Source organism: Verrucomicrobiota bacterium (genome assembly GCA_027622555.1).
Classification (GTDB): domain Bacteria; phylum Verrucomicrobiota; class Verrucomicrobiia; order Opitutales; family UBA2995; genus UBA2995.
Genome location: JAQBYJ010000005.1, coordinates 57,672 through 100,366 on the forward strand (window position 1 = coordinate 57,672; position 42,695 = coordinate 100,366).

At 46.7% G+C, this 42,695-nt stretch carries 31 protein-coding genes and 1 tRNA gene (1 of these 32 only partly in view); 6 read left to right on the plus strand and 26 right to left on the minus strand.

What is annotated here, in order from left to right; translation table 11 throughout:
- The 8 genes in view from O3C43_02530 to O3C43_02565 are tightly spaced (at most 29 nt apart) and all read right to left on the minus strand, a layout consistent with a single transcriptional unit that may run on beyond the window.
- Positions 1-8 carry the start of an OmpH family outer membrane protein gene (locus O3C43_02530; protein ID MDA1065360.1) on the minus strand. It extends 583 nt beyond the left edge of the window, so only the first 8 of its 591 coding nucleotides appear in the window; its start codon is at positions 6-8; its stop codon lies beyond the left edge, outside the window.
- 28 nt (positions 9-36) lie between these two features.
- Positions 37-2,505 carry an outer membrane protein assembly factor BamA gene (gene bamA / locus O3C43_02535; protein ID MDA1065361.1) on the minus strand — a complete coding sequence of 823 codons (2,469 nt, stop codon included), beginning with the start codon at positions 2,503-2,505 and terminating at the stop codon, positions 37-39.
- Positions 2,489-3,955 carry a replicative DNA helicase gene (gene dnaB / locus O3C43_02540; GenBank protein ID MDA1065362.1) on the minus strand — a complete coding sequence of 489 codons (1,467 nt, stop codon included), beginning with the start codon at positions 3,953-3,955 and terminating at the stop codon, positions 2,489-2,491. Before dnaB ends, bamA begins: the two co-directional genes overlap by 17 nt.
- A gap of 29 nt (positions 3,956-3,984) precedes the next feature.
- Positions 3,985-4,452 carry a 50S ribosomal protein L9 gene (gene rplI, locus O3C43_02545; GenBank protein ID MDA1065363.1) on the minus strand — a complete coding sequence of 156 codons (468 nt, stop codon included), beginning with the start codon at positions 4,450-4,452 and terminating at the stop codon, positions 3,985-3,987.
- 18 nt (positions 4,453-4,470) lie between these two features.
- The gene (gene ssb / locus O3C43_02550) at positions 4,471-4,926 is read right to left on the minus strand and encodes a single-stranded DNA-binding protein (GenBank protein MDA1065364.1); all 456 of its coding nucleotides are present in this window, start codon (positions 4,924-4,926) and stop codon (positions 4,471-4,473) included.
- Between the two features lie 23 nt (positions 4,927-4,949).
- On the minus strand, positions 4,950-5,243 hold the full coding sequence (locus O3C43_02555; GenBank protein MDA1065365.1) for a 30S ribosomal protein S6: 294 nt from the start codon (positions 5,241-5,243) through the stop codon (positions 4,950-4,952).
- On the minus strand, positions 5,218-5,823 hold the full coding sequence (pth, locus tag O3C43_02560; GenBank protein MDA1065366.1) for an aminoacyl-tRNA hydrolase: 606 nt from the start codon (positions 5,821-5,823) through the stop codon (positions 5,218-5,220). Before pth ends, O3C43_02555 begins: the two co-directional genes overlap by 26 nt.
- Positions 5,824-5,850: 27 nt before the next feature.
- Positions 5,851-6,492, minus strand: coding sequence for a 50S ribosomal protein L25 (locus O3C43_02565; protein ID MDA1065367.1), 642 nt, complete (start codon positions 6,490-6,492; stop codon positions 5,851-5,853).
- A gap of 195 nt (positions 6,493-6,687) precedes the next feature.
- Here O3C43_02565 and O3C43_02570 point away from each other — a divergent pair.
- A tRNA-Asn gene (locus O3C43_02570) sits at positions 6,688-6,762 on the plus strand.
- Positions 6,763-6,857: 95 nt separating this feature from the next.
- Here the strand turns inward: O3C43_02570 and O3C43_02575 are convergent.
- Positions 6,858-8,015 carry a Gfo/Idh/MocA family oxidoreductase gene (locus tag O3C43_02575; protein ID MDA1065368.1) on the minus strand — a complete coding sequence of 386 codons (1,158 nt, stop codon included), beginning with the start codon at positions 8,013-8,015 and terminating at the stop codon, positions 6,858-6,860.
- Between the two features lie 179 nt (positions 8,016-8,194).
- On the opposite strand from O3C43_02575, the gene O3C43_02580 reads away from it, so the two are divergent.
- Positions 8,195-9,241 carry a Gfo/Idh/MocA family oxidoreductase gene (locus O3C43_02580; protein ID MDA1065369.1) on the plus strand — a complete coding sequence of 349 codons (1,047 nt, stop codon included), beginning with the start codon at positions 8,195-8,197 and terminating at the stop codon, positions 9,239-9,241.
- Between the two features lie 4 nt (positions 9,242-9,245).
- Positions 9,246-10,328, plus strand: coding sequence for a Gfo/Idh/MocA family oxidoreductase (locus tag O3C43_02585; protein MDA1065370.1), 1,083 nt, complete (start codon positions 9,246-9,248; stop codon positions 10,326-10,328).
- On the opposite strand, the gene O3C43_02590 is transcribed toward O3C43_02585, so the two are convergent.
- The 14 genes from O3C43_02590 to gspG form a co-directional block, all read right to left on the minus strand.
- On the minus strand, positions 10,325-12,199 hold the full coding sequence (locus O3C43_02590) for a GspE/PulE family protein (GenBank protein MDA1065371.1): 1,875 nt from the start codon (positions 12,197-12,199) through the stop codon (positions 10,325-10,327). The genes O3C43_02585 and O3C43_02590 overlap by 4 nt on opposite strands.
- A 35-nt stretch (positions 12,200-12,234) precedes the next feature.
- Positions 12,235-12,618, minus strand: a complete 384-nt coding sequence (locus O3C43_02595) for a response regulator transcription factor (protein ID MDA1065372.1) — start codon at positions 12,616-12,618, stop codon at positions 12,235-12,237.
- 199 nt (positions 12,619-12,817) lie between these two features.
- Positions 12,818-14,023, minus strand: a complete 1,206-nt coding sequence (locus O3C43_02600) for an aminotransferase class I/II-fold pyridoxal phosphate-dependent enzyme (protein MDA1065373.1) — start codon at positions 14,021-14,023, stop codon at positions 12,818-12,820.
- A 54-nt stretch (positions 14,024-14,077) separates the two neighbouring features.
- On the minus strand, positions 14,078-15,334 hold the full coding sequence (locus O3C43_02605; protein MDA1065374.1) for a type II secretion system F family protein: 1,257 nt from the start codon (positions 15,332-15,334) through the stop codon (positions 14,078-14,080).
- On the minus strand, positions 15,327-17,030 hold the full coding sequence (locus O3C43_02610; GenBank protein MDA1065375.1) for a GspE/PulE family protein: 1,704 nt from the start codon (positions 17,028-17,030) through the stop codon (positions 15,327-15,329). Before O3C43_02610 ends, O3C43_02605 begins: the two co-directional genes overlap by 8 nt.
- Positions 17,031-17,044: 14 nt before the next feature.
- Positions 17,045-17,683 (minus strand): hypothetical protein, encoded by a 639-nt coding sequence (locus O3C43_02615; protein ID MDA1065376.1) that lies wholly within the window; start codon positions 17,681-17,683, stop codon positions 17,045-17,047.
- Entirely contained in the window at positions 17,680-19,686 is a 2,007-nt protein-coding gene (locus O3C43_02620) for a hypothetical protein (protein MDA1065377.1), read from the minus strand. The genes O3C43_02615 and O3C43_02620 overlap by 4 nt, the downstream gene beginning before the upstream one ends.
- A 190-nt stretch (positions 19,687-19,876) precedes the next feature.
- Positions 19,877-20,422: a hypothetical protein gene (locus tag O3C43_02625; GenBank protein ID MDA1065378.1), complete on the minus strand. Its 546-nt coding sequence runs from the start codon at positions 20,420-20,422 to the stop codon at positions 19,877-19,879.
- Positions 20,419-21,654, minus strand: coding sequence for a hypothetical protein (locus tag O3C43_02630; protein MDA1065379.1), 1,236 nt, complete (start codon positions 21,652-21,654; stop codon positions 20,419-20,421). Before O3C43_02630 ends, O3C43_02625 begins: the two co-directional genes overlap by 4 nt.
- Before the next feature lie 43 nt (positions 21,655-21,697).
- Positions 21,698-22,693 (minus strand): type II secretion system protein GspK, encoded by a 996-nt coding sequence (locus tag O3C43_02635; protein ID MDA1065380.1) that lies wholly within the window; start codon positions 22,691-22,693, stop codon positions 21,698-21,700.
- 194 nt (positions 22,694-22,887) lie between these two features.
- Positions 22,888-23,544 carry a prepilin-type N-terminal cleavage/methylation domain-containing protein gene (locus O3C43_02640; protein ID MDA1065381.1) on the minus strand — a complete coding sequence of 219 codons (657 nt, stop codon included), beginning with the start codon at positions 23,542-23,544 and terminating at the stop codon, positions 22,888-22,890.
- Complete coding sequence (locus O3C43_02645; GenBank protein ID MDA1065382.1) at positions 23,541-24,017, minus strand: prepilin-type N-terminal cleavage/methylation domain-containing protein; 477 nt, start codon at positions 24,015-24,017, stop codon at positions 23,541-23,543. The genes O3C43_02640 and O3C43_02645 overlap by 4 nt, the downstream gene beginning before the upstream one ends.
- Positions 24,014-24,514, minus strand: a complete 501-nt coding sequence (locus tag O3C43_02650; protein MDA1065383.1) for a prepilin-type N-terminal cleavage/methylation domain-containing protein — start codon at positions 24,512-24,514, stop codon at positions 24,014-24,016. The genes O3C43_02645 and O3C43_02650 overlap by 4 nt, the downstream gene beginning before the upstream one ends.
- Before the next feature lie 8 nt (positions 24,515-24,522).
- Positions 24,523-24,978 (minus strand): type II secretion system major pseudopilin GspG, encoded by a 456-nt coding sequence (gene gspG / locus O3C43_02655; protein MDA1065384.1) that lies wholly within the window; start codon positions 24,976-24,978, stop codon positions 24,523-24,525.
- A 202-nt stretch (positions 24,979-25,180) separates the two neighbouring features.
- On the opposite strand from gspG, the gene O3C43_02660 reads away from it, so the two are divergent.
- From O3C43_02660 to O3C43_02670, 3 genes are read left to right on the plus strand one after another with little or no spacing between them, the layout of a single operon-like run.
- Entirely contained in the window at positions 25,181-26,320 is a 1,140-nt protein-coding gene (locus tag O3C43_02660) for a Re/Si-specific NAD(P)(+) transhydrogenase subunit alpha (GenBank protein MDA1065385.1), read from the plus strand.
- 11 nt (positions 26,321-26,331) lie between these two features.
- Positions 26,332-26,619 carry an NAD(P) transhydrogenase subunit alpha gene (locus tag O3C43_02665; GenBank protein MDA1065386.1) on the plus strand — a complete coding sequence of 96 codons (288 nt, stop codon included), beginning with the start codon at positions 26,332-26,334 and terminating at the stop codon, positions 26,617-26,619.
- A 2-nt stretch (positions 26,620-26,621) separates the two neighbouring features.
- On the plus strand, positions 26,622-28,043 hold the full coding sequence (locus tag O3C43_02670; GenBank protein MDA1065387.1) for an NAD(P)(+) transhydrogenase (Re/Si-specific) subunit beta: 1,422 nt from the start codon (positions 26,622-26,624) through the stop codon (positions 28,041-28,043).
- A gap of 79 nt (positions 28,044-28,122) precedes the next feature.
- On the opposite strand, the gene O3C43_02675 is transcribed toward O3C43_02670, so the two are convergent.
- From O3C43_02675 to secA, 3 genes are all read right to left on the minus strand, one after another.
- Positions 28,123-37,071, minus strand: coding sequence for a right-handed parallel beta-helix repeat-containing protein (locus O3C43_02675; protein MDA1065388.1), 8,949 nt, complete (start codon positions 37,069-37,071; stop codon positions 28,123-28,125).
- 455 nt (positions 37,072-37,526) lie between these two features.
- Positions 37,527-39,182, minus strand: coding sequence for an apolipoprotein N-acyltransferase (gene lnt / locus O3C43_02680; GenBank protein ID MDA1065389.1), 1,656 nt, complete (start codon positions 39,180-39,182; stop codon positions 37,527-37,529).
- 359 nt (positions 39,183-39,541) lie between these two features.
- Complete coding sequence (gene secA / locus O3C43_02685; protein ID MDA1065390.1) at positions 39,542-42,547, minus strand: preprotein translocase subunit SecA; 3,006 nt, start codon at positions 42,545-42,547, stop codon at positions 39,542-39,544.
- Positions 42,548-42,695: the final 148 nt, after the last annotated feature.

The window sequence follows — 42,695 nt, forward strand, 5'->3', positions numbered from 1 at the left end:
TTTTTCATAATATTTAATATCAAAATGAATGCTTAGTTAGAAGCGAGTACCAAAATTAAAGTTAAACTGAGCACCTTCATCGTTGGTGTAGATAGTACCGCCAAATTCATCTTTGATGACGGTAGCATTTAACGGAATCGCGTAATCAAGACGCAACGGGGTCCCCATCACCATGAGTGTTATTCCAACACCGAAGTCATCACTCCACCAATCCATACCAAAATCACCAAAGCCTCGATTGACCAGTCCACCATCATAGAAGGCAGATATACGGACTTGCGGAGAAATGCTGTAAAAATACTCAAGGGTTACAGTAGCTTGGGTTTGTCCGCCCTTCGATTCGAAGGTTGGGCGAGAACGGTAACGAGGATTACCATTTTCGTCCAGGAATGCGCCACCAAATGGATCAACCAACGGTTCGCCTAAGTCGACCGGTCCGACCTTACGAAAGTCATAACCACGAATGGTGTTTGGACCACCAAGGAAAAACTGTTCCGCAAAAGGGAGCCTTTTCGTATCCCCAAACCCGAATCCAACCCCGGCACGCACATCGACAAGAATCCCCTGACCGAGTTCGAAGGTAGGAATCCAACTCGCTGCGAGAAAGTCCACTCTTCCAAAACTTTGTGTTCCGCCTAATGGACCTCCAGCAACCGTATTGATTAATTGAAGTCGCGTACCTTTATTCGTAAAAAGAATCTTGTCGCGTGTGTCTCTTGAAAGGCCAAGTGAGACTTGAGATACCTGACTGTTCACTCGATTACGAGCAAGATCCAGTTCGTTCTCACCGAAGTAGCCTTGAAAACCAAACGGTATTTGGTTGAAGAAATCCAAGGTAACATCTTCCAAACGGTAGGATAGGCGGCCTTCGATCAGTTCGAACAAATGTTTTCTAAAAAACACTTCAAATCCGGCCCTTGTTTCCTGGTAAAGGGTGCTCAGGAAATCCGACTCCTGATTAAATATCTGAAACCCGAATGCGAGTTGGTAAAAGTAGTTATCCAGAAAATAAGGCTCTTCAAAATAGATACTCATTTGAGAGGATCTTGAACCTGCTTCCAAACGGATTCTTAGCTTTTGACCATCGCCCTGGAAAAAAGAACGGTAGTTAAAGATGTCAAAATTACCCTGGGTTATTTCAATAAATCCAACCGCACGTTGAATTGACGAATATCCGGCTCCAAACGTGAAGTTGCCCGTCCGGCCTTCTTCAACGGTTACTTTGAGATTACGACGCTGCGGGATGTTTGTTTGCTCATCAGTAGCTTCTACTTTTTCAAACCACTGTGTATTTTCCAATCGTTGCTGGGCGATTTTCATGCGCACCAAGTCAAAGGGCATGCCAGGAGCGAGTGTCAGTTCACGAAGAATAACCACACTTTTGGTTTTTGTGTTTCCTTCAATATTGATAGACTCAACCCGGAACCGTTCACCTTCGGTGATACCAAATTTCAGATCAATTGCGCCGGTCTCCAGATTCGGAATTCGTTGGACATCAACGCGGCTATCCAGGTAACCAATAGACCCATAAAAATCGGTAAATGCCTCGCGCGCCTTATCGACTTCTTCAGGTGAAAACACATCATCTTTTCTGAGCTCGATTCCAGCAACAAGCAACTCGGATGGGAAAAGCTCGTTACCTGATACAGAAATGTCTCCGAGTAGGTACTGCCGACCTTCATTAATGGGAATTTTGATTTCCAGCTTACCCTTCCGGCTGTAATCATACTGAATCTGATCTTCATAGATCTCCACGTCGAGATAACCTTCTTCCCGGTAATAGTCTTTCACCTTAATAAGATCTTCTTCAAACTGAACTTCATCCAGCTTCCCGGATCCGGTCAACCAGGAGATCCAATTCCATGGCCGAGTCTTCATCTGCTTTACCAAACGCCGGTTCTTTTCCAGCAAATTCCCCTGAAAAGTTATCTTACTAACTTTGACTTTGGGGCCTTCGTCTATGGTAAAAGTGACTTCACCAAACCCCGTTTCGGGGTCACGATCAATCGAGTAGTCTACTCTTACCTGAGTGTAACCTTTTTTTTGGTAATACTCGAAAAGTTTTTGAGAGTCATCTTTTACCTGGCGCTCATTGAGGGCAGCATTTGCGCGGGTAGATACTTCCTTTTGCAGGCGCCTTTCCTTTATCTTATAATTGCCATCGAAGTAAATTGCGAGCACACGATATTTGGATTTTACACGGAAAATTAAATCCAATTTCCCATCGGCGATCTGCGTTCTTTTAACATCGATGTATTCAAACAACCCAGTGCTATACAAAGCGCGGAGTGAATCATCGACAATAGCCTCGCTATAAACCATGCCGGAACGGACCTGCATATTAGCGCGCAAAACTTCAACGTTTACGTTTTGTACGCCGATGAATTCGATTTCCAGTTTACCAATGATGGCACCTTCAGCTATTTGTTGGGCCGACAAAAAAGAAGGTCCCCAAAGCGTTAGTGCCAGCAAAAGCGGCAGAGTCTTTCTAATAACCAGACTCATGATCGGTTTGCGGCGAATAATTCTCAAAGCGTGTATATTCCTTGCGAAAGGTTAATTTCAGTTCTCCTACTGGTCCATTACGCTGCTTGGCAACGATTAAATCGGCCACATTCTGGATTGTCTGGTACTCGTCATCCGAGTCTTTAGGTTTAGAAAGGAGCATGACAACATCAGCGTCTTGTTCAATGGATCCGGATTCACGTAGATCAGATAACCTTGGCTTACGTTTTTCCTTCTCCATATCACGGTTCAACTGACTCAAGACAAGGACCGGAACTTCAAGTTCCTTGGCCAATCCTTTAATACCGCGGGAGATTTCGGAGATCTGTTGTTCCCGTCCGACTGCCGAATTAGTGCCTGCCAGCAGTTGTAAATAATCCACAACAATTAAGCCAACGGGTTTCCCATATTTGTTATGAATTCTCGAAGCAATTCGCCGCGCTTTGGCCCGCAACTCCATGATGGTCAAGTTGCTCGAATCATCGATGACGATTGGCGCCTTTTTCAATTCGATAGCAGACGAAGCAAGGAGTTGTTTCTCCTCAGCCGAACAAAATCCATCTTGAAGACGGCTCATTGAAACACGCGCACGTGCACAGAGAAGACGCATGCCGAGATCCTGGTGACCCATCTCTAAACTGAATATGATGGTAGGAGCACCATCGCCTTTTTTGGGCAGGGCTACAAATTCAGCAATATTCATAGCCAAACTGGTTTTACCCATGGATGGACGAGCTGCCAATACAACCATGTTATTTTTCTGCAGTCCCAATGTCAGCCCATCTAAATCTTTAAGGCCGGTAGAAACACCCCTCATCGAACCTTTGCCTTCGAGAAAGGAATGTACCATGGCAACAGCCGCATCAATGGTCTGGCTGATTTCACGGGAAGTATCCTCGGATTTGTCCATTCCGATCTCGAATATCTCCGTTTCAACATCCTGAAGAAACTCCTCCAAATTTTCCTGTTCTTCAAAACACCGCTCAACCGTATGGGTCGAACTACGAATCAATCGGCGTAACAAGTATTTCGTGCGAACGATATCGAGGAAATAACTGGCGTGGGCCGTTGTTTCGATACGGTCCATAATCTGATTGATCCCAGACATACCACCAACGATTTCCAGTTGATTTTTATTGGAGAGTTCCTCAGCCAAAAGGATCTCATCTACTACTGTTTTTTTCTCATAGAGAGAAACAACGGCCTCAAAAATAATTTGATGAGTCGCCACGTAAAAGGATTCAGGAACAATTTTTCTTTCAAGACACAGAGGCAGAATTTCTCCGCTATCCAATATACAAGAGGCTAATAATCCTTGTTCCGCATCCACATTATGCGGCATGGTACGACCAACAAGTCCGCCGCTGGAATCTGCGGTGCTACCAGACTTGGTAGCACGACTAGCACCTGAGCTACCCTTAGCCTGAGTTGGACGAGAAGACGTGGACATAAGATGAGCAATTTGGGCGAGATTTGCCCCTATTTCTCATCCTCGTGAAGCGGCACCACTTCGAATTCGAAATCGAATACTACTTCGCTATGAAGCTTAATTTCAGTCGAATGCTTGCCTAGTGTCTTAATGGGACTTGGTAGCATGATCTTTTTACGATCCACCTCGACGCCTTCTTTGATAATATAGTCGTAAAGCTCCTGAGCAGTAACGGCACCGAACATCTTTCCATCTTCACCTGCTCGCACTTGAACAGCAATATGGATCTCTTCGAGTTTCGCTTTCAACTCTTCAGCGATCACCACTTCTTTTTGCTCCCGTGCTGCTTTGGCCACTTTTAGAGCCTCAATTTGCTTTCGGTTTGCCGCCGTTAACGGAACCGCCAACTTTTGTGGAACCAGATAGTTGCGGGCATACCCCACCTTTACTTTTGCTTCGTCTCCTTCGGCTCCGAGGCCGTCGACGGGTTTAATTAATAAAACAGATGCTGTTGCCATGATTACTTAAATTTAGGTTTAAAAAGGTACGTCGTCTTCTTCGATATCATCGACTGGTGCTTTAGGGGCACTACTCCGGGGAGGTGGGCTATCACGCTCTACGTGGGACGATTCATCCGAACTTCCCGAGCCTTCGCTATCACCGCGTCCACCCGTAAATTGAAAATTTTCCAATACCACACCGAGCTTGCTCCGTTTGTCGCCCTGTGGAGTTTCCCAACTGTCGAGTTTCAAACGGCCTTCCACCAGAATAGAGCGGCCCTTGGACATATACTTGGAAATAGTCTCAGCCTGACGGCCAAAAGCATCGATATCGACATAGGTGACCTCTTCTTTCTTTTCACCATCCTTGGTTTGGAAAACCCGGTTGGTAGCCAAAGAAAGTTTGCAAATACTCAGTCCGCTTGCAGTTACCCGCAATTCTGGATCACGAGTGAGATTGCCCATGAGTATTACTTTATTGAATGATGACATTTAATTGGAAGTTTGAGTGAAGGTCAGGATTGAACAATGATCCTATAAACAACTTTATCCAAGCGGAATTTACTCTGAACGTCGCTGGCGAAAGTTTCGGGAGCTTCGAGTCGAAGTTCGAAGTAGTGTCCTGCGGTAAATCTACGATCGGTCACTCTTACAAATTCCCTACGACCTTGATCAATTTCTCTAATAATAGTCGCACCCAACGTTTCGAGTGTAGCTTTTACATCCTCAAACAACTCTTGAGCTGTTTTTACTTGGTCACGAGTGTCGAGAATTATGGATGTTTTATATTTCTGTTTTGTCAGCGTCATGCTTGGTTTTTCTTTGATTGAATTGATTCATGGCAATACTGGCTCCTCGATTGAGAAGCAGGTCCATGGCTTTATGATAATGTTCTATCTGTTGTTTGATTACGTCTGCCTCAACGGTTGTAAATGTTCCTAACACAAAATCTGCCAGGTCAATTTCAGGAGGATATTTCGTTCCTATGCCGATTCGGAAGCGGATGAAGTCTTCACCCAATTTGCGAATCACATCTTCAACCCCGTTATGACCACCAGCGCTACCGGTCTGATTAACCTTTAGCCTACCTAGTTCCAGATTAATATCGTCGTAAAGAACAACAACTGAGGATGGTGGTACCTTGAAGTAGTTAGCTACTTTATTAAGAGCATCGCCACTAAGGTTCATGAAAGTCTGTGGCTTGACAAAATAACAGGTGCGAGCGCCTCTTTTTAATACGAAGAGATCACAGAGCAACTTGCTTTCGTGTTTCCACGTGCCAGCTTTAGCTTCTACATAAGTGTCCAAGACTTGGAATCCTACATTGTGGCGGGTTTCCAAATAGGATTTCCCCGGGTTGCCTAGACCGGCAAAAACGGAGACAGACATTTTCAAAGAACAGGGTTAAATAAATACTTAGGCGTTTTCTTCTTCACCTGGAGCTTCCTCTGAATCCTCTGCTTCAGGGTCCATTGGCTCTTCTACCGGTTCAACAACTTCTTCAACACGTGCACCGGAAACACTTACAATCACCGTATCTTCATGAAGGTGATAAGTTACACCTTCAATCTTGGGTAAATCGGCAACATGCAAAGCATCACCCGCTTTTAGGGCGGAAACATCCACCTCTATAAAATCAGGGATATTGCTTGGAATAGCCGTCACTTCAATTTCATGTAGATGAACTTCCAGATTACCGCCTTCGTTTTTCACTCCGTCAGGTTCACCGACGACGTGTAAAGCAGCATGAGCTGTCATCTCTTCCCCCCGGGTCACTTCCAGGAAGTCAACGTTGAAGAAAAAATCTTTAATCGGATGAGCCTGAATCTCCTGAATCAAAGCCAGGACCTCCTTCTTACCCTCGGTCAGCGTAACCAGAGGAGTCCTTCCGATCAACGACTTACGAAGTTTCTCAAACTCTTTACTATCAAAGGAAACCGCACGGGATTCGCCCTTGCTATATATAACACCCGGAATCTTTCCGGAGCTACGTAGGCGGCGATTTGAACCGCGGCCTACTTCCTTGCGTGGGTCTACTGAAATGTTTAGATCTGACATGATATATTAAATAGCTTGATACGGTCCTTTTCACAGACCGGGACTAAGGAAAAAACGAGTGAGAGTACCTGTTGACTTTTAGAAATCAACTAAAAGATCTAAAAACTTCTACCTGCCGAAAAAAGTGAAAATACCGCAAATGCTAGGGTTGACATTTATAATCAAAAAACAACTGTTTCCCGTTCTTTCTTTTGCTGCCCGGTAGCTCAGTGGTAGAGCAGGTGACTGTTAATCACTTGGTCGCTGGTTCGAATCCAGCCCGGGCAGCCATTTTTTATGTACGCGTAGCGTGCATGAAAGGGCTGGGGAGCCGGGGCTTGGCGGTTCCAGGAAGGCAGGCAGAGTCGTGGAGCTGTTCACCTCCTCTACTTTTGAAAAGAGGCATTCATATTCGTCTCAATCTTGGCTTCCAACACTTTCTTAACATGGGTCGACTCTGAAATCAGCTTGTTGAGGACGGCTTCGTATTCGGCGCTGTTGAGTGGCAGCGAAACGGGTTGCCCCTTGAGGCCAGAGTAAAGAATCGCATTGGCGAGCTCGACAGAGTGAATGCCGTCTTCCGCGGCGGAGAATAATGCCTCTTCACCACGAATAGCATCCGCGAAGTTTTTGAAAACGGCCATATGCTGGTCCCCGGAAGCTCCAACCGGGATTTCAACGTTCCAGGAAGCAGGTTTTGCGAAGCCCTGGTCGGATTCTTTTGAGAATGCAGACGATTCCACTTCGTTTCTGGTCCATCGGATCGTGCCACCTTCCAGCAATACAAGTCCTCGCTCAGAGGCAATTTCCAGTCGATTTACACCTGGCGATTCGCCGGTTGTTGAAATAAACACTCCGGTAGTCCCATTCTCATAGCGCATAAGTGCCGTAACCGCATCTTCAACCTCAATGTCATGGAATCGCCCAAGGTCGCATTGAGAATAGATTTCCACAGGCATACCAAATAACCATTGCCACAAATCCAATTGGTGTGGGCATTGGTTAAGTAATACCCCTCCCCCTTCACCTTTCCATGTAGCGCGCCAGGCGCCGGATCCATAGTAAGCCTCGGTGCGGAACCAGTCAGTAACCGTCCATTGAATGCGGTTAATTTTCCCCAGTTCTCCATTATCGATCAGGCTTTTTAGCTTTAAGTAACGAGGATCCGTTCGCTGATTAAACATACCACCAAATACCTGATCCTTGTTTGTATGAGCAGCAATGAGTCTCTCACAATCGGCCTTGTGAACGGAAATGGGCTTATCGACGAGCACGTGCAATCCCGCTTCCAATGCTGCAATGCCCAGTGTGGTGTGAAAAAAGTGCGGAGTTGCGATATGGACGGCATCCACGACGCCGGAATTGAGCAGTTCATCCGTATCCGTAAATTGAGCGACGCCTTCGAATGCGGCGATCCGCCCTTGGTCCATGTCACAGACAGCGCTCAGGCACATGCCGGGAACTTTCCCATCCAGTATAGCCCGAGCATAAAAATTACCCATGTTCCCTAATCCAATAATTCCAATTCTAACGTCGTTCTTCATAATAATAATTCGTCGAGCTTCTATAGGCACAAATTGAAATTGCCAATCTCAGTTTTGCTACTTCCGCGCTTGAATTGATCAGGAGGAAGCTTTCAACTCAATAATTAAGCGCATGGGTTAAAGCGGAAAATTTCCGAATGTGAGATAACTTGAATTCCGGTGCCACCGTAGCAGAAATTATGAAATTTGGTATATTTGGAGGAAGCATGATCGCGCGATTTCATGCGCAAGCTATCACTGCAATGCAGCATTCTACTCTGGAGGCCATCTATGCGAGACGAGAATCCACCGCCGAAGCGCTCGCCAAAGAATTCGGCTGCAAGGCCTACTCAAATGAAGATGATTTTTTCAACGATAGTGAAATCGACATCATCACCATCGCAACCCCGTCAGGCGCACATTTGGAGCCTGCATTAAAAGCCGCCGCAGCCGGGAAACATATCATTTGTGAAAAACCTCTCGAAGTTTCTACAGAACGGACAGACAGGATGATTGAAGCTGCGGACAAAGCCGGCGTCACTTTATCGGGTATATTTAACCGTAGATTCAACCCGGCGTTGAAGGCTTTCAAAGCAGCTGTTGACCAACATCGGTTTGGCAACATCGCTTTGGCAGGTGCGTCAGTGCGTTGGTATCGATCTCCAGAATATTACAATTCCAGCGAATGGAAGGGAACCTGGAAGTGGGACGGTGGAGGCGCATTGAGAAACCAATCCATCCATGCGATTGATCAACTGCTCTATTTGATGGGGCCCGTAAAATCCGTGGCAGCTTTCATGACGAGGGCAACGCACAAAGACATCGAAGTGGAAGACACGGCCGTAGCCATTCTAGAGTTTGAAAAGGGTGCACGGGGAATCATCGAAGGCTCGACTGCATGCTGGTCGAAATCAGGAAATCCTGCCAGAATCTACATCAATGGAGATCAAGGTTCGGTAATTATGGCAGACGATGGTTTTCGCCAATGGGAATTCAGAGAGTCTTTGAATGAAGACAGCCACATTCTGGAAAACCTTATGATCGAGCCCTACAGCAAAGGATTGGGAGCGAATGACCCTTCAGCCATAAACCCCGAAGGACACATGCTCAACTTTGAGGACGTCGTATCTGCCATCCAAAACGGGAAATGCCCATCTGTGGATGGACGTGAGGCAAGAAAAGCGATTGAACTTATTTCAGCGATTTACAAAAGCGCTAATCAAAACGGACAACCAGTAACCTTATAAGATTATGAGTCAAAAAGCCGATGGCATGAGCTACAACCCTGAGGGGCAATCCAAAGTGGTAGTAGAACCTGGAGCATTTCCATACGCAGCAGCTTACCTGGATCACATGCACATCATTGGAATGACCAGTGCTTTGCAGCAGGCGGGAGGAGAATTGCGTTATATCTATGATACAGATCCGAAGCGGGCAGCGGAGTTTCATGAAAAGTTTCCAGAAGCCAAACTTGTAGACGATTTTCAGATCATTTTGGATGACCCGGCGATCAAGCTTGTAGCCGCCGCCGCAATTCCTGATCAGCGCTGCAGCATCGGCCTTCAAGTCATGGATGCGGGCAAAGACTATTTTACCGACAAATGCCCATTTACTTCCCTCGATCAACTCGCGCAGGCCCGAGCGAAAGTAAAGGAAACCGGCAAGAAATACATGGTGTATTTTAGTGAGCGCCTGCATAACGCACCCACTTTCGCAGCTGGTGAATTGGTTCGCGAAGGCGCTATCGGGAAACTCCTCCAAGTCATCGTTACAGCACCCCATCGCCTAAGTAAGGGAAATCGCCCTGATTGGTTTTTTGATAAGGCGCGTTACGGTGGAATATTAACGGACATCGGAAGCCACCAGTTTGAGCAATTCCTGCATTACGGGGAAACCACTCAAGCGAAGATCAATTATTCGCGAGTTGAGAATTTCAACAATCCGGATAAGCCAGGACTCGATGATTTTGGCGAAACATCACTGACCTTGAGCAATGGAGTTTCCTGTTACTGCCGTATAGATTGGTTCACACCTGATGCTGCACGCGCTTGGGGCGATGGTCGCCTTTTTGCCTTAGGTACAGAAGGCTATATTGAAGTCAGGAAGTATTTGGACGTTGGCAGGCCAAACAATCCCCCCAGCCTATTCCTGGTGAATAACAAAGAAGAGAGAGAAATCACCTTCGAAGGAGCCCAGCATTTCCCATTTTTTGGGGACCTCATTCTTGATTGTTTAAACCGAACTGAAAACGCAATGACACAAGAGCATGCATTCATGTCGGCGGAACTATCGTTAAAAGCCCAGGAGCTGGGAGAAAGTAACCGAAGCAATTAAGAACGGAACTCTTGTGGCGTAATCCTTTCAACTTCGTCGATAGAAGTTAATCCCAGTAATGCTTTCTTTAGCGCATCAAAGCGAAGCGTACGATATCCGATTTTATAAGCGGCCACAGCTAGTTCTTCCGCACTGGCTCTATTCGAAATAAGTGCCCGAATCTCATCGGTGACGGTGACCAATTCGTGAATAGCAACACGACCTTTGTAAGCCTGGGGAGTCCCCGTTACATTAGGGGTCGGCCGGTATAGCAACAAATCCTTGGCAAACTCCGGATTTTCAAAAATTCCAGACAACAATTCTTCAGAAGGTATGTATGCTTCCTTATTTGCGTCATCCAATCTCGCACAAAGTCTTTGGGCAAGAACGGCAGTAATTGAAGGCGCAACCATGTAGGGCTCAATCCCGATTTCTACCAAACGAGTTACCGCCTGAACCGCATTATTTGTATGCAGAGTGGCGAAAACCAAGTGTCCGGTTAATGCGGCTTCGGTCGCAATCTTCGCAGTCTCCAAGTCTCGAATCTCACCAACAAGAATAATATCCGGATCCTGACGCAGTAACGATCTAAGTAAATCCGGGAAACCAAGAGCAATAGAGTGATTTACCTGAGACTGAGTTAGCCCATCCAGGGAAATTTCTATAGGATCTTCAATAGTGGAGATATTCACCTCCGGAGAATTCAATTCCTGTAGCGAAGCATAAAGCGTGGTCGTCTTTCCACTCCCGGTAGGTCCGGTAACAAATACGATCCCATTGGGGCTACGAATCAGACGTCTCCAAGGTTTTAATACAATGCCAGAAACCAACATATCATCCAGGGTCATTGCACCTTTTTGGCCAGTTGATCCAAGAATCCGAATAACGATCTTGGACCCATAACTAGCCGGAATAAAAGACACCCGGAACTCCGCTTTCACCATTCCCAGAGGCATTTCGAAACGGCCATCTTGAGGAAACCGTTTTTCAGAAATATCAAGTTTACAAAGAATCTTGATACGGGAAGCCATTGCCGGGTGAATGGATTTATTAAAACTTAGTATCTCACGCAGGCGTCCATCAATCCGGAAGCGCACACGGCATTTAGTTTCCATCGGTTCTATATGGATATCGGAAGCTCCTTCTTTGATTCCGAAGTGCATAATCGAATCCACAATATTGGCCAACATTTCGGATTCCGCCAGATGCCCAATTTCCAGTTCATCCAGGTCTTCCAAGACTCCTTTGTTTTGCTCCTGAAAACGCTTTATAATAGTGCTGACATCCTCCTCGGACGCATAATGAATTTCAATCGCGTCTTTGATCTCAGAAGGAAACGCAAAAATCGGGCTGATGTTGTGCCCACTAATAAATTTCAGGCGACGGTTTAACTCTTCATTTCGGGGATTCGAAGTTGAAATAGTTAGAACATTATTTAAAAGATATAAGGGCAAGACACCTGCCTTTCGGGCAATTTCCTCTGGAATCAAACTGAGGGCATCATCTGTTATGACCGATTGAATAGGATCCAGGTAAGCAACGCCGATTTTGTTTGCCCAGAGTTCACCCGCCTGCCGTTTGCCAATGAGTCCTTTTAAAACGGCATCCTCAACTCCTCTTAAAGAATCCGCGTCCAAATATTCTTTGATGATTATTCGGTGCTCTTCCGGTATGGCCGGATCAACAATATTGATAAGCTCCTCAAACGGTTTCTTTTCTTTGGTCTGAATCGCTCTCTTTTTGAGTTTATTTTTGAACAGTTGTTCAATCTCAAGACGATCGATTCGTTCTTTACCTATAACATTATTCTCGCGTTCGTATTCCGCATTTTTGCGCAATTCTTTGAGGTTATATAAAACTGGTTTAGGTGCGCCTATTAGTTCAGTTGCCATGAGTGATAGCTTTTAAAGATGAATGAGGCGGAGGATTAGTCTTCGAAAACACGCTCAAACACTTCGGCAAGCGCTGATTGCATTTCTGTTATGGGAGTGTCCTTGCGGATGAAATAGGTAGCACCGGCTTTCAGACTGGTATCGACCGCATTTCGCGTGCTAAGGGAAGTTAACATGATTACGATGGCTGCAGGATCTGCTTTTAGAATCCGCTCCATTGCATCCAAGCCATTCATTTCAGGCATATTGATGTCCATCATGACGACATCCGTTGGTTCACGACCGTATTCACTACAGGCTTCCAAACCATTCTTAGCTTCGCGGATGATGGGAATACCCATCATCTCAAACACCTTTCGGAACATTAAACGAATATGAGATTCGTCTTCTACTAAAAGCACGGATTCAGGTAATTTCATGATACTCAAATTTAATAGACATTAACAAATTCTCAACAGACTCGAAAGTTACTATAGAGAATTGGGAAATAAGATGGTCTTCGTTCTAGACAACCAACGAAACCTGTCCCATCAATTCCAGTCTCAATCTGATTTTATCATTAAATTCACAGAAGCTTCCCTACCTGAAAAGGAATCCCGATTGGGCTGTGAATGGGGCCTACTTCAGCGCTTTTGAAGCATAAGTGATTGCTTCCTCTATTCGCTGCATGTCTTCCTCCGAGAAACTCGCGGACATAGCGGTCCGGACAAGTTCCTTACCAGGGGGAACTCCGGGAGGAATGATGATATTGGCATAGACCCCTTTTTCCATGAGTCGTTGAGAAAAGAAATAAGCGCCCTCCTTATTCCCTGCCACGATTGGAACGGCAGGCGTTTTACTTTCCCAATAGTCTAAACCAAGTCCCTTGAGAAATGCATGGTACCGATGAGTATTGGCCCATAGTCTTTTGAAAAACCCGGGGTCTTCACGGTGAATCTCCAAGGCTTTGCCAGCCATGGCAGCTTGTGTAGGGTTTATTGCCGCAGAAAAAATAGTCTGTTTGGAATAGGTGCGCAAATAGTCAATCACTGCTTTGTCACCTGCGACAAATCCACCAGTACTGGCCAGCGATTTTGAAAAACTACCACTGATAACATCAACCGAGTCTTGAACTCCAAAGTGCTCCGCAGCTCCCTGGCCATGCGTTCCAAGAACTCCAAACCCATGAGCATCGTCCAAAACAATAAAACAATCATGACGTTGGGCAATCTCAACAAATTCGTCCACCGGAGCTATGTGGCCCTCCATGGAATACACGCCTTCAAATACCAGCATTTTTTTCCGCCCTTCAGGCACAAAAGATATCTCTTCTTCAAGACTTGCCGGGCAGTTATGCCTGAACTTCTCGATGGTCGCATGAGACAGGCGTAACCCGTCCCAGAGACTCGAGTGTACGTGTCGATCCACCAGCACCACGTCACCTTTACTCACAAAACAGGATACTGAAGCTACGCAGGAAAGGTAGCCGGCTGAATGCACATGGCAGGCTTCTTTACCTAAAAAATCTGCAATCTGTTCCTCAAGTTCTTTGTGGTAGTATCGACTTCCATTCGCAAATCGAGATCCGGTCGGGCTGGTTCCCCAAGTTTCCAATGCATTTCGTGCGGCTTCTTTTACTCGCGGATCAAAACCGAGCCCCAGGTAATCGTTGCTGGACAACATCAGGTATTGCTTCCCCTTTAACCAAACCTTGTTGCCTTCCTGTTTTTCAAAAGGTTGATACCACAAATCATGCTGCACGCGGAGCTTCGTCAGCTCATCAGAAAGAATACGTTGCTGAATCGAGCTTACAAAAGGAGTCTTCTTTTTTAGATTGGGCAGCATTAAGCTTTCTCACATTGATAAAATACCCAGACCATTCAAGGTAAGTTTTAAAAACTAGTGACTGAGGCTCTGGCTAACCCCAAATATCGCAGAAACAATCCCGAATGCGATCAAAGCCACAAACATGAAGGCAAACAGTAGGGCACCTAAGGAAATCACCCCAGTTAGCGTGTTTAATATCTGCTCCAGTCTTTTCTGAAACATCTTGGTAACTTCATAAAAGCTAGGGACAAGGTTACCGGTGTTCTCACCAACTGAAATTAAATCGAGCATGATTTCAGGCATGATGTCCATGTTTTCCAGGGCCTTGGTTACAGCGGTACCTTCGGACACCTTTTGCCTGACCACTTTGAACTCCTGCGAAATGTAATTGTTTCCAATCGTTCGTCCGGTGAGTTTAAACGCTTCGACAGTGGTCACTCCATTTTCCAAAAGAAGCCCCAGGGTCTGGGTAATCTGAGTTGTCTCAGCATAAATGATCATATTCCCAAGCAATGGAATCCTAAGCAGGAAACGATCAATAACCAGTCCGCCCTTCTCCGTTTTGTGCCAACGCCATAAACTTGTGATTATCAAGAATCCGCCAACCGCGATAAAGGGACCGGCATACAGAAAGAAATCGGCAAGACCTAACAACCATCTTGTAGCAATGGGTAACTGACCACCAAGAGAATCAAAAAGCGCCTGCATCCTCGGCATCAGCACGAAGAGAAAAAAGATCACAACTCCAACCGCGGCGAAAAGAAGAATACACGGATAAATCAAAGAACCTATCACCTTGTTCCTCAATTCTCGACGATTTTCCATATATTCAATCAGACGTGCGAGAACTTCATGCAGGTTGCCCGTCATTTCTCCAGCACCGATCAGATTGATAGTGGATCCATCAAATACATTACCCATGTCAGACAAGGAATCGGAAAACGATTTCCCCTCCTGCACATTGCGCAGCAACTTTTTGGTGATGGTAGCCTGCGCCGGATCTTTGATGCGCTTGTTAAGAATCCGAAGGGCTTCGGCTATTGGTAAACCGCTTTTGTGAAGCTCATAAAAGTTCTTCAGAAACGGAAGTCCATGCCTTCGGCTAATTTTTACGGCTTTTAACGGCTTGTCTTCGATGACTTTGCTCGCCTTTGATTTCTGTTGGATGGACTGCGGCTTGCTCGAAGAAGCATTGCCGGAGCTTACTTGAATAGGAGTCAGTCCTCGAGCGCGGATTTTGCGAATCGCATCCTTCCGATCAGTCGCCTGTAAACTACTACTAACCGTCTGACCGCCTGTATCCTTTGCGGAAAATGAAAACTCAGCCATCTGCAGGAAGCGTTACAGAATCATTCATGGATGACTCCATTTCAATTACGCGAAATATTTCCTCCAGAGAAGTCGTGCCGGCTTTTACAAGATTCCATCCGGACTCTTCCAGGGGGCGCATACCATGAAGCAGCGCCTTTTTACGCACATCCCGGGAAGAAGCCCGCTCAACAATTAAATCATGCAAATTATCATCGACCCGTAAGATTTCATAGATACCCACCCGTCCGGAATAACCGGTTTTACGACATTGGCTGCAACCAACAGGACGTTTCAGAGAGGTAACCCCAGCTCCCTTTGCCATATCAAGGCGAAGATTGCGGAGGGTTGTTCTTAATTCATCGAACGGAAACGGATAGCTTTCAGCACAATGAATGCACAGACGACGAACCAGGCGTTGAGCAATCACCATTTCAATGGCCGAGGCAATCAGGAAAGGTTCAATACCCATATCAATAAGCCGAGTCAGTGCACCCGGAGCATCGTTTGTATGAAGGGTGCTGAAAACAAGGTGGCCAGTAAGGGAAGCCTGAATTCCAATCTCAGCCGTTTCTGCATCGCGCATTTCCCCGACCATGATGATATCAGGATCTTGCCGAAGCACATGACGCAACGCTTGTGCAAATCCAAATTCAATTTCGTTATTAACCTGGATTTGGTTCACACCTTTAACTTCATACTCAACCGGATCTTCGATGGTTATGACCCGTTTGTCGGAAGAATTTACCTCACGGATAAACGCATTGAGAGACGTGGATTTTCCGGCACCAGTAGGCCCAGTCACAAGGACGATACCATGTGGCAATGCCAACACTTCATCGATCATCGCACGATCCTCTTCGGGAAGCCCGAGTTGAACAAAAGTAGGAGGCTTGGATTTTTTGTTAAGCAATCGAAGGCTCACGCTTTCTCCATACAAAGTGGGAACCGTCGATAAACGAATATCCAACTCATTATCCGTAGACTTGTAATTGATCCGGCCGTCCTGTGGGCGTCTTCGTTCAGAAATATTTATTTTTGCCATGATCTTCATACGGGAGATCACGGCATCCTGGTAATGCCTTAGGCTATCGGGGACCGGAATGGAGATAAGTCCGCCATCAACGCGATAGCGAATTCTCAATTCTTCTGCTTGAGGCTCAATGTGTATATCCGTGGCTTTGTCTTCAACGGCCTGGTGGATGATCTCATTCACGAAACGAATAATCGCTGCATCCTGATCTTCTTCTTCCCCGTCAACGGCCACTTCCAGGTGGTCTTCCTCTTCGTCTTGAAAACTCTCAGACCCAACTCCAAAAAATTCGGTTACAAACCTATTTACTAATTCCGCACTTACCAGTTTCCACGAGACCGATTGACCGGTTGTAGCAAATACCCAGTCATCCATCAGACCGTCGGGCGGCCAAACCGTACCAAGAACAAGATCTCCCGTTTCGGTGGTTAAAGGCAGACAGTGATAAGCGTGAATGAAACGAGAAGGCATCTCCCTTACGCGCTCAGGATCAAATACTGGATTCGGATCGATCTCAATCTGCGCAGCTTCCGACACCTTTTGCATCACTTCGTCGGTTGATTTTCCCGTGAAATCTACAAGAAGCTTGATACGTTCCTTTGGGTGCGACTCTCTAAACTCAAATTGTTCTTCTGGAGGAAGCGTATCCAGAAAAGGGATTTTCTCAAATGTTGCTGAAACCATAACTCAATGCCGAATTAACGTTTGTCTCCATTTCCTTGACCTGGAGTAGTTCCACTTTGCGGCTTGTCCGTAGATGGCGGTTGCTTTCGCAATTTGTCAGCCAATTCTTCTCTCCGAGCCCTGAGTGTCTCAAGGTTCCTCCTTGTCGGACGTTCAATGGCCTGTTGCGTAGCGGACAAGGATGAAGTTGGAATAGTGGGTCTCACGGCCGGAGTACCTGGTGCCTGAAGCATGGAAGGAGGGGGAGCCTGACGAGTAACAGTAGGCGGAGCTCTCAAAACAGTTGAGGCAGCATAATCGTTCATCTTCATCTGCCGGGAAAGGTTTTCTGATTCTGAATGGATTACCACCGTGTTACCATCCGGATCGTAACTCTTAACGACGAGACCTTCTTCTTCAATATCCTTGGATAGCCACATACTTTCTCGTGTATCAGGATTATAAACACTGAATATATACTCTCCATCAATAGAAGTAATTCCCCGTAATTGCAGCTTTGCCAGTGACGCTGGCCCAACAACTTCATTAGCGTTCGCGCTTGCTGCCTTTCCAGGAGGCATGAAAGGAGATTTTTCTAGCAGTGACACATTATTTTGCCCCGGCAACAGGCTGCAGAATAAACTGAGGGGAAAAATCAGGACTAATGGTTTCATTTTCTAGATCCTCTGCGATTTGGTTTCCAATCATCAGATTCGTTTTTCGTTTCATTCTTCGACTCGTCATAAATCTGAACGTCACCACTCAAAGCGTTAGTTATCATTGCCGGATCTTTGAACCGAGCCACCTTATCGAGTGAGTCAGTATTGGCCTCCGCTGAGGTATGCAGAATTTTAGGTCTGATAAAAAAGATGAGTTCCGTATCACGGCTCGTTTCTGATTTTGGAGTAAAAAGCAGATTAACAATCGGAATTTTTCCTAGAAAACCAACGGAGTTTCGACTCTTATCGAGAGAGGCTTCCTGAAAGCCTGCCAAAGTAATTAGCTCACCGTCTTGCACGGTTACGGAAGAGGTTGCCTGCCTTCGTGTGATGATGGGCTGCTCATTGCCATCGATAGATACAGAACCTCCCAGGTTATCCACCGTTTGATCGATCTCCAGTTGGATCGAGCCATCGGAGCCAATCAAAGGCGTCACTGTTAACTCAATTCCGATATCGCGATACTGCACCTGGCTGGTAGTAGATCCATTCAAGCCGCTGTTTTGAGTACCGGTAACGAGTGGCCTGGATTCACCAACAATAAGTACCGCCTCCTTATTGTGTGTCGTAATAATCGTGGGCACGCTGATCAGGCGGATGTTATTGTTGGTTTCAGCGACGCTAAACACAAAATCCATACTCAATCTTGAGGGGAAAATCCCAGTGCTTCCTTCGGTGGGAGAAACAGCAAAACCGTTGCTTGAAAATCCATCGAAGGAACTGCCATCCCAATCACCTGCGTAGTTGAAACCGAATTGGCTGATTCCTGAACCATCACTGTCATTCAAGCTTACTTCGGCAATTACGACATCCACCCGCACTTGAGGTAAAAGAACATCGATCTTCTCTATCAGTTGCCTGGCTTGCTCAATATCGCGTTTCGTTCCTGTTACAATCAATGCATTGCTTCGTTCATCGGCCACAATAGTAAGGTGATCACTAAACTGTAGCCCATACTCTTCTCCGGTTGCTCTGTTTCCGCCACGAACGGTTACAGAAGGTGCGGGTTGAGATGCCTGGGCTACATTGGGAGCAGCATTCGCACCTGGCTGACCCTGGGCTCCTTGAGTACGACGGTTGACTTGACCGGTGGCATTGGGGTTAGCTTGGCCGGAAACAATCTCACTCAGTATTCCTGAAATCGCGACTGCATCACCATGTTTAAGGGCAATTGCTTCATTAAAGATAGAGAGCCCCTGGTCCTGATCGATTTCATTAATAAACTGTTCGATAATGGATAAATTACTTGGATGAGTAACTACGATTACCTGATTGGTCCGATCATCCGCCCGAATCGTTGAATTCGCATTTAAATATTTACCATAACCGGCTGTAATAATGCTCTCTACCTGAGCCACAATTTCAGAAGCGATGGCGTGCTGAATATCGTAAAACTTCACCACCACATTCGGATTTGATGGTTGATCCACTTCATCCAACACCATCTGGACGCGCTTCAAATTTACAATACCATCGGTAATAAGCATGGCGTTCGCTTTTTCGTAGAGAAAAATCTGACCAACGCCGGGACTGAGGAATGGTTGAATCAACGGTTGGATCTCGGCAGTTGTAAGGTGTTTCAACGTGAAAAACTTGGTGAAAACACCTTCCGTGTCAGGAGAATCGTTTAGGTCTCCATCAATAAATTCCGGAGTTCTGCCAGTGACCGAAGACGTAGGAACGACTTTAAGGAATAATTCACCTTGAGGAATAACAGCGATGCCATTTAAGGCCATAATACTTTCGAGCGCAATGATCCGCTCTTCCACAGTCAGGGGCCGCTGACTGGTAAAATTGAAAAGCGGAGCAGGGAGTCCTTGAGGACGAATAACGGATCGACCAGTAAGTTTTTCAAGCAAGGCCAAAACGGAGTCGACGGAATCACCCCGAAGGATGAGTGGAGCAACGGCATTGTTAGCCTGACCGATTAAGGATTGGCTTAAGAATGGACTACTCAAACTGAGCATTAGTATCAGCAACCATCTAAAAGAAGAACGGCTCTTGGTGGACTGGGATTTCCTGTGAAAACGCATAGTATTGAAAAGCATGTTTGGGATCCGTATTAGGCTAGTTTGATGTTTCCTAAGTCTGGGAAGAGGTCCTTCGGTTCCTCATGAAAGGAGTCTAACATTTTATTAACGGTGTAAATCATGACGAGGATGCAGTCATTTCGACCGAAGATATAAAGAATTGAACTGTGGTAATATTTGGATCTGAGCGATCGGGGGTAACAGTAACACGGTCCAAAGTCACGTAAGGGACCAAGGTTTTTAATTGATCCGACAACCGTAACACAGTTTCGAGCTCAACTTGATTTACTGTTAAACGAACGTTGTGAAATGTGAAGAGAGATCCCTCTTCGGTCTGTGGCGTATTGATATCATATTTTTTTAGCTCCATCGCCGCTACGATTGTTGTGATACGGCCAGTAAGTTCCGTGCTTGACAACGTTTTTGAAGCATCCAACTGGGAGGATTTTTCTAACAATTGAGCTTCGATATATTCCTTTTGGGAAAGAATTTCATCATACGTATTTATCTGGCTCCTATTTCCAGAGTGAATTTTATAACCTTGGCTGTACCGTGAAAAAGAATACGAAAGCCAAACCAAGGCGATACCTCCGACAAATAAGAGCAAGAGAAACTTCTCTCGAGTCGAGGTCTTTTTATGCAACTTCCTTACTTCAGAGATCATAATTCAGCTATAAACGTTTGCGGCTCGAGTGCCCCGGGTTGAAATTCAATACGCATCCGGAAACTCGCTTGATTGTTCGCCACACGATTATTGGAAATGGTTACATTGCTTATAACTTCAACGTCGCGAAGTGCCTCTTGAAATCCATTTATGTCCGAAGACGGCAGGCCTGCGGCTTCAACCTGCACGGCGTTCCCACCCTCAGCGATGAAACGAGTAAACCAAATGGTCTCTGGCCGGTACTCATTAACGATTGTCAGCATCTCGAAAGGCAGCAGTTGATTTGTCGTAATCTGATTAATTTTGGCGAGAATATCGGACTTCTCCATTACATCCGACGCTCTCGGTTCTTTCTCCAGCGCAATCAGTAATTGCTTTTCGTTCCACTTGGTAAAAGCAAGCAAGCCGACCTCTCCAGCCGCCAGGATGAAGAAAAGAAGAAGAACGATCATGGTGCCCCTCCAGTACCAAAGTGACCATCCATGCTTTTTGGCTAACTCCTCCTTCGCATCTGCTTTGCGAACATCCATTGCCCACAATTTACCTGTTTCATTAATCCCTACTTCAGTCCCTTTGCCGAAACTGTCTCCATATGGAACTAACTCTAATGAAGGTTTCGCCTTGGATTCTTTGAATTCCCAATTCCGAGTGTAGATAATATCACTCACCTCAACACTGCCAAAATCGACAATGGGATTAGCCAAGGTGGGCTCGTGCCGGCGGTTAACCTGAATTTCAATCCGTTGAACGACGCGCTTCCTGGCGTCTTCCAAATCACTTGGACTAAACTCAGGGTCCAAGGTAATTCCGACTACCGTCTGAGGGACCTCATCATTTGCTGGAAGCAGGATACCCGAAAGAGTCGTTTCATGAACAAGAAAAATTAAAGTAGCCCGTTCGAATTTCAATCCGAAGGATTGCACGAAATCCGGAAAGGCATAATCAAACTGTTCGGATTCAACCAAATCCTTCCGTAGCTTTTGGTCGAAAGCAGCATAGATGAATAAACGGCTGGATTCTTCGCCATAGAAGTATCCCCAGTTTAATTGCTCGAGATTGAATGGAGAAATTTCCTCAACACTTAACTCAGCGAATTCTTCCAGTTCTTTATCTTTCAGTCCTTCAGGAACCGAAAAAGCCCTGGAGACAAACCAGTTCCCTGAAACAAGCACAGGTTCGATTGACTCTTCTGATCCGATAAGTTGTTGGATCCATTGCGGGATTTTAGGCATCAAAGTTTGATTAGGCACTGAGGTTACGGTGTTTTCTTAAGGATTAAAGAACAATTTCATTCTCCTGTATTTCTACGACAACAAACGGGTAAGTGAGGTTTCTGATTTCTTGAGACCTCTCCGCGTTGTCTTCGATCGAGAAAGCAGGTTCTTCACGGTGGAAACGATCGAAACCGGTATTGAGGTTACTCGGAAATTGTCCATTCATTGAAACAAGGGCTCGTAGCTCGAATACACTCAATCCTCGTTTGGCTCTGATGATGATATTGATCCATTCCATTTTGTTAGAAACCGTAACTCCAGGAATGGCACTTTTTAAGGATTCGGGCACCTGGGAAGTATTTGAGAAATAGCGATCATCGGCTGTCCCACGGACTCCGTCGTCGCCCATAAGAAATTCCCAAAATGGCATTTGCTCATAAGTCGTTCCGTCCTCACCTAAAGAAAACAGGGCGGAATCGGCGGTGTTGATATTTACACTGCCCTCATTAACAGCTGAAAAAAGAGCCTCAAAACTGTAGTAAAGCTGCGTGGGGCGACCGTTGATATCAAAAAACTCTTCACGAAACCCACCAATTAAGGCCAATTCTCTTAGCGAACTTATAGGCTGATTCGCCGGTTCGTAGGGAATAGGAGCATCCAGGTAGAAATCATTTTCTGCACCATCTGGCCTCACCAAATCATCTTCATCTACCCAATCCTGAAATTTATCGACTAACTCAGTGGCGGTATAATCATCAAACCCGAGATCGCTTAATATTACCAAGAAAGTGGTACTGTCCTGATATAAACTTGAGAAAGGAAGTTTCCCGGACTCGTCGATGAAATCAACCGTTACTTCAGCATCGGGGAATGAGATCCCGGCAAAACCGAGTGGGTCATTCCACCCCTGGGCAGGTGAATACAGGGCACCATCATAGTCTACATACTCAGACATTACTGCGAGAGAAACTTCGAGACTCGAATAGGCTACCCGACGAAGATCGCTCTCAGAATTTTTCATGGCATTCATCTGGATGTGAGGAAGGATCTGCTCCATGAACTGTACGAGCAAAATGCTGAGCAAAAATATCATCCCTAAAACGAAGACGATGATACTTCCTCTTTTACCCGATGCCTTTGAAGGCTTGCTGCAAGCATTAACCATAGTTCCTAAAGGGAGGTCGTTTTGAAACGCTCTTCCCTTGGAGGCTCCGTCTACCGATAAATTTAACTGATTTTTGAAATGCATCATCAGAAAACAGGAAGCCCCTCATTTGAGTTCGGTAAATTGATAACGTAGACAATGGGTTTTTCTTCTTCAGCCTCGAAACTAATTTTTATTCGCCGTGGAATGTCGTAAAGTCTTTCGGTATTCGAGCGAGGTTCGGCCTCAAGTTCCCACAACTCTGTGTCGGGATCGTAATAGTGATATTCAATGGCCGTTACAAAAGGCGAGATAAGCGTCTGCCGGGGAGGAACTTCCTCAAAATCAACTTCCAATCGAGACTGCCAATAAAGAACCAGTCCTACACCTTCCACTACTTCCAACTGATAAATCACATAAGGCAGTGATTGGTTCTGCCAGGAAATGATCCCATCCGTCTCACGTACTTCCCAGGTCAATAAGGGGGTCCCACTTGTATTAAATTCGCCGGAACTGTGATCAAGAAAAACGTAAGCCAAGCCATCGGTTTCAACTGGAAGTGCGCGGCGAAATCCTCGCTTTAAAAAATCAACAACTTGTCGACTATGAACTTCCAAATTGCGGACCGGAGTTGTCCCACGCCAAATATCGCCAAGCCCTACTGTTAGAAGCAGGACAGCTGTCATAATACCACCTGCTAGAAGGATCGCCAAAAGTACTTCCAATAAGGTGAACCCAGTCCGGTTATGTTGGCTCGATTTCATAACTCCTTGTATTCCCAGCCAAACTGTTGATCTTCACGAAAATCTTGCATGCGTTCCTGCATATCCTGTCGGGCTTTATCCACTTCGTCAGGTTCGCCCCAAGATGGGCGCAATAAATAAAACTGCTGATTGAGATGTTGCTGCTCTCCCTCCGAATCCGTCATATCCACGACCAGGTTCACGGTGAAGAGATTAGGGATCTCTGTCATCTCAATCTCGGAATACCAAATGCCTTGAACACCGTTGCCCATATCAAATTCTCTTCCGTCCGTTGCCTCTTCCACATCGCTGATTATCTGAAGCTCGGACCTTACATAAGCGAGCTCTTCGTCAAAGTTAGCCTTCACCCGACTTGCTTCAAAGTTACTCAATATGTTGATATAGGAAGCAACCAATACAGTGGCAGCACCAGCGAAAATGACAACCGCAACCAGCACTTCAAGAATCGTAAACCCTTTGTTGTCTATTTTCATCGGCTACTTCGCGTAACAAAACCGGTAAAAGGTTCTATGATCAACTCGCGCGTTCGTTCTCCACCTTCAAGAATAACCCTGAAAGGTGCGGATGTTGCATCGGAATATAACATGACACTATCAACTTCATACAAGGAAGGATCGCTAAACGATTCCCCTTTATAAGTAGGTTCCTGCATGAAAAACGTAGCCTTTAATTTAAACTGCTCAAGATCGATTTCTTCAATAGGGTAAGAGGAAACAACCTCGGGATCCATTAAGACAAATTGACTCCCCTTTACATCCCAAATCATTTCTACCGATCGTCGTTTTTCGAAGGCCAACATACGGCCTTCTGTCTGAGCCAACACAAATGAACTCTCGAGCTCAGTCATAGGATCTTTGTCCAGCAGTGTACCCATATTCACCGCAAAGATAACCCAAACAGAGCCAATCAGTACAATTGTGAGCAGAACTTCAAGTAATGTGAAGCCTCGCTTGTACATGCCCGATGACATAGGTGGAATTAATACCAGTTACCGATATCGTCGGCACTTTCGACACCGTCGTCGCCAAGAGAATAGAGGTCAAAACCGGTAGTGTTGTTTTTCCCTGGCATGATGTATTGGTAATCCCTTCCCCATGGGTCTGCTGGATTTCTTTCCATATAAGGCCCCTTCCAATTAGGCGCACCAGACGGCTGAGTTAGAAGTGCTTGCAATCCTTCTTCAGTACTCGGGTAGCGTCCATTGTCTATACGATAACGAAACAAAGTAGCCTTCATCGTATCGTTCACAAAAATCCTGGCTGTCTCCTCCTGCCCGCCTTTCAGGATTTCGCCAACTTTGACTAATCCAAAAACGACCATGCCTCCAAGCAGGGCCATGACCAAGAGAATTTCCATAAGGGTAAAACCACTCTTACGTCGTTTGTCTTTCAAAGGTTGTTCGGTCGGTTCTTTGTGGGTATGATTTTCTTTCATAGTTTAATCCAATTAGTTGTTTAAACGTTAGTTCCAGTGAAAATGGTTACTGTTCCCGTATCCAGATAATTAATTGGTTTTTCGTACACAGAAGTGGCGTATTTTACAGTTTCCTAAACATTTCTCCTTCCCATTGTCACACTTGGTCGTAACTCTGTGGTCCTTCACTTCGCATTATTCAGACTGTTACGATTCCAAAATTATGGAAGGTTTTATACCAAAATCAACAATCCAAGGGGAAAACCGCACCGCCCTCACACCTGATTCCGCAGAAAAACTCATTTCGTTGGGTTTAAAGATAAGCGCTGAATCCGGTTTGGGCGACAAGAGCGGTTACCCGGATCACGACTATAAGGCAAAAGGCGTCACCCTTACTACTGGTGATTCTTCTATCAGCCAGGCCGATCTAGTCCTCGGGCTCGACCTGCCGACACCAGAGTCGATTGCCAAACTCAAACCAGGGAGCCTCTTCATCGGTTATCTGGATCCTTTCTTTAACCTGGATCTGCTCAAAGCATTTGCCGCAGCCAAGGTGAGCGCCATCTCCATGGAAATGATTCCGCGCACCACGCTTGCGCAGAAGATGGATGTCCTAAGTTCACAGATGAATGTCGCCGGCTACTACGCGGTCATAAAAGCCGCCGAGCGCTTAAACAAAATCTTGCCGATGATGATGACACCAGCTGGTACCATATCGCCAAGTCGCGTGTTTGTGATTGGTGTGGGTGTTGCCGGGCTGCAGGCCATTGCGACGGCCAAACGCCTCGGTGCCCGCGTCGAGGCATTCGATACACGCCCCGTGGTAGAGGAACAGGTCAAATCTCTCGGTGCCAAGTTTGTAAAAATAGACCTCGGGGAAATGGGACAAACCGATCAAGGCTACGCCAAGGCACTCACTCCGGAACAAATCGAATTGCAACGCCAGGGCATGGCGAAGGTATGTGCGCAGTCGGATATAGTAATCACTACGGCGAAACTTTTTGGCAGAAAGGCCCCTACCCTGTTAACCAAAGACATGATTGTCGGCATGAGGCCGGGTTCGGTCATTGTTGATCTTGCCGCAGCTGGTGGAGGCAACGTTGAAGGGACGATCCTCAATCAGGAAGTTGTAACGGAAAATGGCGTGATCATCATTGGTAACGGCACACTGGAAAGCGAAGTCCCCTTTCACGCATCCCAGGTGTATGCCTCAAACATCTATAGTTTGTTGGATCACTTCTGGGACAAGGAGAAGGGAATCCTTAATCTGAACTTTGAAGATGAAATCTTGCAGGGCTGCCTTTTGACCCACGACGGAGAAATTATTCACCCTACCTTTAAAGAGAAACTGGCTGAAGCCTAATTTGCTGACCCATGGATATCATATTACTACTATTTATTTTCACTCTGGCGGCCTTCCTGGGATTTGAACTCATAGCGAAAGTCCCATCACAGTTACATACGCCGCTCATGTCCGGGTCCAATGCCATTTCAGGCATCACGATCGTTGGAGCCTTGTTGGCGACGATGCACAATCCGCAAGGAACCATGGCGATGATACTCGGGTTTGTTGCTCTTGTCCTTGCTACCATCAACGTAGTCGGTGGCTACCTTGTAACTGACCGCATGCTCGGCATGTTTAAGAAAAAGGGAGGTAAATAATCATGGATACCTCCATACTCATTAATTTCTTCTACATCGTTTCAGCCATTCTGTTCATTTATGGCATCAAAATGCTTGGCTCCGCAGGTACCGCTCGCAAAGGGAACCGGGTTTCCTCAGTCGGTATGTTAATCGCGGTGGTCGTAACCCTGATCGACAATCAAGTGTTCGAAAGTTGGGTCTGGATAGTCGCAGGTATCGGAATGGGGACCCTCATTGGTTTCGTTGCGGCCAAGCGGGTTCAGATGACATCCATGCCGGAACTGGTCGCGCTGTTTAACGGTTTTGGTGGACTCGCCAGTTTGTTGGTGGGTTGGGCAGAAATCCAGAAAGTGATCGATGCCAAAGCTGGAGAAAATGTTAATCTCTCAGTAGGTTCCATAGACAACTTTACTGCATCCGCCATTTTTCTGGCGGTTATTATTGGTGGAGTCACTTTCACCGGCAGTGTTTACGCTTGGGGAAAACTATCGGGCAAGATTAGTGGCCAAGCCAAAATCTTCGCTGGGCAGAAAGCCTTCAATTCGTTGATCTCCCTCGGAATGTTGGTGAGTGGCGTCCTGTTCGCCTCCGCTCCCAACGCAGAGGTCGCATTTATATATTTCCTGGTCTTTATGGTTCTCTCCCTACTCCTGGGAATATTTGGAGTGATGCCAATTGGAGGCGGAGATATGCCAGTGGTTATTTCCTTATTGAATAGTTGCTCGGGACTTGCCGCATGTGCAGCCGGATTTGTCATTCAGAACAACGTGCTTATTGTAGCAGGCTGTCTCGTTGGAGCTAGCGGGCTCATTCTGACCATCATTATGTGTAAGGCGATGAACCGAACTTTGCCCAATGTGCTTTTCAGTGGTTTCGGAGCAACCGCAGAAAAGGCAGGCGGGAAACAGGAAGGTGAAATGAAAGCCATTAGTGGGCAAGATGCTTACTTTGTTCTCGAAGCTGCCAGTAGCGTTGTGTTCGTACCTGGTTACGGCATGGCGGTCGCACAAGCCCAACACGCGGTCAAAGAACTTGGTGAGATTTTAGAAGAAAATGGAGCTGAAGTTCGATATGCCATTCACCCCGTCGCAGGCCGTATGCCTGGACATATGAACGTCCTACTGGCAGAAGCAGATGTTCCCTACGAACAACTATCCGAAATGGAGGATGTGAATCCTATCATGTCCACAGTCGATGTTGCCATCGTCATCGGGGCCAACGACGTAGTGAACCCGGCAGCCGGTGATGATCCTTCCAGCCCGATTTATGGCATGCCCATTATTAACGTGTTTGAAGCAAAAACCGTCTTCGTTTTGAAGCGTGGTCAAGGCGCAGGGTTTTCCGGACTTGTAAATCAATTATTCTTTCGGGAGAACACCCGCATGCTTTACGGTGATGCCAAAGCAACCATCACGGACCTGGTCGCACAATTTAAGGATTAGCTGTCAGACCGCAATCCTTTCTATCGGAATCCCTCTTTAAAAAAGGACGCTCTTTTCAGGGCGTCCTTTTTAATACCACCTATAGTCCGTCCCCGGCAATCAGCCGGAAGAACGTCCGTGAATCTTCCGTGTAGGGAGCAATGATTTCAAAACGGTTATCTCCAAGATCGGTTACGGTTATTTCAGAAACATCCTTCCACATAAACGGATCAATAAGGTCAGTCGTTTCTGCTCGAATTTCTGCACCGAGCCCTGGAGGAACCGCCAGAATAATTCTAACCCTTGTTTCATCAATCCGAACCATTGATTCCACGCGAATGCCGGAGTCGGCGATTACGGTAGTGGTTTCAACCAGAGGGTCTTTGTCTTCAACCAATCCAGCCCAATCCGTTGCCAAAGAATAAAAAGAATAAGTTCTTCCGGAAGTACCGGTGAAGGTGGGATTGGGATCCTCAGATGCACCAAGCCAGAGGAAGAATGGACTACCATCTACGGATTGATAGACCGTGTAATAAGCCACGCCTGATCCCCCCGGATCGGATCCGTTCAAAGCAACAGAGAAGGATGCCGAATCTGAAACAGCAGGACTACTGGCCGAACTGATTGGTCTTTCTAGATCTATCGTGTGAAGAACCGTCGGCGTTTCGATGGGGTCGTTGAGATCGAAAATAATCAACGCCTGATTTTCAAACTCTGTGCCTTGCGGCAAATTCGGTTTCTGCTTAACGTCGTAACGGACAAAGCCCTGGCCGATTCCCGTTTCATCTTCCACCTGAAGGAACCCATCAAACGCTCCAAATGGAGTAATCCCGGTGAGGGGATCCAGGGAGTCGAACACGATCGTGATCGCGCCTGAATTTCGATCAAAAGTTCCTTTTACCCGGACCGTCAATGGCGATTCATCAGCATTATTGGAGGCTACATCGATTTCAAAGTTTTGAGTATTTTTCGGAATTTCCCGACTGAGATCAGCCCAGCCAAAACTTTTGAACACAAAACTGTCAAAATCATAGTCTGAATCCAAAGTATCGGTGATAGTCACCCGCAGTGCTGCGGCAGTGGCACCTTCTTCCGGATCATTTTCAAAAAGGATGGTATAGGGGATGAGTCTGTCTCCGCCAATCCACCCTTCGGGCCCATGCCCGTTCAGTCCGAATTTGTCGTTAGGATCCCAGGATCCAACTCCAGTCGGCCATTTGCGCTCATCAGGGATAAATTGTTCCCGGAGAACAATAGGCGGTACATCTTCAATTGGTTCGTTACAGCAACCAACTGGCACAAGCACCAGGTCATTAATACTGAAAAGACTAAAATCACTGGCCGCTTGATTTTGGGCATCACCGGAAGGTAAAGGAAATTGCGATGAGAAACTTTCAACAGGAACGGATGCTGAACTCAGGTCCTGGAATGGAATGATAAATTCCGAAGCAGAACTCCAATTCCCGTTTGTGAGGGTAGCAAATGCCATCCGTTCAACAATGTCATTGAAGCTGGTGGACGTTCCCAGATTTACCTCCTCCGACCATATAGCGGTAACAGCACTGCCAATCTGCCCAAGCACCGCATTCGAAACGGCTTTCCCGTCGGAGAGCTTGGACGCTGGGAGCCACAAAGCATTCGAAGCATCCCATTTTTGAACATACAGATTGGCTTCGTCCATGCCACTTTCCAACCAGCTTACAAACACCATCCCATCCGGCAAACTATGCAATCTTAGTTGGTTGGCTAACCCCGCACGCTCAGAGATTACTTGTGGTTGGCTCCATCCAGCATCTGTTTTCCGGACAAAACAAATATTTGCTTCTTCGTAAGCAGCCATAATGTCTTCGACACTTGAAGCTGTCGTCAGCCCGGTTGTGTCGGAATGAGCGTAGACAAATAGAAGATCGTTATTCATATCGCGAATCGCCCGCACTTCACGATTCAATCCGGAAGTATTGGGAACCTGCAAGGCAGTTGCCCAGGAACTTCCGTCATACTCGGCATACCTAATCGAATTATTGAGATCCGTTGCAGCCGCTGATTTGCTTCGTATCCACACCATTGCGTCGCCGCCGCTTGCTGTCTTGTACAAGGCCGGACGACTTTCATCGACCAGATCCGTGGCAACATCAGGTAGCACAGCTTCACTGACACCATCTATGATGTAGGTATTCGTATTTCCAAGCTTCTCTTGTTTAGACAGCGTTTCCTCCACAAAAACTCCCGACGATGTCATGAAGCTGCGCTCGAGACTTCCATCCACCTGTAGTTCCAATACTGCAGGCATCCCGGGATAGGCCTGTGGTGCCAATCCTCCACCTCCATCCTGCAGGCCCTGGTTTGATACTACCCTATCATCAAGGAAAGAAAATTGGAACGTCGCTTCCCGGGTGATACCGGTTCCTTCTATCGATCCAGCAATACTCCCACGGATAAAGATGTCATCCAGTTCGATCCCGTTGCCTTCAGCCTTCAAAGTCAAATTCCCAGTTATGAATCCTGCCACCCTGACCGTGTCGCCGATCGCATTGCCAACGGCATAACCACCGATCCCGGTTTCAAGTTGAACCTTTCCTTTAGTCGGAAACAGCCGCGGCATTTCCCACGATACATCTCCACCGAACACACCATCAATTTGTATGCCCACCGATACATTGGCAATAGGCCCCAAATCAAAGCTCGCCTGAGGCCAGGGAATTCGCGCCCTTGCCTTGATTCCCAATCCGAGAGCCAGGCTTTGGAATTCATAATCACAACGTTGCCGGTTCAGTTTCCAATCGGCAGCGATAGCTCCAACACCTGTTATGAAAATACCTTCGCCAGTTCTATCATCGGCGAAAAAAGATAAATCAATCGCAGCCGTACCGGTAGCTTTCCCCTCCCGGAGATTGGCCTCCCCAGCTATCGAAGCAGATACAGAAGCTCCATGAGCTCCAAAAAGATTCTTCAGTATTCTTGGCTGACCGTTGCTATCCCACTTAACCAATTCCTTTTGTCTCGCGAATACTACTTTAAAATCCCGACAGAGTTCTGTGTTCGCCAGCAATTCCGGATTCCAATCGGGCAGGATGAAATCGTTACTGAGAGTGGAGGTATACTTGGCCAGTGTTAAGCCAGGATTATCGGATGGTTGAAACAAAGGCTGTCCAATATCCCCGGGAACCAGGGGTCTGTCATTGAAGTAGAGGTCAGAATCTTCACCCTCATTGGTGAGATTGTTGCTCGTCCACGCAACCAGCGGATTTCCATTGGCGGCTAGGGCCGCGGCACTGTTGGAGAATGCGACATCATCGTGAGCAGCATATTCTGTCGGCTCGTGCCAGATGCATGCGCCCTGCTCATCAAATAACCCAATGACAACCATGATACGGTTATCATTCAAGTTTACCGGTACATCGATATCAGGATCGGACCGCTGGGCACTTTGCTCAAAAAATACAGCCATGGCCGGAGCCCCATTAACCAAGGTCGGCGAATAAATCGGGAGTGGGTTGGTCCCACCGGAAATCCGGTCAGCCAGCGTCCAAGCGCCATCGACAAATTTCGTGTGCATGACAAATCCTCTTCTTACAAAAAACAGATGCGGAACTCCTTCGACATATAGAAGTGATAAATGCCGAATCTGTGTAGCGGGATCAGTCGCCTCGCCGGCCTTAAACGCTTCAAGGCAGAATTCGTTGTCTCCAAATACTTTACCTCCATGGACTACGACTGAGTTGGGACTCGAACTGTAACCATCTGCCAGCACATGATAAGATCCGCTTGGCAAATTTTGTACGGTAAAATTTCCTATAGAATTGGTAATTACCTTAAAGATCCAGCCATTCGGATCGTCGTCTGCAATAGTAACTGAGGTGTTTGCGAGTGGCACATTATTAATATTCTTTACCTTCCCGGTCAGTCTGTTGGTTCCAATCCCAGTTATGTTTTCATAAATATTGTTGAGAAGAGAGGCCAGGTTGGTCTCCGCAATACCCAGGTTGGCCAAGCGCGCTGCTTCCTCACTGGCAGCCTGGTGATTTCGTGCAACCGTGCTCCCAATCCTGTCTCGATATTCTGAATGGTGAAACGATTCTTCATTTTCGTCTTCGGCTTCAGTAGGCGTATTATCCACCCGCACTGCTGAGGCTTGCTGGTGAATCATCTCGCCCATGCTTTCACGCTCAACGCCTTGATAATAAACCATAGTCACCACGGTCTCGCCCGGAGCAACCATACCGGGCATTCCCGTTTCAGACATGGGAATGATATTGAGATTGCTGGTTCCCACGCTATCAGGACTTGTTGAATACATACCACCGGGGGCGAGGTCGCCAAGTGAACCGGAAAAATTCACAAGCGCCGGCATATCCTGCCCGGTCGAATTGGTGACGGATACTTCAATGGGCAAGGCGACGAGTGGATTAAGCCGTACCGTATCAGGCGTGTTAAACCTCACGGTCAAAGTTGCGTCGTCATCTCCTGGCACCGCAGCTCTCAATTCGAAACCTGCCACTCTGACCACCGATTCGTCTGTCCGGGCCACAATAACGTCATAATCTCCAAGCTTATCTCCCTGGAAAATAAAAGAAGCGGTCAAACAAGCCGAGTTGCGGAATATCATTGTCTGAGCCACAATCAACGGATCTCCATCAACATGCCGGAGCGACACAACGTCTCCACGCCGGAAGGCGGCTCCCTTCACAACCAACGTGACCCTTCCTCCGTTGCCGGCATTGTTGGGGAGCACTTCGATGATTGAGAATCCAAGTATTTCAGTATCGACATCCACATTGTTTGGTTCAGGACCGGGATCATCTACGGTCACTAGCAAATAGAAGATACCGCTACCTGTTATTGGGACCTGAATACGCGCATCATTTCCTGCCGTTGCATCATCCTTACCGTTGTTTTCAAACACAGTCGGAACCTGGTCCAGTCGGGTTAAAAGGCCTATGCGGGCATTCGGACCAGCGGTGCTTACCGTGATTCCCAAGTCATAGCCAATGTGTTCCGAGGCATCGATGCGGAATAACTGTGACCCTAACTGCCCTGCAGGAAAAGTGTTCGAAGAGCTATCAACAGGACCAAGCGCTGGCACAGAAACCTCGAAGGAAGAAGTCGAAGCGGAGGCATTATTGAAATCCTGAAACTCGAGTTGCTGCGAATGATGGTCCGTCCGTACGATCACACGAAAAGAGCCATCCACCAGATTGGGGAGATTCAACACAAAAGAATGCGTATAAGATTCGCCGGCTCCCAATGGTTTTGGTCTCGTTGATAAACCACCAAACACATCGTTGATATCGAAGTTCGCATCCCTTGAAAAGAACACTGCATCCACCCAAGTTCCGACGGCTGGAGAAGCGCCAGTATTGGTGACTGAGTATTGGACTTCCACGCGTTGACCGGGTGCATAAGAATGATCTGCCAGGAGCTCACTCAACGAAAAGAATTTTCCGCCAGTGGTAATAAATACGATCGAGTCCGGATCCACTTCCAGATCGGGATTCAAAGCCGGATCCGAAGCGCCTAATCGCTCCAAAGCACCAATATCGGTATAGGAGGGAGCCGGTGCTCCCGTATCAACAACCGCAGTATCATCGAAACGCGGCAATCCACGAGCATCCAGTCTATCGGCAAACGCCCCATTACCAGCATCGATGGCAGGCGACCCGGTTTCAAAATAAAAATTTCCATTCGCAGGATCTACAAACAGCGGATCCGCGAACACGTCACCCGTACCATCAAGCGGCATCCAATTGGTAACGTTCACTCCCAATATGTCTCCCCCACTTGCTCCGGGATTGTAGTAAACATTGTAAGAACTCGTAGCCGACGGATTCAGGTTGTCGGTCCACAATCCGGCTTCGGAGGCTCCCGCGATGATATTGTTTACCAACTGGATGTTTTGGGCGGACTCCAAACGCACTCCATTAAGCCCGCCGTGAAAAGTGTTGTTCCTTACAATGAACTTTGTGCCGCCCAATCCTTCGAAGAGGATGCCAGCCGTTTGGTAATTAAAAAGCACACAATTGGAGATATCCAGGGTCCCCAGCCGGTTTACCCGAATGGCACTCCCGAGCGTATCTGATATTTTTAATGCATTTATTGAGTAGGAATTGGTGTTCGAAAGATTTGAGCCAATAAAAAGAGACGAGGCAGAACCACCAGCATACCGAAGCTCACAATTTTCCAACTGCGAGGCTTCATTTGAGAGCGAAATATTCCTCCAATCCCCAGGAGCTGGAGTTGTGGCATTCCCATCACGATTACTATCTCCAAGAATCGAATCATCCTTTATCGACGTTAGAATGATAGGATTTCCGGGAGTTCCACTCAGATTAATTATCCCTCTCGCACCATCTCTGATCGAAAAATCGCCCAGCTTCACAACCGTTCCAGGCAAGATTGTAACCGAAGGAATATTAGCACCAAAAGTTGAGTTGGAAGGTATTAAATTATTCTCCAAAATAACAAGCGGTGTATGACCCAGAATAGTAGAGAACTCCACTAATCCTTGAGTAACCACCGTGGCGTTAAGACCAACATCGTTACCGACGATCAAGTTGCTTAATGAAAACACAAGTTTCGGAAGATCCAGCGACAGAACTTCACCATCCACTTCATCGACGAATACATTATCCAGCGCTATGGTTCCGCCTTGTAGACTTATAGCTTCAATCGGAGACCGGAGAATGGTGAGACCATTTACAGTAGCATTTAATTCAGGAAAACGTGCGCGCAATCCCACATCCGCAACATCCATTACTTTAATATTGGAGAGGTGGACCTCTCCTCCATCAAGAAGTACTGCAGGCGTACCTGTAGCGAAACCAAGATTCTCGATACCTGCATATCGAACTTCCACATTTTCCACAAATCCCTCCGCCAATCCGGATCTGTCCACCGGATTACCATCACTGAACCAAAAATTAAACCAGTCTCCTGGCTGAGGAGCCGTGGCATCGCCATCCTCGTTCGTATCGCCACCAGCGCTATCATCCATAAGGGATGTTAAAATGACTGGATTTGCTTCTGTTCCTTTTATTTCCAAAGAGCCATCGACTCGTAGGCCTCCAAACTTATCGAATTTCAGAATGGCACCTTCTTCGATGATCAAAGTTCCACCTAGAAAAACATAGAGGTTGGTTGGAAAGGTTCCACCGCCTTTAAAGAGGTAGGTGGTGTGTGCCTGTAAGGTTACAACCTGACCCGATTGAATTTGGGATCCAGCCACGTTTACAAAACTTGCTCCGGTTGCTGTGGACAATGTTGAGCCGGTAAGGTCGGCCTGAAAAAATAGTGGAAATTGAACAGGAGCCAAGGCTGAACCGGTAACGATGTTGTTGGTCAGATCAATCAAATCTTCGGAATTGGAATTGTTGGCCAAAATCCCAATCCCACCCACATCCTGAATGGTTGTTCCGGTGACAATTCCAAAGAATCTTGAAGTCAGGTTTATTCCGTTCGATTGACTATTCTTAATCAAAGAGTTTCGGACTTCGTAGCTCAGACCGCCCAATATTAAGGCCGCACTGGTAGTCCCTCTTCCAGCATAATGAATTTCAGTGAATCTCAGATCCACAGTACTTGTGTTCACTTCCGAAATGATGCCATCCCAATTGCCTGGACCGGGAGTAGTCCCCGCGCCATCACCATTCGTGTCACCACCGATACTGTCATCCAAAATGGACGTGATCTGGATCGGACCTTCTGCCGTACCTAAAGCGACCAATTCTCCGCGGATGCTCAGTCTGCGATTTGCGCCCATCTTAATTCTTGTTCCAGCAGCGATGGTCCAGGTGGTGTCCTGATTCAAGGTCAGGCCCAGGTTGGAATAATAGACCTGATCTTCCTGCCAGATCTGGTCTTCTTGAATGGTGGTCCCGTCCACAACGATGGCGTTGTTTTTCCCGGAATTCACAGAGGTGGTACCGGAAGCATCCATCTGCACCTCCAGTCTAAAATAGTAGGGGCCTTCACCGGCTCCGTCGATCGAGGTATTTTTGAAAACTACAAAATTGTTTATGTTCGAGAAAAAGGCTCCGTAACCACTCACATTCACTATGGAATTGTTGTTGAGAATGGCATCGCCTCCAGCGACCGTGATCCCTCGGCCGTTCCCGTCTTTTATAGAACTGTTCGACAGGGTCGTTAGTCCACCCCGACAGTTTATAGTTACACTCTGGGACCTACCAGCGTACCGGAATTCACAATAATCCAATACAGCGACTCCGGTGTTGGCGGAAATATCTATTCCTTGCCAGTCTTGAGGTGCCGGGGTTGTAGCGGCAGCGTCTTCATTGATATCTCCGGCAACGGTATCATCTTTTAATGAAGTGAAAATGATGGGGTCCACCGAAGTCCCCTGGGCAGTCAGCCTTCCCTGATTGTTCAGCTTACCGCTGGGTCCAGCAAAAACGACCGTACCAGAAGCAATGGTGAGCGACCCGGTTGGCAAAATTGTAAAAGCTAAATCGATATAGTAGGGTACGTCGTCTTCCCAAACGATAGCATCACTCACATTCCCATTCCGAATTTTAATGGTCTTCAGACCCGTACCGGAAAAAGTTGAGCCCGTGCTCGACCAGTTTGCTACTGCATTAACCAACTCCACATGTGCACCACCGATGTCGGTTGAACTTAGGCCGGTACAAGTAAATGTTCCAGTCGTCGATTCTACTTTTAATCCCATAAATGCAGTGGTGCTTCCGATACGTTCCAGGGTTAACTGGTTTATCGAATAATTCTCCGATGCGCTGGAAAGATAGTGAACGCCGCTTACCGAACAATCCCTGATCGTCACTTCGTTGATCGAAACCTGACCGGACCGTATGGTAATTCCACCTGAGCTGGATCGCCCGCAATATTGTAGAATCACGTGTTCGAGAATCATATTCGCCGTGTTCCCATTTGTGGCTTCAATCCGCGGCCAATCTCCTGCAAGCGGTGATGTCGTATTGCCATCTCCATTCGTGTCGCCTCCCACAGAATCATCTTTGATGGAGGTAAAGATAATGGGATTACCAGAGGTACCCACTGCAGAGAGAGTTCCATCGATCACAATCGAACCAGAGATGCCTGATTTAATGATCGTGCCAGCCTCAATCGTAAGCGTGACGGCTTCATTGACCGTAATCGCATTGGTTACCTCAATCGAGCCAGACTAGGTTTCATCGGCAGAAATAATTCCCGATTTCGGGATCCCAAAGCTTGAAACTGAAACTAGACACAATCCCAGGCACAAAAAACAAAACTGTAAGCCGGAAGTTCGAAAAAAAGAGACAAAAAAGAACATAATGTAAAAAGAGATAAAATTACTGACTATGTACGGCCGAGGCCAAAGGGCAGATTGCAAAGATCATTCCTGACTACACGTAGCCCAAGCTAACAAACCAAAGTGTACCCGCAAAAGCATATAGTCATCAAGTTAATTTTCGACGCTTGGGCCACAGAACAACATGAGTTTCCAATTAAATGGAACCCAATTCGCCCACCGATGACAACCTGACGGGGAGGTTAACGGGAGATATTGTATTTCATTTTTTCAACTTCTTGCCACTCCTCCTCCTCGGACATGGCTTCTGAAACTCTGCGTATCAGAAAAAGAAAAACAATTAGCAATCCAACGCACACGGCAATGAACCAATTTCCATAACGAACAAAGAAAGAAAGCTTTCGGTAAGTCTGAGGATCATAGGTGACTTCGACCACACCTCCACCTCGGAAATATACCGACCCTTCCTCAGATTCCAACACATCCTGGATGTTGCCATATTCGTCGATCCATCCACTCCATCCACCATTGCCAACCCGGACAACGGGACGATTCGTTTCGACCGCCCGCAAAACAGAGTGCGCAGCGTGCTGGTAGGCGGCGCCTTCTTCTCCATACCAGGCATCGTTGGTTACAACCACAAGTAATCGAGCTCCCGCCTTAACGGAATCCACTGCCAACCCAGGAAAAATATCTTCGTAACAAATCAAAGTTCCAAAAGGGATAGTGCCTTCCTTCATATTCAGTCGAAGAAGTGCAGGTGATTTTCCTCCCGATATATCACTTCCGATTGGCACAAACTTCTCCAGAAAAAAGAGAAGCTTTCTGAAAGGAATAAACTCACCGAAGGGTACCCGTTTACGTTTTTGGTAATAAGTTTGGTCAAGCCCGGTATCAGGATAAATTATCATCAACCCATTGAACCAAGGATCGTCACTTTGCGTAGCTCCCTCAGCGGCCAAAGCACCCAACATTACAGGACCACCAAACTCCCGCGTCAATTCTTCAGCCCAATTACGCATTCCATTGTCACCAATTAGAGGGTACGGAAGGACCGCTTCCGGAAATATGGCGATATCGGCGCCAATGGCTTTTTGAAAAACAACCTGCCGCTTTATCTCCGCCATGATCTCACCAGATTTCGAATGATCCCACTTCATAGTTTGCGGAATATAGGGCTGTACCAGAGCCGCTTTGAAAAAAGGTTCACGTTTATTGTGGGCGAATTTTATCTGGAACAGACCAAAGGTTGCGAACATCCAGATGGTAATTCCAATCAGAAACTCCGGGCAAAAGCGGGCCATTCCTTTTTGCCGACCGCGAAATAAATGACGCAAATAAAACGCGATCACCATCCCCACCATCATGAGCAAAAAAGATGCCCCGTAGAACCCCGTCCATGAAGAGACCTGAAGCATTAAGGGCCTTTGCCATTGGCTTGCTGCCAAAGGTAACCAAGGAAACCCGCTCAGGAAAAATGTCCGAACAAACTCAAGTAGCGTCCACACGCTACAGACACTAAGAATTCCCAAAAATCGGACTAGCACATCCCGATCTTTAAATTTGGGCACCATCCAATAGGTTACCCAGACCCAGACCCAAGGAAACAAAGAAAGGATGGTGGCAAGACCGATCCATCCAAACCAGGTCACATGCCGTAACCAAACAATCAAAACAACCCAGGATAACCAAAACCCTCCCCCAACAGACCAGAGAAATTGTTTCCGGGAAGGACTCTCATAGAAAAGCCACATGACGGCAGGAAGTGGGAGCAGATACCCTAATTCCGGGACATCAAATGGAGGGAATGCAAAGGTATGAACGCAGAAAGTTGCCACAAAAACACCCACAGCCCACACAAGCTTCCAGGATTTTTTATGAGGTATTTCTTCGCTCATCTCAATAAACCCAAGTGTTTCAAAAAATTGAGATGTGATGAGGAACACGTGTCACGCCATAGCCCTTGGGCGACGGCGGAAGGCGCAGTTCACAAGCAAGCGCGAGAGCGTAGGTTGTTGGTGTCGTTTCACTCGAAACTACGTGACCAAGCGGGTTGTGGACTGGAACGCAGTTCCTCGCGCATGGCAAATTTAGCCTTCGAAGGTGCGTTTTTGTAAGTTCACTTTTTGTGAGGTATTGAAAATCAATATTAATATCCATAACTCGTTGTTTAAAAATATGATACCATTTTCACCTTTGAAGGCGTTTGAAACGCTTGGGTTAACTTATCTGCCCATAAAGGCTATAACTCAACCCCTCAATTCCCGTGGCACTGCTTATACTTTTTCCCGCTACCACAAGGACAAGGCTCGTTGCGACCAACTTTGGGCATGTCCCGTGTAATGGGTTCCGGTTTCAAGCGGGCTGCGGGATTCATTCCCGGTTGTCCTCCACCAGACATTCGCAGCTGAGCCGGCAAGTTTTGTTGTTGAGCCTCTTGAGAAGGTGCTGACGCCTGAGCGGGACCAAGGGTCGGTTGGGTCGCCTGCGCTTTTTTCATGCGATCCTGTAAAGCATCGATGATGTTTCTCTCAAGCATGACTGCCGAACGAAAGAGGGACGTAGCAATCTGTTTGCGGATATTATCAAGCATTTGCTCGAAATATTTGAACCCTTCATTCTTATACTCACTTAAAGGATCCTTTTGCCCCAATGCACGAATGCCTACACTCCGACGAAGGTCATCCATCTCCGTAAGATGATCCTGCCAATGCCGATCCAGAGCAGAAATAACGATCCAGCGCTCCAGTTTTTTGAATGCATCAGGTTGCTGAAGCCTTTCCTTTTTATCGTAGGCATCTTCGATTTTGGCAAAGATAGAAGCATGGGCAGTTTCCGCACTGGTCCAATCGACAGCGTCCTCGGCCATGGCAATCGGGAAATGAGTGTTCACCCAGCGAAGGAGTCCCTGGCGATCTTCATGATCTCCTTGTTTCCCGGCTTCGCTGAAAAGGTCTTTGTTATCCAACCGCTCTTCCAACTCATCTTTGATCATATCATAGATAAGCTCTTTCGGCGTTTCATTATGCAAAGCCTCGTTCCGCAGGCCGTAAATTATTTCACGCTGTTGGTTCAATACATCATCGTATTGAAGCAGACGTTTGCGAATGGCGTAGTTTTGCTGCTCGACTTTCTTTTGGGCACTTTCGATGGAGCGATTCAGGAGAGGATGGGTTAGCTCATCCTCCTCGCTGAAGGACTTCTCCATGATATTCGCAATGGGTCCTGGCTGCGCAAATAAACGCATCAAATTATCTTCAAGAGAAATGAAAAACTTCGAAGCTCCTTTATCGCCCTGACGGGCACAACGGCCACGAAGTTGTCGATCAATTCGACGCGATTCGTGTCTCTCTGTGCCAAGCACAAGGAGACCTCCCAATCCTTCCACGCCTTCACCTAATTTAATATCCGTACCTCGACCCGCCATATTGGTTGCGATGGTTACCGCTCCACGTTGACCAGCACGCGCAACAATTTCAGCTTCACTCTCATGCTGTTTAGCATTCAACACGGTATGGGGGATATTCTGCCGCTTGATCATGCGACTCATAACCTCGGAGGCTTCAACGGATGCTGTTCCGATCAAAACCGGTTGGCCTTTATCGTGAGCATCCTTTAAATCTTTTAAGGCAGCGTTGTATTTGGAGCGACGTGTTTTGAAAATAACGTCATTGTGATCGTTACGCTGGTTTGGTCGGTGCGTTGGTACCACCATCACATCCATCTTATAAATATCGAAAAATTCTGCCGCCTCGGTTTCCGCAGTCCCGGTCATGCCGGAAAGTTTCTCATATTGACGGAAATAATTCTGAATGGTGATCGTTGCGTAGGTTTTGGTTTCCTTTTCAATAGTGACGCCTTCCTTAGCTTCAACCGCTTGGTGTAGACCTTCACTCCAACGGCGACCGGGCATCAAACGACCGGTGTTTTCGTCGACGATCTGAACTTTATTATCCTGAACCACATACTCTACATCTTTTTCATAAAGCGAGTAGGCACGCAGCAACTGGCTAATGGTATGAATTTCTTCACTTACTTTTTCAAAGGCTTCCTGATGCTGGGCTTTTAACTCTTCTTTGGCCCGCTCATCCTTTCCATCATCCTTATCCAAATCACTGAAAATACTGGGAAGATCAGGCAACATAAATGCATCCGGATTGTTCGGATTGACGAGTTGGCGACCTTTTTCTGTAAGGTCAGCTTGATGCTGTTTCTCATCGATTACGTAATAGAGTTCTTCCTTGAGATCAAAAAGTTCCTTCTTCCGAAAATCATTATGCATTTCCAGATCCGCCTTCTCGATCATCTTTCGGGCAGGCCCCTCTTCCATCATTCGATTGAGCGGCTTATTCTTGGGCATGCCGAAGCGGACTTGAAGCAGGGACAAGCTTGTTGCAAACTCGTCTTCCATTTTTTCCTTTTCGAGCTCTTTCTTGGCTTCTGCGACCAAATTGTTGCACAAGCGACTTTGCTCCCGAACCAGCCGTTCAATGATAGGTTTAAATTGATTAAATGGCAGCTCTCTTGTTATCTGTACGGGTCCCGAAATAATCAGGGGGGTACGAGCTTCATCGACCAAGATCGAATCCACTTCATCTACAATACAGAAGAAATGCTCACTTTGCACCTGAGCATCCGCGACCATGGCCATACCGTTATCCCGGAGATAATCGAACCCAAATTCTGAGGCGGTACCATAGGTGATGTCTCTTTTATACATCTCCTTTTTCTGAGGCAGAGGCATGCTATTTTGAATAACACCAACGGTAAGCCCCAAAAACTCAAAAAGATAGCCCATCCATTCACTATCACGCCGGGCAAGGTAATCATTTACGGTAACACAATGACAACCAAGTGCTGGAAGGGCATTGAGATAAAGAGGTAAAGTTGCAACAAGCGTCTTGCCTTCTCCAGTAGCCATTTCGGCAATCTTTCCGCTATGCAGAGCCAATCCACCAATTAATTGCACATCGTAGTGGACCATATTCCAATCGAGCTTTTGCCCACTAACCTCATGGGTTTGTCCACAAAGGCGTCGCGCCGCATTTTTTACGGTAGCAAATGCCTCTGGTAGAATGTCTTCCAAGGTTTCTCCTGCCTCGAGGCGATCGCGAAACTGCTGAGTATGTGAGCGCAATTGTTCATCAGACAAAGACTGATATTGTTGCTCCAATTCGTTAATTCGAGCAATGGTCGGCTGGGACTGCTTGATAAACTTTTTGTAAGGTCTATCAGCAAATCGTTTGAAAATTAGGGACAGCATGGTGCGATAAAAACGGGGCAATGTAGGTCGTTCCCCACCGGGAAGCAACCGCAGAGTTGCGCAACTTTAGAGCACGGGTGCAGGACAAATTTTTTCCTTAGATGCCTCATGCGGCGTTTTTCTGGTCCCAGTAGGAATCGAAGCGGTT

Bases quoted from the DNA above. Each gene is read 5' to 3' on its own strand.
- O3C43_02590 (MDA1065371.1), bottom strand. From the start codon at position 12,199: ATGGCAACTGAACTAATAGGCGCACCTAAACCAGTTTTATATAACCTC.
- O3C43_02605 (MDA1065374.1), bottom strand. From the start codon at position 15,334: ATGGCTGAGTTTTCATTTTCCGCAAAGGATACAGGCGGTCAGACGGTT.
- O3C43_02660 (MDA1065385.1), top strand. From the start codon at position 25,181: ATGGAAGGTTTTATACCAAAATCAACAATCCAAGGGGAAAACCGCACC.
- O3C43_02585 (MDA1065370.1), top strand. From the start codon at position 9,246: ATGAGTCAAAAAGCCGATGGCATGAGCTACAACCCTGAGGGGCAATCC.
- dnaB (MDA1065362.1), bottom strand. From the start codon at position 3,955: ATGTCCACGTCTTCTCGTCCAACTCAGGCTAAGGGTAGCTCAGGTGCT.
- O3C43_02640 (MDA1065381.1), bottom strand. From the start codon at position 23,544: ATGAAATCGAGCCAACATAACCGGACTGGGTTCACCTTATTGGAAGTA.
- O3C43_02645 (MDA1065382.1), bottom strand. From the start codon at position 24,017: ATGAAAATAGACAACAAAGGGTTTACGATTCTTGAAGTGCTGGTTGCG.
- O3C43_02635 (MDA1065380.1), bottom strand. From the start codon at position 22,693: ATGGAGCAGATCCTTCCTCACATCCAGATGAATGCCATGAAAAATTCT.
- gspG (MDA1065384.1), bottom strand. From the start codon at position 24,978: ATGAAAGAAAATCATACCCACAAAGAACCGACCGAACAACCTTTGAAA.
- O3C43_02555 (MDA1065365.1), bottom strand. From the start codon at position 5,243: ATGACGCTGACAAAACAGAAATATAAAACATCCATAATTCTCGACACT.
- rplI (MDA1065363.1), bottom strand. From the start codon at position 4,452: ATGGCAACAGCATCTGTTTTATTAATTAAACCCGTCGACGGCCTCGGA.
- O3C43_02600 (MDA1065373.1), bottom strand. From the start codon at position 14,023: ATGCTGCCCAATCTAAAAAAGAAGACTCCTTTTGTAAGCTCGATTCAG.
- ssb (MDA1065364.1), bottom strand. From the start codon at position 4,926: ATGTCATCATTCAATAAAGTAATACTCATGGGCAATCTCACTCGTGAT.
- O3C43_02670 (MDA1065387.1), top strand. From the start codon at position 26,622: ATGGATACCTCCATACTCATTAATTTCTTCTACATCGTTTCAGCCATT.
- lnt (MDA1065389.1), bottom strand. From the start codon at position 39,182: ATGAGCGAAGAAATACCTCATAAAAAATCCTGGAAGCTTGTGTGGGCT.
- O3C43_02580 (MDA1065369.1), top strand. From the start codon at position 8,195: ATGAAATTTGGTATATTTGGAGGAAGCATGATCGCGCGATTTCATGCG.
- pth (MDA1065366.1), bottom strand. From the start codon at position 5,823: ATGTCTGTCTCCGTTTTTGCCGGTCTAGGCAACCCGGGGAAATCCTAT.
- O3C43_02610 (MDA1065375.1), bottom strand. From the start codon at position 17,030: ATGGTTTCAGCAACATTTGAGAAAATCCCTTTTCTGGATACGCTTCCT.
- bamA (MDA1065361.1), bottom strand. From the start codon at position 2,505: ATGAGTCTGGTTATTAGAAAGACTCTGCCGCTTTTGCTGGCACTAACG.
- O3C43_02595 (MDA1065372.1), bottom strand. From the start codon at position 12,618: ATGAAATTACCTGAATCCGTGCTTTTAGTAGAAGACGAATCTCATATT.
- O3C43_02625 (MDA1065378.1), bottom strand. From the start codon at position 20,422: ATGATCTCTGAAGTAAGGAAGTTGCATAAAAAGACCTCGACTCGAGAG.
- secA (MDA1065390.1), bottom strand. From the start codon at position 42,547: ATGCTGTCCCTAATTTTCAAACGATTTGCTGATAGACCTTACAAAAAG.
- O3C43_02565 (MDA1065367.1), bottom strand. From the start codon at position 6,492: ATGTCAGATCTAAACATTTCAGTAGACCCACGCAAGGAAGTAGGCCGC.
- O3C43_02650 (MDA1065383.1), bottom strand. From the start codon at position 24,514: ATGTCATCGGGCATGTACAAGCGAGGCTTCACATTACTTGAAGTTCTG.
- O3C43_02630 (MDA1065379.1), bottom strand. From the start codon at position 21,654: ATGCCTAAAATCCCGCAATGGATCCAACAACTTATCGGATCAGAAGAG.
- O3C43_02665 (MDA1065386.1), top strand. From the start codon at position 26,332: ATGGATATCATATTACTACTATTTATTTTCACTCTGGCGGCCTTCCTG.
- O3C43_02575 (MDA1065368.1), bottom strand. From the start codon at position 8,015: ATGAAGAACGACGTTAGAATTGGAATTATTGGATTAGGGAACATGGGT.
- O3C43_02615 (MDA1065376.1), bottom strand. From the start codon at position 17,683: ATGAAACCATTAGTCCTGATTTTTCCCCTCAGTTTATTCTGCAGCCTG.